Raw genomic sequence first — 56,548 nt, 5'->3', positions numbered from 1 at the left:
CACGGCCTGATGCCCCCACCGCACCGCCCGGCACGCACGCCCGCCCGATAGGGCACAGGGCGCCGGGCGGGTCCGGCGGGTCCGGCGGGTCCGGTGGGTCCGGCCACGGATGTCCCATTGGATACACAGCCCCCGACCCTTCGGTCCACAACCGGCCACGCGACCGAATCACGTGCATAAGCTCCCAACTACCCCACACGCCTTACCAAGAGCACAGGGAGTACGTGATGGCAGTGCACGATGTCGGGATCCGGCACCTGCGCGCCTTTCTCGCAGTAGCCGACACACTCAGCTTCAGCCAGGCGGCCTTGCAGCTGGGCACCAACCAGTCCTCTCTCACGCGCTCCATCAGGCGCCTGGAGGAGATGCTCAACACCCGCCTCTTCAACCGCACCACCCGCCATGTCTCGCTCAGCGAATCCGGCGAGCGCCTGCGCGACGACCTGGTCGTCCTGCTGCCCCGCCTGGAGACCGCACTCGTCCCGGACACCACGGAGACGACGCTGCGCCTCGGCTTCTCCTGGCTGCTCCCGGACGGCTGGGTGCAGGCGGCCATAGCCCGCTTCGAAGAGGAGACCGGCGTGGGCGTCGATCTCGTCCACAGGGACGAGCGGCTGGCCGGCGTCGACCGGGAGACGGTCGACGTCGCCCTGGTCCGCGGCCGCCCCACCGCCAACGGCATGCATGTGGTGGAGGTCGACTCGGAGCCCTGCGTGGCCGCGGTCCTGCGCACCTCGCCGCTGGCCGCGCACCCCCGCCTGCGCTGGGCGGATCTGGCCGACCACCCGCTCGTCCTCAACGCCTGCACGGGCTCGGTCGGCGTCGAGGACTGGCCCGAGGGCCACCGCCCGCGCAAGACGGTGACCTGCCACAACTTCGACGAATGCCTGGAACTCGTGGCCATGGGCAAGGGCATCGGCCTCATCCCCGAACTGGTTCTACGCCGCCAACTGCACCCGGCGGTCCGCTTCATCCCGATCGCGGGCGCCCCCGACGTCCCGCTGAACCTGGTCCACCCCATCCACGGCACACACCCGCTGGCCCGCCGCTTCACCACCCTGGCCACCGCGACAAAGGCGGCGGGCTACGGCACCCCCGCACTGAGACGCTCGGTGGCATGACGGCCTCTGTTACCGCTACCGCTACCGCTACCGCTACCGCTACCGCTACCGCCCGCGCAGCGCGGCATCAGCGCTATCAAGAATGCTGCCGAAGACACGGCCGATGACGGGCTTGGCGCACACCCGGGTGAGGGCCGCCGCGCCGAACGGAAGCGGCACCTCGAACCTGGTCGTCCACACGACTTCCGTTCCTCCGTCGACCTCGGTGAACGTCATCCGCCCGAGCTCATGCCGGGCGGCGGGAAAGCTCCGCTCGACGGTGTAGTCGAACTCGTACGGCGGGTTGTAGGCCGTGATCCGCTCCCGGAACCACCCGATCGTCCACGTATGCAACCGAACGGCCCCCACCCCATACGGCGCCCCCGCCCCCGGCCGAGCCAGCCGCGCCCGCAGGACGAACGGCGACCGCGTGTAGTTGCTGCTGGTGGCGCACCAATCAAACACATCCTCAACAGGCGCCCCGACAACCCGCCGCACGATCAAGGTCTCCACAGCTCTCGCCCCTTCTCCAGCCCACCGACACCGGCACGTCCCAACAACGCGCACCACCAGGTAGACCAGCGAGAACCCAATTCCGTGACACCCCGACACCACACCCCCGCCGGACCACACAAAAAGACCCCGCACTCAGCAAAAGCGCTGAAGGCGGGGTCTCAAGGCACCTCATACAGGGTGCCCCCGGCAGGATTCGAACCTGCGCACACGGCTCCGGAGGCCGTTGCTCTATCCCCTGAGCTACGGGGGCGTGCCCCTGAGGTTCAGGGGCTTGTCGGGCGCTGTGAGCGCGGCGACGGGTAGAACCCTACCAGCTTCGTGGCGGTATCCATGAACAGGTATTGAGAGGTAGGGGAGCGGTAGCCGGAGAGGTCCGGCGAGGTACTGAACAGGTGGTTCCCGGGCGGGTCCCGCGGCGGGCTGCGCGCTCCCTCGCACCCACATGCGCACCCACACGCGCACCCTCCCGTGCCCCCTCCCGAAAGCCGCGTCAGCGTGCCCGGCGCTCGCCGCTTCCTGCCCCGCACGGGGCGGAAGTGGGGAAAACCCGGACGCGGCGGTGGGCGCGGACCTACTCTCGAGTTGTGCCAGGGGCGTCCGGCCGGGTGCTTGTTGTGGACGACAACAAGGTGATCCGGCAACTGATCAGGGTCAACCTCGAGCTGGAGGGCTTCGAGGTCGTGACCGCGGCCGACGGTGCCGAGTGTCTGGATGTGGTCCATCAGGTACGGCCTGATGTGATCACCCTCGATGTCGTGATGCCCCGCCTCGACGGGCTCCGTACGGCCGCGCGGCTGCGCTCGGATCCGCGCACCCGGAACACCCCGGTCGTCATCGTGAGCGCCTGCACGCAGTACGAGGTGGAGAGCGGTCTCGACGTAGGCGTGGACGCCTTTCTCGCCAAGCCCTTCGAGCCGGCCGAACTGGTCCGGGTCGTGGGCCAGTTGAGGGCGGACGGAAGAGCGGTCCAGTTCGGCGGCGAGCACGGGGCCGGGCAGTCGGGGCAGGCCGGCCAGGCCGGACACACCGAAGGGGCCGGGCACGCCCGGGGGTGAGAGGCCGCAGGCCCGACCCTCCGTCCCCGTCCGTATGGCAAGAAGGAACCAAAACCGGTTCGCCTGCCCACCCCCCTCCTCCCATACGCTTGTCCCGTGACCCCCGCTGATCTCTCTCGTACCGTGCTGCGCGCCGTGCGCCGCGCTGTCGACGAGGGAGCGCTGAGCGTGGCGGTGCCTGCACAGGTCGTGGTCGAGCGGCCGCGGCCCGGTGGCTGCGGGGACTACGCCACCAATGTCGCCCTGCGGCTCGCGGGACCCGCGGGACGGCCCGCCCAGGAGGTAGCCCGGCTTCTGAGCGACCGGCTCGTCCGTGAGAGCGGTATCGCCGACGTCACCGTCACAGGGCCCGGGTTCCTGAACATCAGCCTGCAGCGCGAGCAGCAGGCCTCGCTCACCGCCGATGTCGTACGTGAGGTCCTCGCCCGGCAGGACGCCTACGGTCACGGCACCGCCCTGGCCGGGCAGCGCATCCGGCTGCGGATCCCGCACGAGGTCAGGGCGCAGGCGGTCGCCGAGGCCGTCGCCCGTATCGCCGCCACCCAGGGTGCGACCGTCGAGATCGGCCACGACGAGCCCTTCGACCTCCGCCCCGTACCCGCCGTGCCCGCCGGAGCAGCCGTACCCGCCGGAGCCGCCGCAGCGGTCGGCCGGGCCGCAGCCGTCGCTCAGGCCGGCCCCGGCACCCGAGCCCTCGACGTCCTCGACACCGACGCCGCCCAGTGGGGCCTCCTCCACCCCGCCCCCCACGACCACCCCCGCCTCACCGCCGCCCTCCTCGTCCAGAGCGAGAGCAACCCCCTCTTCCGGGTCCGGTACGCCTACGCCCGTAGCCGCGCCCTCACCCGTAACGCCGCCGCCCTCGGCTTCTCCGGCGCCCCCGGAGCCGTAGACGGAGACGGCGCCGTAGACGGAGACGGACCGGGAGCAGCCCCACAAGGCGCCGCACATGGCGCCGCGCAAGGCGTCGTGGACCTCGTCTCCGCCCTCACGGCCCACCCCCGCATCCTCGAAGCCGCCGCCCGGCACCGTGCACCGGACCGGCTCGCGCGGCATCTGGTCACGGTCGCCGACGCGTTGCTGACCCTTCAGTACACGGTCCTTCCTCTCGGTGACGAGAAACCCGGGGCCGCCCACCGCGCCCGGCTCGCGCTCGCCGAAGCCGCCGGGACGGTGCTCGCCGGCGGCCTGTCCCTGCTCGGCATCAGCGCGCCGGAGTACCTGTGACCGCGTATCGCAGCGCACCCGGACGTCGCGCGCCGACCGGCACCCCGACCACCCGTGAACGCCAGCACGTAAGAGAGACGCCCACGCCATGAGCCGTTCCGCACACCCCGCCGGGCCCCGTCACGCCGATGTCCTGCCCGAGGGCCACTACACCGCGCCGCCCACCGATCTGAACGCCCTGGAGGCGAAGGTCTGGTCGCGCACCGTCACCCGTGACGCCGAGGGCGCCGTGACCGTCGGCGGGATCGAAGTCGCCCGGCTCGCCGAGGAGTTCGGCACCCCGGCGTACTTCCTCGACGAGGCCGACTTCCGGGCCCGCTGCCAGGCCTGGCGGGAGGCCTTCGGCGCCGACGCCGATGTCTTCTACGCCGGGAAGGCCTTCCTGTCCCGCGCGATCGTGAAGTGGCTGAAGGAGGAAGGGCTCAACCTCGATGTGTGCTCCGGGGGCGAGCTGGCCACCGCGCTCGGCGCCGGTATGCCCGCCGAGCGGATCGCCTACCACGGCAACAACAAGTCGCCCGAGGAGATCGAGCGGGCCGTCGAGGCGGGCGTCGGGCGGATCGTCCTCGACTCGTTCCAGGAGATCGCGCGGGTCGCCCATATCGCCGAGAGCCTCGGCAAGCGGCAGCGGGTGCAGATCCGCGTGACCGTGGGCGTCGAGGCGCATACGCATGAGTTCATCGCGACCGCGCACGAGGACCAGAAGTTCGGTATCGCCCTGGCCGGCGGCCAGGCGGCCGAGGCCGTACGCCGCGCCCTCAAGCTCGACGGGCTCGAGCTGATCGGCATCCACTCCCACATCGGTTCGCAGATCTTCGACATGGCGGGCTTCGAGGTGTCCGCCCGCCGTGTGGTGCAGCTCCTTGCCGAGGTCCGTGACGAGCACGGCGTCGAGCTCCCGGAGATCGACCTCGGCGGCGGCCTCGGCATCGCGTACACGTCCGACGACGACCCGCGCGAACCGCACGAGATCGCCAAGGCGCTGACCGAGATCGTCACGCGCGAGTGCGAGTCCGCAGGGCTCTCCGCGCCCCGGATCTCCGTCGAGCCCGGCCGCGCCATCGTCGGGCCGACGGCCTTCACGCTGTACCGCGTCGGGACGATCAAGCCGCTGGAGGGGCTGCGGACGTATGTGTCCGTGGACGGCGGCATGTCGGACAACATCCGTACGGCGCTGTACGACGCCGAGTACAGCGTCGCCCTCGTCTCCCGCCGCTCGGACGCGGCGCCGATGCTGGTACGGGTCGTGGGCAAGCACTGCGAGAGCGGCGACATCGTGGTCAAGGACGCCTTCCTGCCGGCGGACCTGGCTCCTGGCGACCTGATCGCGGTGCCGGCGACGGGGGCGTACTGCCGCTCCATGGCGAGCAATTACAACCACGCGCTGCGGCCGCCGGTCGTCGCGGTCAAGGATGGCGAGGCCCGGGTCATCGTCCGCCGCGAGACGGAGGAAGATCTCCTGCGTCTGGACGTCGGCTGAAAGATGTCCGCCGGAGCGGTACAACCCGTTCCGTGAAATATCCGTCTCAGGATCCGGACCGGGGATAGAAACTCCGTTCCGGTGAGTGAGACTGGTCCCACCGTAGATGTATGAGAAGTGAGGTCGGATGATGCGTACGCGTCCGCTGAAAGTGGCGCTCCTTGGCTGCGGGGTCGTCGGCTCCGAGGTTGTGCGCATCATGACGACGCACGCCGCCGACCTCGCCGCCCGCATCGGTGCCCCGGTGGAGCTCGCCGGGGTGGCCGTGCGCCGCCCGGACCGTGTGCGCGAGGGCATCGACAAGGACCTGATCACCACGGACGCGACCGCCCTGGTCAAGCGCGGTGACCTGGACGTGGTCGTCGAGGTCATCGGCGGCATCGAGCCCGCTCGTACGCTCATCACGACCGCCTTCGAGCACGGCGCGTCGGTGGTCTCCGCCAACAAGGCGCTGCTCGCCCAGGACGGCGCCGCGCTGCACGCCGCCGCCGAGGAGCACGGCCGGGACCTGTATTACGAGGCGGCCGTCGCCGGTGCCATTCCGCTGATCCGGCCCCTTCGGGAGTCCCTCGCGGGCGACAAGGTCAATCGCGTGCTCGGCATCGTGAACGGCACCACCAACTTCATCCTCGACAAGATGGAATCCACGGGCGCCGGGTACCAGGAGGCGCTCGACGAGGCCACCGCGCTCGGCTACGCGGAGGCGGACCCGACCGCCGACGTCGAGGGCTTCGACGCCGCCGCCAAGGCCGCGATCCTCGCCGGAATCGCCTTCCACACGCGCGTGCGGCTCGACGATGTGTACCGCGAGGGCATGACCGAGGTCACCGCCGCCGACTTCGCCTCTGCGAAGGAGATGGGCTGCACCATCAAGCTGCTCGCCATCTGCGAGCGCGCCGCCGACGGCGAGTCCGTCACCGCGCGCGTGCACCCCGCGATGATCCCGCTCAGCCACCCGCTCGCCTCGGTCCGCGAGGCGTACAACGCGGTGTTCGTGGAGTCGGAGGCCGCGGGGCAGCTGATGTTCTACGGCCCCGGCGCCGGCGGCGCGCCCACCGCATCGGCCGTGCTCGGCGACCTCGTCGCCGTATGCCGCAACAAGCTCGCCGGTGCCACCGGGCCCGGCGAATCCGCGTACACCCGACTGCCGGTGAGCCCGATGGGCGAGGTCGTCACGCGGTACCACATCAGCCTCGACGTGGCCGACAAGCCGGGCGTACTCGCCCAGGTGGCAACGGTCTTCGCCGAGCACGGTGTCTCGATCGACACCGTCCGCCAGCAGGGCAAGGACGGCGAGGCTTCCCTCGTCGTCGTCACTCACCGCGCAGCTGACGCCGCCCTCACCGGCACAGTCGAGGCTCTGCGCAAGCTCGACACCGTGCGGGGTGTCGCCAGCATCATGCGTGTTGAAGGGGAGTAGAGGAACGATGGGTATGCAGCCCGCCACCCGGACCGGCGCCCACCAGTGGCGCGGGATCATCGAGGAGTACCGCGAGCGTCTGCCCGTGAGCGAGACGACGCCCGTGGTCACGCTCGGCGAGGGCGGCACTCCGCTCGTCCGCGCAGAGGTGCTTTCGGAGCTCACCGGCTGTGAGGTCCATCTGAAGGTGGAGGGCGCCAACCCCACCGGGTCCTTCAAGGACCGTGGCATGACGATGGCGATCACCAGGGCCAAGGAGGAGGGCGCCAAGGCGGTCATCTGCGCCTCCACCGGCAATACGTCGGCCTCCGCCGCGGCCTACGCGGGCAAGGCTGGCATGGTCAGCGCCGTCCTCATCCCGCAGGGCAAGATCGCCATGGGCAAGCTGGGCCAGGCCCTGGTGCACGGCGCGAAGATCCTGCAGGTCGACGGCAACTTCGACGACTGTCTGGTGCTCGCGCGCGGTCTGAGCGAGAACTACCCGGTGGCGCTGGTCAATTCGGTGAACCCGGTGCGTATCGAGGGCCAGAAGACCGCCGCGTTCGAGATCGTGGACCGCCTCGGCGACGCCCCCGACATCCATGTGCTCCCGGTCGGCAACGCGGGCAACATCACCGCGTACTGGAAGGGGTACGGCGAGTACGCCGCCGACGGCCTGGCCACGCACGCCCCGCGCATGTGGGGCTTCCAGGCCTCCGGTTCGGCGCCGATCGTGCGCGGCGAAGTGGTCAAGGACCCGTCGACCATCGCCACCGCGATTCGCATCGGCAACCCCGCCTCCTGGGGCTTCGCCGAGGCGGCGCGGGATGAGTCGGGCGGCTTCATCGACGAGGTGACGGACCGTCAAATCCTGCGTGCCTACAAGCTGTTGGCCGCCCGCGAGGGTGTCTTCGTGGAGCCCGCGTCGGCCGCGTCGGTCGCCGGTCTGCTCAAGGCCACCGAAGAGGGCAAGGTCGACAAGGGCCAGCGCATCGTCTGTACGGTCACGGGCAACGGCCTCAAGGACCCGGACTGGGCCGTCGCGGGTGCTCCGCAGCCGGTCACGGTGCCGGTCGACGCCGCGGCCGCGGCCGAGCGGCTTGGCCTCGCGTAACCCGGGGCCACCCGGGAACAGGGTCCGGGGCCACCCGGGAACGCAGCCCGGGAGCAGGGTTCCGGCACGGCAGGCGCCGGGCGGAGTCCGGCATATGCGTCCATTCCTGTTCAGGGGTGCACAGGGGGCTCGCGACACGCATCGTGCGCCTCCTGTGCGCCCTATGTCGCCACAGAACCTTCCTTCGATAGGCTGTACCGAACCCGCCCCGCCGCATATGCCGCGGTGCCGCCGGTAGCGGCCTTCGGGTGTTTACGTACTCTGTCGTTCCTCTTGCGAAAACTTCGAAAAACTCGCAGCTCAACAAGGAGAGTCATCGAGCGATGGCCGGTCCCGCCTTCCGCGCCGCCGCCGTCCGGGTGCGCGTCCCCGCCACCAGCGCCAACCTCGGTCCGGGCTTCGACGCCCTCGGCCTGGCGCTGGGGTTGTACGACGACGTCGTAGTCAGAGTGGCGGACTCCGGTCTGCACATCGACATCGCGGGCGAGGGCTCCGAGACGCTGCCGCGCGACGAGAGTCATCTGCTCGTACGCTCCCTGCGCACCGCCTTCGACCTGCTCGGGGGCCAGCCCCGCGGACTCGAAGTGGTGTGCGCCAACCGCATTCCGCACGGCCGCGGCCTCGGTTCCTCGTCCGCCGCGATCTGCGCCGGCATCGTCGCCGCGCGCGCCGTGACCATAGGCGGCGACGCCAAGTTGGACGACACCGCGCTGCTCGAACTCGCCACCGAGATCGAGGGGCACCCCGACAATGTCGCCGCCTGTCTGCTCGGCGGCTTCACGCTCTCCTGGATGGACGGGGGAGCGGCGCGGGCGATCAGGATGGAGCCCGCCGATTCCATCGTTCCAGTGGTCTTCGTGCCCGGTAAGCCGGTGCTGACGGAGACGGCCCGCGGACTGCTTCCGCGCTCTGTCCCGCATGTGGACGCCGCGGCCAACGCGGGGCGTGCCGCCCTGCTCGTGGAGGCCCTGACCCGCCGCCCGGAGCTGCTGCTTCCGGCCACCGAGGACCGACTGCACCAGGAGTACCGCGCCCCGGCCATGCCGGAGAGCGCCGCCCTGGTCGAACGACTGCGTGCGGACGGTGTGCCCGCGGTCATCTCCGGCGCGGGCCCCACGGTGCTCGCGCTGGCCGAGGACAGTGCGGCCGACAAGGTCGCACGCCTTGCGGGCGAGGGCTGGGCGGCCAACCGTCTGGCGCTCGACGCGACGGGAGCGAGCGTGCTGCCGCTTGCGCCCTGAACACGAATGCCGGAGTAAGAGAGGGGGAATGTTTGTTGGATCCGGTAGTGTTAACCTCAAGTCTGCACCCGACGTCTCAATGGCGCGGTGCTTCGTGTCCCCGTCAGGGACAGACCTTCTTCCGGGAGCCCCCCAAACTGCTTGATGCCACGCATTGAGCGGCGCTGAGCACGCTCCGGAACCGGCGTGACCGAGCCCAGTGACACAGCACGACTGGTGGCACGGCATCGGGAAACGTCGTCATCAATGAACTCTTCCGCCATATCGGCGGGACCACCGCCCCGGCAGGTCCGCACCACCAAAGCCCCGCCGGACAGCACAACCGGTCGCCGAGCCAGACAGGCCGACGTCCGCTCCAGGGAAGGACCCTTCGTGAGCGACACCACCGATCTGATGGGCGCACGTGTCGACGAGACCGCTGCCGCGCCCGCCACGGACGCCTCTGCTGCGCCCGCGTCCGGTGCTTCGGCCGGCACGCGGCGGCGCCGCGGCACCGGCCTTGAGGGCATGGTGCTGGCAGAGCTTCAGCAGGTCGCATCCGGCCTCGGGATCAGGGGCACCGCGCGGATGCGCAAGAGCCAGCTGATCGAGGTCATCAAGGAGGCCCAGGCTGCCGGGGGCGCTCCCGCGAAGGCTGCGGGGGACGCGGAGGCGAAGCCCAAGCGCCGCGCCACCTCCAAGGCCCGTACCGGTGATGCCGACAGCCCGGAGAAGGCTGCGAGCGCCGACAAGCCCGCCAAGGCTTCGAGCGCCGACAAGGCTTCCGCCCAGCAGCAGATCGACATCCCGGGCCAGCCCGCGAGCGACGACACCCCGGCCGCCGAGCGCCGTGGCCGTCGCCGGGCCACCGCCGAGGCCGGCAGCCCGGACGCCCCCGCGGACGCCAAGAGCGAGCCCAAGGCGGAGGCCAAGAACGACGGCGGCGACGCCAAGGCGGAGAACGCCGCGGACAACGCCGAGGGGCGGGGCCGTGACCGCGGTGACCGCAACAACCGCCGCGACCGTGGCCGCCGCAACAAGGGCGACGACCAGGGCGGTCAGGGCGGTGGCCAGGGTGGTAACCAGGGCCGCAAGGAGCAGGGCGGTGGTGGCCGCCAGGACCGTCAAGACCGCCAGGACGACGACGACTTCGAGGGTGGCCGCCGTGGCCGCCGGGGCCGTTACCGGGACCGTCGCGGCCGTCGTGGCCGTGACGATGTGAACGAGCCGCAGCTGTCCGATGACGATGTCCTGATCCCTGTCGCGGGCATCCTCGACATCCTTGACAACTACGCCTTCATCCGTACGTCGGGCTACCTCCCGGGCCCCAATGACGTGTACGTCTCGCTCGCCCAGGTCCGTAAGAACGGTCTGCGCAAGGGCGATCACGTCACCGGTGCCGTGCGCCAGCCCAAGGACGGCGAGCGCCGCGAGAAGTTCAACGCGCTGGTGCGTCTCGACTCCGTCAACGGCATGGCGCCCGAAAGTGGCCGCGGCCGCTCGGAGTTCAACAAGCTGACGCCGCTGTACCCGCAGGAGCGGCTGCGTCTTGAGACCGACCCGGGCATCCTGTCGAGCCGGATCATCGACCTCGTGTCGCCGATCGGCAAGGGCCAGCGCGGTCTGATCGTGGCCCCGCCGAAGACCGGCAAGACCATGATCCTGCAGGCGGTCGCCAACGCGATCACGCACAACAACCCCGAGTGCCACCTCATGGTCGTCCTCGTCGACGAGCGGCCCGAGGAAGTCACCGACATGCAGCGGTCGGTGAAGGGCGAGGTCATCTCCTCGACCTTCGACCGTCCCGCCGAGGACCACACCACGGTCGCCGAGCTGGCCATCGAGCGCGCCAAGCGCCTGGTGGAGCTGGGTCACGACGTGGTCGTCCTGCTCGACTCCATCACCCGCCTCGGCCGTGCGTACAACCTCGCGGCCCCGGCCTCCGGGCGCATCCTGTCCGGTGGTGTCGACTCGACCGCGCTCTACCCGCCGAAGCGCTTCTTCGGTGCCGCGCGCAACATCGAGGACGGCGGTTCGCTGACCATCCTGGCCACCGCGCTCGTCGAGACCGGCTCGCGCATGGACGAGGTGATCTTCGAGGAGTTCAAGGGCACCGGCAACATGGAGCTCAAGCTCGACCGGAAGCTCGCCGACAAGCGCATCTTCCCGGCTGTCGACGTCGACCCGTCCGGCACCCGTAAGGAGGAGATCCTCCTCAACGGCGAAGAGCTGAGCATCGTCTGGAAGCTTCGCCGGGTGCTGCACGCGCTCGACTCGCAGCAGGCGATCGAGCTGCTTCTCGACAAGATGAAGCAGACCAAGTCGAACGCCGAGTTCCTGATGCAGATCGCCAAGACGACGCCCACCCCGGGCAACGGCAACGACTGATCTCAGCAGGCGCACTCCGCGGAGTCCCGCCCCCGTCGCGCATCGCGGCGAGGGCGGGACTTTCTGCCTTTCCGGCGGTCACGGAACGGCCACGGGCGAGACCTTCACCACAGCTCTGGCGGCCGGTGCTCAGGGGCGGTGAGGGTGTCGCGCAGGAAGAATCCCCAGGTGAGCGCGGGTGCTCGCGCCCGGAGCGGGGGAGAGTGGGACCCTTGGGACAGACGGGCTGCGGGCTGCCTTGTCTTACGGAGCTCTTAATGTCCTGTGCAACCCTTTTTCCGGATTCGACGTCTGACTGGTCGCGATGCCGGTGAGTGGACGGCCGGTGGCGTTGAACCACGTCTGACCCTGAGAGCAGGGGGTACCCGGCCGACCGAGGACTGAGGAGCACATGCCCGAGAGCGACGAGCGCGCGAACAGCAAGCCGCAGCGGCGGCCCGGTGGCCCCACGGGCCGCAGGCGCAAGCCGCGCAGCACGCGCAAAAAGGCCCTCGTCATCACCGCGTGGGCCGCGGCGTCCGTCGTCGTCCTCGGCGGAGCGGGCCTCGGCTACGTCTACTTCAAGCTCAACGGCAACATCCACGGCGTGGACATCAACGCGGCGCTCGGCACCGACCGCCCCGACGACGTCGACAACGGCTCCATGGACATCCTCGTCCTCGGCTCCGACTCCCGGGCCGGCGACAACTCCAAGTACGGCGGCGGCGACGAGGAGTCGGCCCGCTCCGACACCGCGATGATCGTGCATGTCTACGAGGGCCACAAGAAGGCCAGCGTGGTCTCCATACCCAGGGACACCCTGGTCACCAGGCCCGAGTGCACGGCGGAGAACGGCAAGAAGGACCCCGGCGGTCCGCGCAAGATGTTCAACGAGTCGTACTCGGTGGGCGGTCCCGCCTGCGCCGTGAAGACCGTCGAGAAGATGTCCGGCATCCGCATGGACCACTATCTCGAGGTCGACTTCACCGGCTTCAAGAAGCTCATCGACGAGCTCGGCGGCGTGGAGATCACCACCAACAAGGCGATCAAGGACAAGGACAGCCACCTCGATCTGCAGGCCGGTACCCACACCCTCAAGGGAGAGCAGGCCCTCGGGCTCGTGCGCACCCGGCACGCCGTCGGAGACGGCGGCGACCTGGGCCGAATACAGCTGCAGCAGGCCTTCATCAAGGCGCTGATCAACCAGGTCAAGGACGTCGGCGTCTTCACCAACCCGAAGAAGCTCTACTCCCTCGCGGACACCGCGACCAGCGCGGTCACCACCGACTCGGAGCTCGACTCCGTCAACAGCCTGATCGGCTTCGCCAACGGCCTCAAGGGCATCGAGGCCGGCGACATGAACATGATCACGCTCCCGGTGAAGCCGGACACGCTCGACCCCAACCGCGTCGAGCCCATCGACAAGGACGCCAAGCTCGTCTGGGACGCCCTGCACGCCGACAAGCCCATCCCCGCCGAGGCCACCAAGGACTCCGCGGGCGACAAGGGCGACGCGGGCAGCTTCGTCAAGAGCAACTGAGCAACTGAGCGGCTGAGCGGCCGAGCGCTCCGCGGGAAGTCCGGTACGGCGCCCGCGGGTGCGTCGTGGCCGGTCTCGCGCAGTTCCCCGCGCCCCTCGGGGCCGCAACAGCCACCAGCGGGCCGCAGGGCCGGCGGCGCCCCGCGGGAGCGGCCGCCGACGGGCCCGGGAATACTTCCGGGCCCACCCCGGTTTTGGGGGATGCGGCCCGTCCTGGCAGACTGGTACGTCGGCCCCGGTTCACGCACCCGCATCCCGCGCGTGCGACCCGGCGCCCTCCCGAAATCTAGGAGACACCTTGAAGCGCGACATCCACCCCGAGTACGTCGAGACCCAGGTCAGCTGCACCTGCGGTGCCTCGTTCACCACCCGTAGCACCATCGAGAGCGGCTCCGTCCGCGCCGAGGTCTGCTCCGAGTGCCACCCGTTCTACACGGGCAAGCAGAAGATCCTCGACACCGGTGGCCGTGTGGCCCGCTTCGAGGCCCGCTTCGGCAAGGCCGCCGGCTCCGCCAAGAAGTAGCGAGCCACTGCGCCGGTCCTCGGTCGCTCCCGCCCAGGGGCGACCAGGGACCGGCGTTTTTGGTCGCATCCCTTCCCTTTTACGTACCCCAGGAGCCCGGAGATGTTCGAGGCGGTCGAGGAACTGATCGGCGAGCACGCCGATCTTGAGAAGCAGCTCGCCGATCCGTCGGTCCACTCGGACCAGGCCAACGCGCGCAAGCTCAACAAGCGCTACGCCGAGCTGACCCCGATCGTCGCCACGTACCGCTCCTGGAAGCGCTCCGGGGACGACATCGGGACGGCCCGTGAACTGGCCGCCGACGACCCGGACTTCGCCGCCGAGGTCAAGGAGCTCGAGGAGCAGCGCGAGGAGCTCACCGAGAAGCTGCGGCTGCTGCTCGTTCCGCGCGACCCCAGCGACGACAAGGACGTCCTCCTAGAGATCAAGGCGGGTGCGGGCGGCGACGAGTCCGCCCTGTTCGCCGGCGACCTGCTGCGGATGTATCTGCGCTACGCCGAGCGCGTGGGCTGGAAGACCGAGATCATCGACTCCACCGAGTCCGAGCTCGGCGGCTACAAGGACGTCCAGGTCGCCGTGAAGACCAAGGGCGGCCAGGGGGCCACCGAGCCGGGACAGGGCGTCTGGGCGCGGATGAAGTACGAGGGCGGGGTGCACCGGGTGCAGCGGGTGCCCGCCACCGAGTCCCAGGGCCGGATCCACACCTCCGCCGCCGGTGTCCTCGTGACGCCCGAGGCCGAGGAGATCGACGTCGAGATCAACCCGAACGACCTTCGGATCGATGTCTACCGCTCCTCCGGGCCCGGCGGCCAGTCCGTCAACACCACGGACTCCGCGGTGCGCATCACCCATGTCCCGACCGGTGTCGTGGCCTCCTGCCAGAACGAGAAGAGCCAGCTGCAGAACAAGGAGCAGGCGATGCGTATTCTGCGCTCCAGGCTGCTCGCCGCGGCGCAGGAGGAGGCCGAGTCCAAGGCCGCCGACGCCCGTCGCAGCCAGGTCCGCACGGTCGACCGCTCCGAGAAGATCCGCACGTACAACTTCCCGGAGAACCGCATCTCCGACCACCGTGTGGGCTTCAAGGCGTACAACTTGGACCAGGTGCTCGACGGCGACCTGGACGCGGTCATCCAGGCCTGTGTGGACGCGGACTCCGCGGCCAAGCTCGCCGCCGCCCAGTAGCCGCCCACTGATCAGCACGTACTGCAGCCCCGGAGGACCAGCGTGAACCTGCTGCTCGCGGAAGTGGCCCAGGCCACCCAGCGGCTGGCCGACGCCGGCGTGCCCTCTCCGCGTTTCGACGCCGAGGAGCTCGCCGCCTTCGTGCACGGCGTCAAACGCGGAGAGCTGCACAACGTCAAGGACGCCGACTTCGACGCCCGCTACTGGGAGGCCGTCTCCCGGCGCGAGGCCCGTGAGCCGCTGCAGCACATCACCGGACGCGCCTTCTTCCGCTACCTGGAACTGCAGGTCGGCCCCGGAGTGTTCGTACCGCGTCCGGAGACCGAGTCCGTGGTCGGCTGGGCCATAGACGCGGTCCGCGCCATGGATGTGGTCGAGCCGCTCATCGTCGATCTGTGCACCGGTTCGGGCGCCATCGCCCTGGCCATGGCGCAGGAGGTGCCGCGCTCGCGGGTGCACGCCGTGGAGCTCTCCGAAGAGGCCCTGGTGTGGACGCGTAAGAACGTCGAGGGGTCCCGCGTCGTTCTCACCCAGGGGAACGCGCTGACCGCGCTGCCCGACCTCGACGGCCAGGTCGACCTGGTCATCTCCAATCCGCCGTACATCCCGCTGACCGAGTGGGAGTATGTCGCCCCCGAGGCCCGCGACTACGACCCCGAGCTCGCGCTGTTCTCCGGCGAGGACGGGCTCGACACCATCCGCGGCCTGGAGCGCACCGCTCACCGGCTCCTTCGCCCCGGCGGCGTCGTCGTCATCGAGCATGCCGACACCCAGGGCGGGCAGGTGCCGTGGATCTTCACCGAGGAGCGGGGCTGGGCGGACGCGGCCGACCACCCCGACCTGAACAACCGGCCTCGTTTCGCAACCGCCCGCAAGGCGCTGCCGTGACCGGACCGCACACCACCGAGAAGTTGCACGCGTACGAGGAGGCTCGCTAAATGGCACGGCGATACGACACGAACGACGCGACCGACCGCGCCACAGGTCTGCGTGAGGCCGCGTCCGCCGTCCGTCGCGGCGAGCTGGTCGTGCTGCCCACCGACACCGTCTACGGAGTCGGTGCCGACGCCTTCAGCTCGGAGGCCGTCCACGACCTCCTCGAAGCCAAGGGCCGCGGCCGCAATATGCCCACGCCCGTGCTCATCGGCTCCCCGAACACGCTGCACGGTCTGGTCACCGACTTCTCCGAGATGGCCTGGGAGCTCGTCGACGCCTTCTGGCCCGGCGCGCTGACCCTGGTCGCCAAGCACCAGCCGTCCCTGCAGTGGGACCTGGGGGACACCCGGGGCACCGTCGCGATCCGGATGCCGCTGCACCCGGTCGCCATCGAACTGCTCACCGAGACCGGACCCATGGCGGTCTCATCGGCCAACCTCACCGGTCACCCCGCTCCGGAGGACTGTGACGCCGCGCAGGAGATGCTCGGCGACTCCGTCTCCGTGTACCTGGACGGCGGTCCCACCCCGGGGATCGTGCCGTCCTCGATCGTGGACGTCACCGGCAAGGTGCCGGTGCTCCTGCGGGCCGGGGCCCTGGACGCCGACGAGCTCCGCAAGGTGGTACCCGACCTCGAGGTGGCCAATTGACGGCCCCCGAGGGGCGTGGCATAGCGAATCTTCCCGAACCGTTTCCCGGGGCGGTCCCCGGACCGTCGGACAGTTTCCGCATCCTCCACGTCAGCACCGGCAACGTCTGCCGCTCACCGATCACCGAGCGGCTGACGCGGCATGCCCTGGCGCACCGTCTGGGCGATCCCTTCACCGGGGGCCTGATCGTGGAGAGCGCGGGCACCTGGGGTCATGAGGGCGCCGCGATGGAGACCAACGCGGCCGCCGTCCTCGCCGACTTCGGCGCCGACTCCAGCGGCTTCATGGGCCGTGAGCTCCTGGACGAGCACGTCATCCGTGCCGACCTGGTCCTGACCGCCACGCGCGATCACCGCGCCCAGGTCATCTCCATGGGGCACAGCGCGGGCCTGCGCACCTTCACCCTGAAGGAGTTCACGCGCCTGGTACGTGCCATAGATCCGGCGACCCTGCCCGACCCCCTCGACGACGGTGTGGTGGAGCGGGCCCGGGCTCTGGTGCGGGCCGCCGCGGCACTGCGCGGCTGGCTGCTCGCGCCGAGCGCGGAGGCGGACGAGGTGCACGACCCCTATGGCGCCCCGCTGCCGTTCTTCCGCTCGATCGGCGATGAGATCAGCCAGGCACTCGACCCCGTGGTCACGGCTCTGACGGGAGTCCCGGCCCCGGCCTGAGCCGTACCGGTCCGCGTCCTCGGCGCACACCGAGCGGCGGGTGGCGACCCGGCCTACATTGGATCTGGCGCCCTCACCTCGTCCTCAGCCGGAGCCGAAGATGCCGGTCACCCCCGCAGCAGATGTACGGCCCGTCGAAGCTGTGCCTGACGGCGTATCTCCCGGCGTTCTCGGTCCTGCCGTCGACGCGCTCCGCCGCCAGGACCCCGAGCTCGCCGAGATCCTCGTGGCCGAGGTGCAACGGCAGGCGGACGGCCTGCAGCTGATCGCCGCCGAGAACTTCACCTCGCCCGCGGTCCTCACCGCCCTCGGCTCCCCGCTCGCCAACAAGTACGCCGAGGGCTATCCGGGCGCCCGCCACCACGGTGGCTGCGAACTCGTGGACATGGCCGAGCGGATCGCCGTGGACCGCGCCACGGCTCTGTTCGGCGCCGAGCACGCCAACGTCCAGGCGCACTCCGGGTCTTCGGCCGTGCTCGCCGCGTACGCCGCGCTCCTGCGGCCGGGCGACACCGTGCTCGCGATGGGCCTTCCGCACGGCGGCCACCTCACCCATGGCTCGCCCGCCAACTTCTCCGGCCGCTGGTTCGAGTTCATCGGCTACGGCGTCGACGCGGAGAGCGGACTCATCGACTACGAGCAGATCCGCACCCTGGCCCGTACGCACCGGCCCAAGGCGATCGTCTGCGGTTCGATCTCCTATCCGCGCCATCCCGACTACGCCGCCTTCCGTGAGATCGCCGACGACGTGGGCGCGTATCTGATCGCCGACGCGGCCCATCCCATCGGCCTGGTCGCCGGGGGAGCGGCACCGAGTCCGGTACCGCACGCGGACGTGGTGTGCGCGACCACACACAAGGTCCTGCGCGGCCCGCGCGGCGGTCTGCTGCTCTGCGGGGCGGACCTCGCCGAGCGCATCGACCGGGCCGTCTTCCCGTTCACGCAGGGCGGCGCCCAGATGCACACCATCGCCGCCAAGGCCGTCGCGTTCGGCGAGGCGGCGACCCCCGGCTTCACCGCGTACGCCCATCGGGTGGTCGCCAACGCCCGGGTCCTGGCCGCCGCCCTCGCCGACGAGGGCCTGGCCGTCACCACCGGCGGCACCGACACCCATCTGGTCATCGCCGACCCCACCCCGCTCGGCCTCGACGCCCGCAGCGCCCGCGGCCGGCTGGCCGCCGCGGGGCTCGTCCTCGACACCTGCGCCCTGCCCCACGGCGACGTCCGCGGACTGCGCCTCGGCACGGCCGCGGTGACCACGCAGGGCATGGGAGAGGCGGAGATGGCGCGGATCGCGGCCCTGTTCAAGGCGGCGCTGCGCGAGGACGGCGGGGGCGGCGGGGAGCACGCGGTGCGCGCCGACGTGAGGGATCTCGTCCGCAGATTCCCGCCCTATCCGCCGTCCGCGACCCTGCGATGACGCGTCAACGGCCCGGCCCGGGGTAGCCGGGCCGGGCCGTCGGTCAGCCGCTGCGCTCAGGGACGTCCGTCAGCACTTCTTGACGGAGCGCGGGGAGTCCGGCCCGAAGTGGCCGGTCCTGTGGTGCCACTTGGCCGTCTTGCCCGGCTTGATCTTCTTGCACACCAGGTCGCGGCCGAGCTTGATGTCCACCTTGCGCTTCTTCGCGCTGCTGGAACAGTTCTTGTAGTAGATGTTCCAGCGCTTGTTGCCCAGCGGGCCCGGGCCGTTGCTCAGCCGCTTGATGGTCGCCCCGCACCGCAGGCGGTTGGCCTCCATGTTCCCCGAGGCCTCGGCCGAGGTCGTCGAGATCTGCTGTCCCCTGGTCTCGGCCGGGCTGCTAGCCGACGCCGTTCCGGCGGCGCCGAGGGTGCCCAGCATGACCGCCACAGTGGCGGCGGTACCTATTGCCTTGCGCATTCTGCTCCTTCAGACGGACCCAAAGGAGTGCCGGCGCTTGGTCAGTGGCGCCGGCCCCCGATTGCCCGGACTTTCTATCGCGCAGGAGCAAATCGCGGCAGTGTACGAACGGGTGACGCCCTGATGTACAGGCCTTGATACCAGCCGATATCAGGGCCTGTTTCGAGCCGCCCGCCCGCTTCTTGCATCGGTTGCTGTTGCAATAACCACAGGTCCCAGGGCTTGCCGGGGAGGGTGCCGGGAGCCGAGGGGGTGCGCGGCAGGGCGGTTTTGCGCCCCGAGGCGGCCGATGAGCCGGTGTCAGGGCCTTGCTACAGGCACTCTTGAACCATGGTGACCGTGTCACAACGCGCTTACCCTCGGCTGAGGGACAGACGGCGAGTGCGCTCACTTCAGCCCGGCACGGCTAGGGTGTGGGGCTGAGATGGCCAGCGATACCTGTGGGGAAGCCCGTGCGTGAATATCTGCTGACGCTCTGCGTCACGGCAGCGGTCACCTATCTGCTGACCGGGCCGGTGCGGAAGTTCGCCATCGTCGCCGGGGCGATGCCGGAGATCCGTGCGCGTGACGTGCACCGGGAGCCGACGCCGCGGCTCGGCGGGATCGCCATGTTCTTCGGCCTGTGCGCGGGTCTGCTCGTGGCCGACCACCTGCAGAACCTCAACGAGGTCTTCGAGAACTCCAACGAACCACGGGCGCTGCTCTCCGGGGCCGCCCTGATCTGGCTGATCGGTGTCCTGGACGACAAGTTCGAGATCGACGCCCTGGTGAAGCTGGGCGGCCAGATGATCGCCGCGGGCGTCATGGTCATGCAGGGCCTGACGATCCTGTGGGTGCCCATCCCCGGCTTCGGCTCGGTCTCCCTCACGCAGTGGCAGGGCACGCTCCTGACCGTCGCCCTCGTCCTGATCACCATCAACGCGGTGAACTTCGTGGACGGCCTGGACGGCCTGGCCGCGGGCATGGTGTGCATCGCGGCGGCGGCGTTCTTCTTGTACGCCTACCGCATCTGGTACAGCTACGGCATCGAGGCCGCCGCCCCGGCGACGCTGTTCGCGGCGATCCTGATGGGCATGTGCCTGGGCTTCCTGCCACACAACATGCATCCGGCCCGGATCTTCATGGGCGACTCGGGGTCGATGCTGATCGGCCTGGTGCTCGCCGCCGGCGCCATCTCCATCACCGGCCAGGTCGACCCGGACGCGATGAACCTCTTCGCCGGCTCGGAGCGCTCCGCGGTGCACCAGACGGTGCCGGTCTACATCCCGCTGCTGCTGCCCCTGACGATCATCGCGGTGCCCGCCGCCGACCTGGTGCTCGCGGTCGTACGCCGCACCTGGCGCGGTCAGTCGCCGTTCGCCGCCGACCGCGGCCATCTGCACCACCGGCTCCTGGAGATCGGGCACTCGCACAGCCGCGCGGTCCTGATCATGTACTTCTGGTCCGGCCTCATCGCCTTCGGCGCCCTGGCCTACTCGGTGCACTCGGCGTCCATGTGGATCGTCCTGGTGGTCGTCGCGCTCAGCTTCGTCGGCCTGGTGCTGCTGCTCCTGCCCCGCTTCACCCCGCGCACCCCGCGCTGGATGGAAGCCTTCGTACCGCCGCGCTACCGGCACCGCAGGACCGACGCGTCCCCCACGGCCGGCGAGAGCGTCTCCGCGGCGGGCGAGAGCGTCCCCGCGGAACCGGTCGTGGCCGCGGCCGCCCGGGGCAACGGCGCCACAGCCGTGGGCGGCAGGGCGCGCTTCGCCGAGCGCGGCACGACGGACCACACGCGGGTCTAGCGATTTCGCTTCTGTAAAGCGGAGTCCGGATTATTCGGGCCAGGGCGAACCTGCCCGTTCGTTCCATGCCCTTGGGGCCGGTTCGGCACATCGCGTTTGCGTGCTGAAAAACTCTCCGTTGGCTGCGGGGGAGCAGCGAGTGACCGCCACTGCGCGATCCCCGTTCCGCACGAAAACGGAGGAAGCGCGCGTAAGTTGATGGGTACGACCCTCGCCGGTGCGGCGCTGCTGGGGACCCTCGGTTTCTCGGGAAGCGCGATGGCCGCGACCCCGCGGACCGGCCAAGGCGACGCCGTCGTGGCCGTCACGCAGGGCGCCGGTGACGTCGAGGCGAAGGCGCGCACGTGCGTCAAGGCACTCAAGTGGTACAACAAGCGCTTCAACCGCATGGTGAAGGTCAAGAACTACTGCGGCCACAAGGTCTGTTTCAAGGTGGACCTGCCGGCCTCGCGCGAGCCCAAGTTCGACATCGCCAAGAACAAGACCGGGGACTTCCGCTACGGCGGCATCGCCTGGACCAAGGGCAGGAAGATCTACCGGGTCGGCTGCTGACCTCGTATTGACGCGTATTGACCCAGATTGATCCGTACTGACCCCGTATCGACCGCGGCTCCGGCCCCCACTCTGATCGGTGGGCGCCCGGAGCCGTCGGCATTCCCGGGTCGGCTTCCGTTATCCATGACTCGTACGATGTGCCGTGTTCGCCTCCTCGAATCCCGGACGAAAACCAGAGGATCTTCCGGTCTTCTCGGGCGTCAACGGGCGAGTGGGTGGATGCCCCTGCGGGCCCACTTGGAGACCTGGATCTCCACGGGCCGCCGTTCAAATGCCTCCAATAGCAGACAAGTTGCCCCGTCGCATGCACAGACGCGCGCGTTAACTCTCATGTGTGACAGCCAGCACACCCGACAGGTAAAGACCTCATCAAATAGTTTGTGATACGGTTCACGAGATCCCGGGGTAGGGCCGAAAGACCGTAGTGCGACGGTCTGTTGGCATCAGAAGCGCCCTGTGCCCGGGCTTACGCTCGTCCATGACGACAACTCGTCCCCGTAGCAACAAGCGGAGCTGCCGCCATGCCGTCTCTCGACGCCCGGACTCTCCTTCCCATCGCTGTGCCCACAGCCGCGGTTGGTGCGATCACCACCGTTGTCTCTGCTGTGGTCGCCGGCGGTGAGGGAGCTCTCGGTGCTGTCATCGGCACCGCCGTGGTGGTGGTCTTCATGGGAGCGGGAATCCTCGGCCTGCAGTACACGGCCAAGCACTGGCCGCATCTGTTCCAGGCCATGGGTCTGATGCTTTATACGACGCAGCTGCTCGTGCTGTTCGCTTTTGTCGCGATCTTCAAGGACACCGAGCTCTTCAATCCCAGGACCTTCGCCGCCGCCATCATCGCCGCGACCATCACCTGGGTTGTCGCTATGGCTGTGGCCTTCAAGAAGGCCAAGATCTTCTATATCGATCCGGACTCTTCCGGCCCTCGCGAGAGTGAGAAGACAGGGTCGTCGTCATGAGGGGTAGGGCCGGGATAAAGAGCCGTTCGGGACCCTGCTATCGTCCGGTGCCAACTGCGGCACTGCGGGCGCGGGCATCCGAGCTGACGCCTGTTCCATCGCGAGGCTCACTGCCTGAATGTCGCCCCTCAATCCGTAAGACCAGTCCAGTGCCGACCCGCGGCTTCCTGCCGCGCCGACACAACGAGGTTGCCGTACCTATGCGCCACGCTGAAGGAGCCCGCGGTGAGTGCTGACCAGACGCTTGCCTTCGACCCGAACTGTCACATCTTCAGCGGATGCGGCTTCCCGGCTCCGGGCCTCCACACGTTTCTTTACAAGCCGATCTTCACCGTCGGCGGCTTCGAGTTCACCAAGCCGATGCTGCTGGCGCTGCTGAGCACGGTCGTGGTCGTGGGCTTCTTCTGGGCTGCCTTCGCCAAGCCGAAGCTGATCCCGGGCAAGGCCCAGATGGTCGGTGAAGCGGGCTACGACTTCGTACGCCGCGGCATCGTCTACGAGATCATCGGCAAGAAGGACGGCGAGAAGTACGTCCCGCTGATGGTGTCGCTGTTCTTCTTCGTCTGGATGATGAACCTCTGGTCGATCATTCCGGTCGCTCAGTTCCCGGTCACTTCGCTGATCGCGTTCCCCGCCGGTCTGGCCCTGATCGTGTACGTCCTGTGGGTCAGCCTGACCTTCAAGAAGCACGGATTCGTCGGCGGCTGGAAGAACATCACCGGCTATGACAAGTCGCTCGGCTGGGTGCTGCCGCTGGTCGTGGTGATCGAGTTCTTCTCGAACCTGATCATCCGCCCCTTCACCCACGCGGTCCGGCTCTTTGCGAACATGTTCGCGGGCCACCTGCTGATCGTGATGTTCACGCTGGCTTCCTGGTACCTGATGAACGGCATCGGCATCGCCTACGGCACCGTCTCGTTCGTCATGGTCCTCGCGATGACGGTCTTCGAGCTGTTCATCCAGGCCGTCCAGGCGTACGTCTTCGTGCTCCTGGCCTCCAGCTACGTCCAGGGCGCGCTCGCCGAGCACCACTGAGCCAGCCCACCCCCAGAACCAACAGCCGTCCGGTGGCCAACCCCCACCGGTCCGTGAAAGAGAAGGAAGTAACGGCATGTCCGCTGCTCTCGAAATGGTCAACCTCGCCGCTGACGCCAAGACCAACGTCGTCGGTAACGTCGCGTCGATCGGTTACGGCCTCGCCGCCATCGGCCCCGGCGTCGGCGTCGGCATCATCTTCGGTAACGGCACCCAGGCCCTCGCCCGTCAGCCCGAGGCGGCCGGCCTGATCCGCACCAACCAGATCATGGGTTTCGCCTTCTGTGAGGCGCTCGCCCTCATCGGCATCGTCATGGGCTTCGTCTACCAGTAAGCCGGACCGACAGCCCATACCCCTTTTACGGAAGGCACTGATGTGAACCCTCTGACACTTGCGGCGGAGGAGGCCCAGAACCCTCTGATCCCGCATCTCGACGAGCTCATCATCGGCCTGATCGCCTTCGTCATCGTCTTCGGCTTCCTCGCCAAGAAGCTTCTCCCGAACATCAACAAGGTTCTGGAGCAGCGCCGCGAAGCGATCGAAGGCGGCATCGAGAAGGCGGAGGCCGCTCAGACCGAGGCCCAGAGCGTGCTCGAGCAGTACAAGGCTCAGCTCGCCGAGGCCCGGCACGAGGCCGCGCGGCTGCGCCAGGAGGCGCAGGAGCAGGGTGCTCAGCTCATCGCCGAGATGCGCGCCGAGGGCCAGCGGCAGCGTGAGGAGATCATCGCTGCCGGGCACTCGCAGATCGAGGCGGACCGCAAGGCCGCGTCGCACGCGCTGCGTCAGGACGTCGGCCAGCTGGCCACGACCCTGGCCGGCAAGCTGGTCGGCGAGTCCCTCGAGGACCACGCCCGGCAGAGCCGCACCATCGACCGCTTCCTCGACGAGCTCGATGAGAAGGCCGAGGCCGCGCGATGAACGGAGCGAGCCGCGAGGCACTGGCCGCCGCACGTGAGCGTCTCGACGCGCTGACCGACAACACGTCGGTCGACGCGGCCGCGCTCGCGGACGAGCTGGCCTCCGTCACCGCGCTGCTCCACCGCGAGGTGTCGCTGCGTCGGGTCCTGACCGACCCGGCGCAGGCCGCTGAAGCCAAGGCCGAGCTGGTGGGCCGGGTGCTCGGCGGGCAGATCTCCGCCGACGCCGCCGACCTGGTGGCCGGCGTGGTGCGCTCCCGCTGGTCGCAGTCGCGTGACCTGGTGGACGCGCTTGAGGTGCTGGCGGCCACCGCCGACCTCACCGCGGCGCAGCAGGCCGGCAAGCTCGACAACGTCGAGGACGAGCTGTTCCGCTTCGGGCGGATCGTCTCCTCGAACACCGAGCTGCGGGCCGCGCTCACCAACCGCACCGCGTCCGCCTCGGCCAAGGGCGAGCTGCTGCGCAGCCTGCTCGGCAGCCGTGCGGAGGCCACGACGGAGCGTCTGATCGAGCGCCTTGTGACCCAGCCCCGTGGACGTAGCCTGGAGACGGGACTCGAGTCCCTGTCCAAGCTCGCCGCGGACCGCCGGGACCGCATGGTCGCGGTCGTCACCTCGGCCGTGCCGCTGTCCGACGGACAGAAGCAGCGGCTTGCCGGTGCGCTGGCCAAGCTGTACGGCCGGCAGATGCACCTGAACCTCGACGTGGACCCCGAGGTCCTCGGCGGAATCAGGGTGCAGGTGGGCGACGAGGTCATCAACGGCTCCATCGCGGACCGTCTCGAAGACGCGAGCCGCCGGGTGGCCGGCTGACGGCAGCCTGCAGATCAGGTCGTCGCAACCAACTCAACAAGCATGAACAACGGCCCGAGTTGGGCCGTGCAGAGGATTCACCTCTCTTAGGGGGGAGTCCCCATCCCCCCAAGTGAAACTTCGGGCCCAACAAGGAGAGCAGGGAACCCAGATGGCGGAGCTCACGATCCGGCCGGAGGAGATCCGGGACGCGCTGGAGAACTTTGTCCAGGCGTACCAGCCGGACGCGGCCTCGCGCGAGGAGGTCGGTACGGTCACCCTGGCCGGCGATGGCATCGCGAAGGTCGAGGGCCTGCCCTCGGCCATGGCCAACGAGCTGCTGAAGTTCGAGGACGGCACCCTCGGTCTCGCGCTGAACCTGGAAGAGCGCGAGATCGGTTCGATCGTTCTCGGTGAGTTCAGCGGTGTCGAGGAAGGCCAGTCGGTCACCCGTACCGGCGAGGTCCTGTCGGTCGCCGTGGGCGAGGGTTACCTCGGCCGTGTCGTCGACCCGCTCGGCAACCCGATCGACGGCCTCGGCGAGATCGAGACGTCCGGTCGCCGCGCCCTCGAGCTGCAGGCCCCGACGGTCATGGACCGCAAGTCGGTGCACGAGCCGATGGAGACCGGCTACAAGGCCGTCGACGCGATGACCCCGATCGGCCGCGGTCAGCGTCAGCTGATCATTGGTGACCGCCAGACCGGCAAGACCGCCCTGGCCGTCGACACGATCATCAACCAGCGCGACAACTGGCGCTCGGGCGACGTGAACAAGCAGGTCCGCTGCATCTACGTCGCCATCGGTCAGAAGGGCTCGACCATCGCCTCCGTGCGTGGTGCCCTCGAAGAGGCCGGCGCCCTCGAGTACACGACGATCGTCGCCGCCCCGGCGTCGGACCCGGCGGGCTTCAAGTACCTGGCCCCCTACACCGGTTCGGCCATCGGCCAGCAGTGGATGTACGAGGGCAAGCACGTCCTCATCATCTTCGACGACCTCTCGAAGCAGGCCGACGCCTACCGCGCCGTGTCCCTGCTGCTCCGCCGCCCGCCGGGCCGCGAGGCCTACCCGGGTGACGTCTTCTACCTGCACTCCCGTCTGCTCGAGCGCTGCGCGAAGCTCTCGGACGACATGGGCAAGGGCTCGATGACCGGTCTGCCGATCGTCGAGACCAAGGCGAACGACGTGTCGGCGTTCATTCCGACCAACGTCATCTCCATCACCGACGGCCAGTGCTTCCTGGAGTCGGACCTGTTCAACGCCGGTCAGCGCCCCGCGCTGAACGTCGGTATCTCCGTCTCCCGAGTCGGTGGTTCCGCCCAGCACAAGGCGATGAAGCAGGTCTCCGGCCGTCTCCGTGTGGACCTCGCCCAGTTCCGTGAGCTGGAGGCGTTCGCCGCCTTCGGTTCCGACCTGGACGCCGCGTCCAAGGCCCAGCTGGAGCGCGGTCAGCGCATGGTCGAGCTGCTCAAGCAGGCTCAGTACCAGCCGATGCCGACCGAGGACCAGGTCGTCTCCGTGTGGGCCGGCACCACCGGCAAGATGGACGACGTACCGGTCGCCGACATCCGCCGCTTCGAGCGCGAGCTGCTCGACTACCTGCACCGCAAGGAGCAGGGCCTGATGACCTCCATCAAGGAGGGCGGCAAGATGTCCGACGACACCCTCACGGCCATCGCGGACGCCATCACGGAGTTCAAGAAGCAGTTCGAGACCTCCGACGGCAAGCTGATCGGCGAGGACGCTCCGGCGGCCCCCGAGGCGGCTTCCGTCTCCAAGTGACGACGGAAGGGACCTGACTCATGGGAGCCCAGCTCCGGGTCTACAAGCGTCGCATCCGGTCCGTCACCGCGACGAAGAAGATCACGAAGGCGATGGAGATGATCGCCGCCTCGCGTGTCGTCAAGGCACAGCGCAAGGTGGCGGCCTCCACGCCGTACGCGACCGAGCTCACCCGCGCGGTCACCGCGGTGGCCACCGGTGCGAACGACAAGCACCCGCTGACCACCGAGGTGGAGAACCCGACCCGGGCCGCGGTCCTGCTCCTCACGAGCGACCGTGGTCTGGCCGGTGCCTTCAACTCCAACGCCATCAAGGCCGCGGAGCAGCTCACCGCGAAGCTCGAGGCGGACGGCCGGCAGGTCGACAGCTACATCGTCGGCCGCCGCGGCATCGCCCACTACAACTTCCGCGAGCGCAAGATCGCGGGGGAGTGGACGGGCTTCACGGACGAGCCCTCGTACGCGGACGCCAAGACGATCGCCGGACCGCTGATCGAGGCGATCGAGAAGGACACGGCCGAGGGCGGCGTGGATGAACTCCACATCGTCTACACCGAGTTCGTCTCGATGATGACGCAGAACGCGGTCGAGTCCCGGCTGCTGCCGCTCAGCCTCGACGAGGTCGCGGAGGAGGCGGGCACCAAGGACGAGATCCGCCCCCTGTACGACTTCGAGCCGTCGGGCCAGGACGTCCTTGACGCCCTGCTTCCGCGGTACGTCGAGAGCCGTATCTACAACGCGCTGCTCCAGTCGGCCGCCTCCAAGCACGCGGCCACGCGCCGCGCGATGAAGTCGGCGACCGACAACGCGGGAGACCTGATCAACAACCTCTCCCGACTTGCCAACGCGGCCCGCCAGGCCGAAATCACCCAGGAAATCAGCGAGATCGTCGGTGGCTCCGCAGCCCTGGCCGACGCGACCGCGGGGAGTGACAAGTAATGACCACCACTGTTGAGACGGCGACGGCGACGGGCCGTGTCGCCCGTGTCATCGGCCCGGTCGTCGACGTGGAGTTCCCCGTCGACGCGATGCCGGACATCTACAACGCGCTGCACGTCGAGGTGGCCGACCCGGCCCTCGACGGCGCCCAGAAGACGCTGACGCTCGAGGTCGCCCAGCACCTCGGTGACGGCATCGTCCGTGCGATCTCCATGCAGCCCACCGACGGTCTGGTCCGCCAGGCCCCGGTGACCGACACGGGCACCGGCATCAGCGTGCCCGTGGGTGACTTCACCAAGGGCAAGGTGTTCAACACCCTCGGCGAGGTCCTCAACGTCGACGAGACGTACGAGGGCGAGCGCTGGTCCATCCACCGCAAGGCGCCGAACTTCGACGAGCTCGAGTCGAAGACCGAGATGTTCGAGACCGGCGTCAAGGTCATCGACCTTCTCACCCCGTACGTCAAGGGTGGAAAGATCGGTCTGTTCGGTGGTGCCGGTGTCGGCAAGACGGTGCTCATCCAGGAGATGATCTACCGCGTCGCCAACAACCACGACGGTGTCTCGGTGTTCGCCGGTGTCGGTGAGCGCACCCGTGAGGGCAACGACCTCATCGAGGAGATGTCCGAGTCGGGCGTCATCGACAAGACCGCCCTGGTCTTCGGTCAGATGGACGAGCCGCCGGGCACCCGTCTGCGCGTGGCCCTCGCCGGTCTGACCATGGCGGAGTACTTCCGCGATGTGCAGAAGCAGGACGTGCTGTTCTTCATCGACAACATCTTCCGCTTCACGCAGGCCGGTTCCGAGGTCTCGACCCTTCTGGGCCGGATGCCCTCGGCCGTGGGTTACCAGCCGAACCTGGCCGACGAGATGGGCCTCCTCCAGGAGCGCATCACCTCGACCCGTGGTCACTCGATCACCTCGATGCAGGCGATCTACGTCCCCGCGGACGACCTGACCGACCCGGCGCCGGCCACCACCTTCGCCCACCTCGACGCGACGACGGTGCTCTCCCGTCCGATCTCCGAGAAGGGCATCTACCCGGCCGTGGACCCGCTGGACTCCACGTCCCGGATTCTGGACCCGCGCTACATCTCGTCGGACCACTACGAGACCGCGATGCGCGTCAAGGGGATCCTGCAGAAGTACAAGGACCTCCAGGACATCATCGCGATCCTCGGTATCGACGAGCTCAGCGAGGAGGACAAGCTGGTCGTCCAGCGTGCCCGCCGCGTGGAGCGCTTCCTGTCCCAGAACACGCACGTCGCCAAGCAGTTCACCGGCGTCGACGGTTCGGACGTCTCCCTCGAGGAGTCGATCGAGGCCTTCAACGCGATCTGCGACGGCAAGTTCGACCACTTCCCGGAGCAGGCCTTCTTCATGTGCGGTGGTCTCGACGACCTCAAGAAGAACGCCAAGGAGCTCGGCGTCTCCTGAGTCCTGTGACTCCTGGCAGGGGGCGGGTGGTGCCTCGCCTCGAGCGGCACCCCCGCCCCCTGCACAACGCCCACGAGAAGCCCACTAGAATTTGACCCAACACCCGGCAGAACCCGCCGGGTGGTGACCCGAGGAGCCACCCTTGGCTGCTGAGCTGCACGTCGAGCTGGTCGCCGCCGACCGCCAGGTCTGGTCCGGCGAGGCCACCCTGGTCGTGGCGCGCACCACGTCCGGCGACATCGGCGTCATGCCCGGTCACCAGCCGCTGCTCGGTGTGCTGGAGTCGGGCCCTGTGACCATTCGTACCGCCCCTTCCGAGGACGGGGTCGGCACGATCGTCGCCGCGGTGCACGGCGGCTTCATCTCGTTCGCGGACAACAAGCTTTCGCTGCTGGCCGAGACCGTCGAGATGGCCGACGAGATCGATGTCCAGCGCGCGGAGCGGGCACTGGAGCGTGCCAAGTCGGAGGCCGACGCGGCCGCCGAACGGCGCGCGGATGTCCGCCTTCGTGCGGTGGCGGCGCGCTGAACCCAGCGCGCGACGGAGACATGTGCCTCAGCCGCGGCACGGTCCGGAATTTTCCGGACCGGGTCGCGGCTGAGGCAATGCAGGTGCAATGTCAGTTGCGTAACTGGACGATGCGAGGAGGTCGATGCCGATGATCCTCGCTCTGCTTGTGTGCGGGCTGGTAGTCGTGCTCGTGTTGCTGGGACTCTTCGTCTTCGGACTGCGCCGACGACTGATCCAGCGCTCGGGCGGAACGTTTGACTGCTCCCTGCGCTGGAACGCGCCCGAGGCCGGCGATACCTCCGGCAAGGGCTGGAGCTATGGCGTGGCCCGCTACAACGGTGACCGGATCGAATGGTTCCGGGTCTTCTCGTATGCGCTCAGGCCGCGCCGTGTCCTGGAGCGGTCCGCCATCGAGGTCGTCGACCGCCGTGCTCCCGATGGTGAAGAGGAGCTGGCGCTGCTCTCCGACGCGATCGTTCTCGGGTGTACGCACCGGGGGACGCGGATCGAGCTGGCGATGAGCGAGGACGCCCTGACCGGATTCCTGGCCTGGCTCGAGGCGGCGCCTCCCGGCCAGCGGGTGAACGTGGCATAGCGCCCGGAGCGTGGCCGGGTGCCCTGACCGTGAGCGCCTGGAGCGTGGCCGGGTGCCCTGACTGTGAGCGCCCGGAACATGCCGGGAAGCCGGACAACAGGGGGCGTTCCCGTTGCCCGGCTTCCGCGCGGAGGCTGTTATCCAAGCCCGCCGTTGATGGCGCTCACCAGCTCACCGTTGCTGGAGTCGCCGCTGAACTCCCAGAAGAACGCCCCGCCCAGGGCCTGGTTCTTGGCCCAGGACATCTTGGATGTGACCGTCGCGGGGGTGTCGTAGGACCACCAGTCGCTGCCGCAGTGGGCATAGGCGGTGCCTGCGATCGTGCCGTTGGCCGGGCACTTGCTCTTGAGGACCTTGTAGTCCTCGATGCCCGCCTCGTACGTACCCGCCGCGGGGCCCGTCGCCGTGCCGCCCGGCTCCTTCTGCGTCACGCCGGTCCAGCCGCGGCCGTAGAAGCCGATGCCGAGCAGGAGCTTCGCGGAGGGGACGCCCTTGGCCTTCAGCTTGGCGATCGCCTCGGCGGAGTTGAAGCCCGCCTGCGGGATGCCGGGGTAGGAGGTCAGCGGGGAGTGCGGGGCCGTCGGCCCGTTCTTCGCCCAGGCGCCGAAGAAGTCGTACGTCATGACGTTGTACCAGTCGGAGTACTGTGCGGCGCCGCCGTAGTCCGCCGAGTCGATCTTGCCGCCGGATGAGGCGTCGGCCGTGATCGCCGCTGTGACCAGGTTGTTCGCGCCGAACTTGGTGCGGAAGGCCTGCATCATCGTCTTGAAGACGGCAGGACCGCTGGTGTCACAGGACAGGCCGCAGGCGTTGGGGTACTCCCAGTCCAGGTCGATGCCGTCGAAGACATCGGCCCAGCGCGGGTCCTCGACCAGCTTGTAGCAGGAGTCGGCGAACGCGGCCGGGTTCTTCATGGCCTCGGTGAAGCCGCCGGACCAGGTCCAGCCGCCGAAGGACCAGAGGACCTTGATGTGCGGGTACTTGGCCTTGAGCTTGCGCAGCTGGTTGAAGTTGCCGCGCAGCGGCTGGTCCCAGGTGTCGGCGACGCCGTCCACGGACTGGTCGGCGGTGTAGGCCTTGTCGTAGTCGGCGTAGGCGTCACCGATGGTGCACTTGCCCCCCTGGACGTTGCCGAAGGCGTAGTTGATGTGGGTGATCTTCGCGGCCGAGCCGGAGGTCACCAGGTTCTTCACGTGGTAATTGCGGCCGTAGACACCCCAGTTGGTGAAGTAGCCGAGCTTGACCTTGTCGCCAGGGCCGGGGCCCGGGTCGCCGCCGCCGGTGGTGCGCACCGCGCGGGCGCCACTGACCGGTCCTGTCTGGTCGGCGGTGTCACGGGCCTGGATCGTGTACGAGTAGTCGGTGCCGGCGGTCAGGCCGGTGTCGGAGTACGAAGTCCCCGTCACCGTCGCGACCTTGGCGCCGTCGCGCAGCACGTCGTAGTTCTTGATGCCCTTGTCGTCGGTGGCCGCGGTCCAGCTCAGCTTGGCCGAGGTGTTGGTGATGTCCGAGGCAGTGGGGGTGCCGGGGGCCGATGGGGGCTTGTCGCCCGGCACGCTGGTGCCGTCACAACTGCCGCCGTTGAGCTTGCAGTTGGCGGGGGCGCCGGAGCCGGTGCCGTTGAAGCCGAAGGAGACCGAGGCGCCGGGGGCGAGCGTCCCGTTCCAGGACTTGTTCTTGGCGGTCCAGTGGGTGCCGGAGCTGGTGACATCGGCGTCCCAGGCGGAAGTGACCTTGGTGTCGGCGGGGAAGTCCCACTCGACGGCCCAGGCGTTCAGCGTGGTGGTACCGGTGTTCTTCAGCGTCCACTTGCCTTCGAAGCCGTTCCCCCAGTCCTGGGTCTTCGTGTACGTGGCGGTGGCGGACTCGGCCGCCTCTGCGGGGGACGCCAGGGCGACCAGGGTGGCCAGGGGCAGGAGCAGGGTGGTGAGCCCCGCCGTGACTTTGTGTCGCGATCTGAGCCTGAAGCGCATGGAGCGCCTCCTCGGTGAGTGCCGGACGTAAGGGGGGTGGGGGGACCCTGCGACGCCCGTGAGCACTTCATGGCGTGTGTGTGCTCACCGCAGTGCGTGCGGTGAGAGTAGAAAGGTCTGGACCTTACGTCAATAGGTCTGGACCAGTGATTACCGGTCGGTGTCCGGCGACGGCCGGTCGATGTCCGACGAGGACCGGTGAGCGCGCCCGGCCGTGGCCGTCCCGGCCGCCGGGCGCGCCGTCACACACTCAACTCCTGCGCCAGTACGGCTGCTTGCACCCGGCTGCGCAGCTCCAGCTTGCCGAGCAGCCGGCTCACATGGGTCTTCACGGTGGCCTCGGCCATGTCGAGGCGTACCGCGATCTCCGCGTTGGAAAGGCCCTGGCCGAGACAGGACAGGACCTCGCGCTCACGCCGGGTCAGTACGTCGAGGACGGCCGGGTCGGGGGCGTCCGCCGCGCGCACCGGCTTCGCCGCGAACTCCGCGATCAGACGGCGGGTCACCGCGGGGGAGATCAGGCCCTCGCCGCGTGCCACCGTACGGACGCCCTCGATGAGGTCCTTGGCGTCGGTGTTCTTCAGGAGGAAGCCGGCGGCGCCCGCGCGCAGCGCCCCGAAGACATACTCGTCGAGGTCGAAGGTGGTCAGGACGAGCACGTCCGCGAGCTGCTCGGCGACGACCTGGCGGGTGGCCGCGACCCCGTCGAGCCGTGGCATCTGCACATCCATCAGGACGAGATCGGGGCGCAGTTCACGGGCGAGCGCGAGCGCCTCCTCGCCGTCCGCGGCCTCGCCGACCACCTCGATGTCCGGGGCGCTGCCCAGGATCAGGACGAGTCCCGCGCGTACGGCCGACTGGTCCTCGGCGACCAGGACCCGGATCATTGGCTTCCTCCTTGTTCGGCGCCGCGCCCTTGCTCGGTGCCACGTACTTGTTCAGTGCCACGTACTTGTTCAGTGCCACGCACTTGTTCGGCACCACGCACTTGTTCGGCACCACGCACTGGTTCCGTGGCTCGCCCTTGTTCGGTGCCGCGCACGGCTTCGTCGACGGGCAGCACGGCCCGTACGCTCCAGACCTTGCCGTCGGCGCTGTCGCGCGGGCCCGCCTCGAACTCGCCGCCGAGCAGGGACGCCCGCTCGCGCATTCCCACCAGGCCGGCCCCCGAGCCCGGCGCACGCGGCCCCGAAGGATCACCGAAGGGGCTGGTGACCGTCACGGTCAGGGCGGTGCCGACGAGGCCGACGGCGACCCGTACCTCGCCGGGGCAGGCGTGCTTGAGGGCATTGGTCAGGGACTCCTGCACGATCCGGTACGCGGCCAGCTCGACCGGGGCCGGGAGCCGGTCCGCGGGGCGTGGGCGGCGGTCGTCGAGGGTGACCGTGAGGCCGTTGGTGCGGGCCTGCTCGGCCAGGGTGCCCAGGCCGTCGAGGGTGGGCGCGGCGGCCGGTTCGTGATCGTCGCTGCCGTCCCTGAGCAGCCCGATGAGGCGGCGCATCTCGGCCAGTCCGTCGACGCTGTTCTCGCGGATCACGCCGAGGGCCCGGTGTGTGGTGTCCGGGTCGTCGAGCGACAGTGCGGCCGTGGAGTGGATGGCGATCGCCGAGAGGTGGTTGGCGACCATGTCGTGCAGCTCGCGGGCCATCCTGGCGCGCTCGGCCGTGACGGCCTGGGAACGGTCCATCTCGGCGAGCAGGGCGGTCTGCTCGGCACGCAGCCGGGCGGCCTCGGCGGCGTCGCGGTGGTTGCGCACGATCGCTCCGGTCGCCGCGGGCGCGAAGCTGATCAGGCCCACCATGACGCCGAGCAGCACGGCCTCGGGCTGCTGGAACCAGGCCAGGAACCCGATCGTGGCGGCCACCGTGACCAGGCCCGTCGTCCAGGGGATACGGCGGGCGGCGGCCGGTGAGCCGTACAGGACGGCGGCGTAGGCGAGATCCGCGTACAGCAGCACCGTCACCAGACTGCCCGGTGTGAACTGGTCGGCGACCAGCATGAGCGTGCCCGCGGCGAGTGCGAACTGCGGCCGGGTCTGGCGCAGCAGCTCAAGGGCGGCGAGGACCACGAGCGGCACGAGCAGCCAGGCGTCCGGGAGCGAGTCGACCGGGGCCTTGCGCAGGCCGAGGCCCATCGCCCACAGGACCAGGCCGCCGAGCAGACCGGTCACGGCGATCAGCACGTCGAGGCGGTGCGGCCGTGGAAGGTTCACCCTTCCATCCAACACGGCGGGCGGCGCCGCGGCCTCCGTATGCGGACCGAAGTGGCACTGCATCCTTCGATGTACGCGCGGTTCGTCATCGGCGACGACGATCGGGCGGTGATCCGGCGGGACGCTTGAAGGGTCGTGAGAGGAGAGTCCCGTGATCGTCACGCTCATCGTCATCTGCGAGGTCGGCTTCTGGGTGCTGCTGGCAGCCGGTCTGTCCCTGCGCTACCTGGCCAGGATGCCGCGCACGGGCGCCGCGGTGCTGTTGTGCGAGCCGCTCCTGGAGGTGCTGCTCCTGGTGGTCTCGGTGATCGACCTCAGGAACGGGGCCCAGCCGGACTGGAAGCACGGGCTCGCGGCGCTGTACATCGGCTATACCGTCGCCCACGGTCATGCCACCGTGAAGTGGCTGGACTCGGTGTTCGCCCACCGTTTCGCGGGCGGGCCCGCGCCGGTGAAGCTGTACGGGGCGCGGCGGGCGAAGTACGAGTGGAAGGTGTGGCTGCGGTCCCTCGCGGGGGCGGTGGTCGCGCTGGGGCTGCTGCAGATCGCGATCTGGTACGTGGGGGACGCGTCCCGGGTCTCGTCCCTGCGGGCCTGGCAGGGGACGACGCTGCGGGCGCTCGGTATTCACGGGCTGATCGCGCTCACGTACACGGTGTGGCCGAAGAAGGCCCCGCAGGGCGCGGCGGGGTCGGGGGCGGAGGCGGCTGAGCAGCGGCCGGTGACCCGGGTCTAGGCGCTCCGCGGGAAGTCCGGTGCGTCATCTGCGGGTGCGTCGTGGCTGGTCGCGCAGTTCCCCGCGCCCCTCTGGGGCACGACCAGAGCGCACCGGACTTCCTCAAGGCTGCTCAGCCCTCAAGACCCGTCCCTTCAGGCGTGACGCCCTACCGCTCGCCGCCCGGTACCCACAGGACGTCGCCCTCTGCCTTGTTGGCCGACCGCGCCAGGATGAAGAGCAGGTCCGACAGACGGTTCAAGTACGTCGCCGTCAAGGCGTTCATCGTCTCGCCGTGGACCTCGAGGGCCGCCCACGTCGAGCGTTCGGCCCGCCGGACGACCGTGCACGCCTGGTGCAGCAGCGCCGCACCGGGCGTGCCGCCGGGCAGGATGAAGGAACGCAGCTTCTCCAGCTGCTCGTTGAAGTGGTCGCAGTCCGCCTCCAGCTTGTCGACGTAGGACTGCTCGACGCGCAGCGGCGGGTACTCGGGGTTCTCGACGACCGGCGTGGACAGATCGGCGCCGACGTCGAAGAGGTCGTTCTGGACCCGGGTGAGGACCTTCACGACCTCCTGCGGGAGCTGCCCGAGCGCGATGGCCGTACCGAGGGCGGCATTGGCCTCGTTGGCGTCCGCGTACGCCGCGATCCGCAGATCGGTCTTCGGGGCACGGCTCATATCGCCCAGTGCGGTGGTGCCCTTGTCTCCGGTACGGGTGTAAATGCGCGACAGAATGACCATGCCCCGAGGTTACTCCGGGGAGTTCAGGCCCCGGCCCGGCGGAACAGCCGTGTGCCGATCGTCACGGCCACCACGGACAGACCGAGTCCCATGAGAGTGCCGTAGAGCATCTGCGTACTGGCGTAGTCGCCGACGTAGGCCGCCCGGACCGCGTCCACGAGATAGCGGAACGGGACGAAGTGCGAGAGCACGTCGAGCCAGCCGGGGCCGAGGGTCATCGGCAGCATCAGGCCGGAGAGCAGCATCGCGGGCAGGGTCACGGCGTTGATGACGGGGCCGAACTCCTGTGGCGTGTTCACCCTCAGGGCCAGGGCGTACGAGAGTGACGCGAGGGAGAGGGAGAGCAGGCCGACGAAGGCGAAGCCGATCAGGATGCCGGCCAGCGGGGCGCGCAGCCCCATGGCGACGGCGGCGAGCACGAGCAGCACCGCCTGGAAGGCGAAGAGGAGCGCGTCCCGCAGGACCCGGCCGAGCAGCAGCGCGAGCCGGCTGACCGGGGTGACCCGCATCCGCTCCAGTACGCCGTAGGTCTTCTCGACGATGATCCCGTAACCCGCGAACGAGGCGCCGAACAGGCCGAGTTGGAGCAGCAGTCCGGGCACGAGGACCTGCCAGGAGCTGCCGTCGGCGCCCAGCGGGAGATCCGTGAGCAGCGGGCCGAAGAAGAGCAGATAGAGGAGCGGCATCAGCATGCCGAAGAGCATCTGGAACTTGGAGCCCAGGGTCTGCCGGGCATAGCGCCCGAAGATGATCGCGGTGTCGTGCACCAGCATGGGTGTTCCTTCGTGGGGAGGGTGGGAGAGGGCGGGGGCGTCAGACCGCGACCGGGGTCTCGTCCTTGGGGGCCGGGCCCCGGCCGGTGATCGCGAGGAAGGCGTCCTGGAGTGTGGCGTCGGGCGAGCCCGCGTACCGCTGCTTGAGCGCGCCCGGGGTGCCCTCCGCCACCACCACGCCCTTGTCGACGACGACGAGGCGGTCGGCGAGCGCGTCGGCCTCGTCGAGGTAGTGCGTGGTCAGGAAGACGGTCGTGCCGTACGTGTCGCGCAGGCTCCGGACCAGGTCCCACAGGTCGGCGCGGCTCGCCGGGTCGAGCCCGGTCGTGGGCTCGTCGAGGAAGAGCACCTCGGGCCGGTGGGTGAGGCCCATCGCGATGTCGAGGCGCCGCCGCTGGCCGCCGGAGAGGGCCGCGCACTTGCGGTCGAGGAGTTCGGTGAGGCCCAGGTCATGGGCCAACTCCTCGGCCCGGACGGCTGCCTGAGCCTTCGTCAGACGGTAGAGACGGCCCTGAGTGATGAGCTCTTCGCGGGCCGTGATGTTCGGGTCGACGCCGCCGGTCTGCGCGACGTACCCGCTCTTCCCGCGGACGCCGCGCGGATCGCGGGCCAGATCGCAGCCGGCGACGGTGGCGGCGCCGCCGGTGGGCGCGAGCAGCGTCGTGAGCATGCGCAGGGTGGTGGTCTTGCCCGCGCCGTTGGGGCCGAGGAAGCCGACGATCTCGCCGGGCTCGACGGTCAGATCGATACCGCGTACGGCTTCGACCTCGCCCTGTTTGGTCGTGAAGGTCCGCGCCAGGCCGGCGGTGCTGATGATTGCCATGCCCTCAAGAAAAACAGAGCAGCTTAAATTTTGCAATGACTCCAAATTTCAAGCGGGCGCAGCGACGCCTACGATGGGTTCATGGCAGAAGGGCTCAGGGAGCGGAAGAAGCGCCGGACCAGGCAGCACATCTCGGATGTGGCCACGGGTCTGTTCCTGGCGCGCGGCTTCGACGCGGTGACGATCGCGGAGGTCGCGGAGGCGGCCGATGTGTCCGTGAACACGGTCTACAACTACTTCCCCGCCAAGGAAGACCTCTTCCTCGACCGCTCCGCAAGGCTTGTCGACCGGCTCTCGCGCTGGGTGCGCGGCCGCGACAACGGGGAGTCCGCCGCCGCGGCCGTCCTGCGCGAGCTGCGCTCCGAGGTGGAGGAGATGTCACCCAAGGTCGGCCTCGTCCCGGGCATCGACAAGTTCATGGTGGTCATCGAGGACGCCCCCTCACTCAAGTCCCGGCTGTGGAGCGTGCGCCACGAAGCCCTCGTACACCTGGAGGAGGCCCTGCGCGAGGAGGTCGGCGCCGCCGCCGACGACCCGATGCCGACCCTGATGGCCGGCCAGATCAACTGGGTGCACGAGACCGTCATGGATGTCGTACGGCGCGACATGATCGCCGGGCGTGACGCCGGTGAGGTCTCACGCGAGGTGCTCGCGCTGCTCGACGAGATCGAGGACCTTCTGAGCGAAAAGGTCCTCAACTACGCGCCGCGGACGGCCTGATGCGGCTTCGGGGCACCCTCTTGGGGCCCTCTCGGTGGGCTCTCGGTGTGATGTCCGTCAGATGAGACGTGACGCGCATCTCGATGGCCCCTATTGGGGCCTCACGCCCGCTAGTCTCCGCCGGAGAGTTGAATGTAAACCGTGGGTAAGACCGCAGCTGTTAAAGGGGAACGCACAGTGGCACGGAAGCTCGCCGTCGTCGGAGCCGGACTCATGGGTTCCGGAATCGCCCAGGTCTCCGCGCAGGCGGGCTGGGACGTGGTCCTGCGTGATGTCACCGACGAGGCCCTGACCCGTGGCACCGACGGCATCAAGGCCTCGTACGAGAAGTTCGTGAGCAAGGGCAAGCTGGCCGCGGAGGACGCCGAGGCCGCTCTCGCCCGGATCACCACCACGACCGACCTGGACGCCGCCGCCGACGCCGATATCGTCGTCGAGGCCGTCTTCGAGAAGCTCGAGATCAAGCACGAGATCTTCCGGGCCCTCGACAAGCTGGTGCGCGACGACGCCGTGCTCGCCTCCAACACCTCCGCCATCCCGATCACCAAGATCGCGGCCGTGACGGAGCGTCCCGAGCGGGTCGTCGGTGCGCACTTCTTCTCGCCGGTGCCCATGATGCAGCTGTGCGAACTGGTCCGCGGCTACAAGACCAGCGACGAAACCCTCGCCACAGCAAGGGAGTTCGCCGAATCGGTGGGCAAGACCTGCATTGTCGTCAACCGCGACGTCGCCGGTTTCGTCACCACCCGCCTGATCTCCGCCCTCGTGGTGGAGGCCGCCAAGCTCTACGAGTCGGGCGTCGCCACCGCCGAGGACATCGACATCGCCTGCAAGCTGGGGTTCGGCCACGCGATGGGACCCCTCGCGACCGCCGACCTGACCGGGGTCGACATCCTGCTGCACGCGACCAGCAACATCTACACCGAATCCCAGGACGAGAAGTTCGCTCCGCCGGAGCTGATGCGCCGGATGGTGGACGCCGGCGATATCGGCCGCAAGAGCGGGCAGGGGTTCTACCAGCACTGAACTGCCTTGCCCCGGCCGGGAATCCGGGCGCACCCGCACGTACTCCCGGCCGGGTCCCCCTCACGGGTGAATTGGGTATCGGTTCGCTTACGGACGGCAACTTCTGTGTCCGTAAGCCAGTCAGTTCAGTGAGACCACAGTTGAGACGTACGTGACGACGGTGGCGACGAAGCCACAGCACTCTCGGGGAGCGCATATGCACATCAGGGGCGACCACGCCGAGCTGACCGTCGGGGGCAGCCTCGACGTCCGAAGCGCGGCGGACGCCCGGACTGCCCTGCATTCGGCCCTCGACGAGGGTGTGGGCGATCTCGTAGTCGATCTGTCGGACCTCGCCGCGCTCGACGCCACCGGACTCGGCGTCATCATGGGCGCACACCGCCAGGCGGGCCGGTGCGGCCGCCGCCTGGTGCTGCGCAACGTACCGCCTCAGATGCAGCGGCTCCTCGTCGCCACCAGACTGCACCGCATTCTGGCGATCGAAGGCGGAATCGGCGCGCATCCCTTGTAAAGGACCACCCGTGTGTAAAGGGCCACCGGTGGTCAAAGGGAATGGTGCGCGCAATCCTCGCGAGACTGTGACGTCCCGGACGGCGCACCACCCCGGGTGTTCCGTGATACTGAGCGAAGGTCTAAGGTTCGGTCGCTCACCGATCCGTGGGTGCCGGACCAGAAGCGACAGTGCCGTATGCGAAAGGCCGGGGAAGCCAAGGCATACGACGCTTTTGGGGGGCTTTTGACCATGGACCCGACCAACCGGGGACAGGAAGAGTACGGCCACGAAGGGGAGCGCGGAGCCGGAGCGAATGGCGCAAACTCGCCCAGGCCGCCCCGCGATCCCCTCACTCCGGACTTCGGAAGTCCCGTGCCCGTGCGTACGGTTCAGCTGATTTCGGGTGACTTCCTGCTGACCGTCAACCCTGTCGACGGCAGCGAGATCGAGCCATGCCCGCCCGGGGAGCAGCCGGCCAGGCCGCGGAAGTACACACCCGCCGAACGCGAGGAGCTGCGCCGCGCCGCCAAGGCGCCGGTGCCGCCCGGGCCCGCGCTGCCCGTCCCGCCGCTCCTCGAGCGCCAGGAAGAGCGTGAGCGGCTCGTACGCCTCCTCGCGCGCGGCCGCTCCGTCCGCCTGACCGGACCCGCGGGCTCGGGGCGTACGGCGCTGCTCGACGTCGTCGCGGAGGACTGCGCGGATCTCGCCCCCGACGGCGTCGTCCGGCTCTCCGGATACGGCAGGGCGCCCGCCGACCTCCTCCACGACCTGTACGCCGCCGTGTACGGGTCACCGGGTCACCGGCCCGACGAGGCGCGGCTCCTGGAGCTCGTGCACGACATCGGCGCCGTGGTCGTCCTGGACGACCTGGAGTTCGGCGGCGGCGCCCTCGAAGAGTTCCTCGACGCCACACCCGAGTGCGCCTTCCTGCTCTCCGCGACGCCCGACGTGGCCGCGCCGCTGCCCGACTCGCACCTCGAAGAGGTCTTCCTCGGGGGCCTCGGCCGCGGCGGCGGGCTCGAACTCCTGGAGCAGGTCGCGGGACGCGCCCTCAGCGACGACGAGGCCGCCCTCGCGGGCGATCTGTGGTTCGAGTCCGAGGGCCTGCCGCTGCGCTTCGTGCAGGCCGGTGCGCTGCTGCGCCAGCGTGATCAACTCCGCGCGGAACGGGGGGTGTTCGACGGGGACGGCTCCTTCGAGGACGCTCCTCGCGATGCGGCATTCGGGGACGCCGCCCGTGACGTGTCCTTCGGGGACGCCGTCCGTGACGTGTCCTTCGGGGACGCCGTCCGTGACGTGTCCTTCGGGGACGCCGCCCGTGACGTGTCCTTCGGGGACGCCGTCCGTGACGTGTCCTTCGGGGACGCCGTCCGTGACGTGTCCTTCGGGGACGCCGTCCGTGACGTGTCCTTCGGGGACGCCGTCCGTGATGTGTCCTACGAGGGCACGCCCCAAGATGAGCCCCAAGATGCACCGCCCCGGGACGTGCCGCGCGACGAGTGGCGTGACGAGCCCCGTGACGCGTCCTTCGCGGCCGGCGACGGTCACGACGTACCGCTGCCGTCCCTGGCCGAGGCGGCCGCGCCCGCCGCGCTGCTCGCGTCCCGGCTGAGCGAATCGGCCCGCGCCACCCTGGAGTTCGCGGTCGCGCTCGGCGGTGAGGTACCGCACCAGGCGCATCTGCCCGCGCTCGTCGGCGACACCCACGCGGACGCCGCGCTCGGTGAACTCGCCGGTGTCGCCCTCGTCGCCGCCGTCGGCTCGCGCTACCGCCTGGCCGCCGGCGTACAGGCCCAGCTGGAGGCCGCCGGATACGGCGAGCAGGCGGCGGCCCGTGCGCACACCGCCGCCCAGCACTACGCCTGGTGGGCCGGGCACCCCTCGGTCACCGCCGAGCGTGCTGCCGCTGAGTCCGACGCGGTGCTCGCCGCCCTGACCGCGCTCGTTCCCGGCAGCGGGGACGACGGCGAGACCGGGCCCCTCAGTGCCGCTGTGCTGCTCGCCCGTACCGCCGCCCCCGCGCTGGCCGCGGGACTCGCCTGGGGGGCCTGGGGGCGGGCCCTGCGCACCGGGCAGGAGGCGGCACGGCTCGCCGGTGAAGTGGCCGAAGAGGCCTACTTCCACCACGAGTTGGGGATTCTCGCGCTGCTCGGCGGTCACCTGGACCGGGCCCGCGCCGAACTCGAGGCCTCCATCGGGCTGCGCGGCGCTCTCGCCGACAAGCGCGGCACGGTCGCGGGGCGCCGGGCCCTCGCTCTGGTCGCGGACCGCTCCGGCGGTGCCGTGCACGGCGGGCGCACCCCGGCGGGCGAGGAGGTGCCGGACGCACGCTACGAGGAGTCGGCGTCACCGCCCGGCGGCGTACCGGCCGCGCTCGCACCGCCCGTCGTGCCCGCGGCGCTCGCCACCCCCGGCTTCCCGCCCGATGAGGCGCACACCCTGGTCACTCGCGCCACCCGCGGCTCCGACGACACCCCGGAGGCGGGCACCCGACGGGTTGCCGTCAGCGGCACCAAGCGCAATCTCGTGGCCGCCGGCGCGGGCGCGCTGCTCGCCGCGGTGCTCGGCACGGTGGTGACGCTCGGCGCGATCTCCGACAAGGAACCGCCGTCCAGCACCGTCAAGCCCAACCAGACGGCCAGTGAACAGGACGACGGCGACGGGCTTCCCGCCGACCAGCCGCAGGAGCAGGACGACTCCACGCGCCGTCCTGTCGTCCCGGGCACCCCCGGCAGCTCCGGTGCGCCCACCCCAAGCGACAGCGGCTCACCGTCCGGCAGCCCGAGCGGCAGCGAGGACCCGGACCCGAGCGGATCGCCGTCGGACGACCCGACGACGAAGCCGCCGACGACCAAGCCGCCCACGACGAAGCCGCCGACGACCAAGCCCCCGACGACGAAGCCGCCGACGTCCTCGCCGCCCCCGTCGTCGTCCTCGCCCTCCCCGTCCAGCTCTCCTCCCACGCAGCCGTCCCAGCCCGACACGACCAACTCGGCGAGCGCGCCCGTGAGTAGTGGCGGCGGCAGCGGTTCGGAGGCGTCGCCGGGTGCGTCCGGCGACGTGATCTGAGGCTTCGGGCGCCGGCTGTCCGGTAGTGAAGGGGCCGGTCCGGCGCCCGAGGGTGAGCGCGAAGCGCGATGGACGGGGGAGGGCTGGGCGCCGCCCGGGAGAGCGAGCGTGACGATGCCTGCCCCGGCCCCCTGGAACCGGGCCTGGCCCCCTTCGAACAGAGCCGACCCCGGGCCCCTCAGAGCGGGGCCGGAACGGGGCCTGCCTCCGGGCCTCTCAGAACAGCCGCAGCTTGTCGTCCTCGATGCCCCGCAGCGCGTCGTAGTCGAGGACCGCGCAGTCGATGCCGCGGTCCGTCGCCAGGACACGGGCCTGGGGCTTGATCTCCTGGGCCGCGAAGACGCCCTTGACGGGTGCCAGGTGCGGGTCGCGGTTCAACAGGTCCAGATACCGGGTGAGTTGCTCCACGCCGTCGATCTCGCCGCGGCGCTTGATCTCCACGGCCACGGTGGCGCCGTCGGCGTCACGGCACAGGATGTCGACCGGGCCGATGGCCGTCGGGTATTCGCGGCGGATCAGGGTGTATCCCTCGCCAAGTGTCTCGATCCGGTCGGCGAGCAGCTCCTGAAGGTGTGCTTCCACGCCGTCCTTGATGAGCCCGGGGTCCACGCCCAACTCGTGCGAGGAGTCGTGCAGAATCTCCTCCATCGTGATGATGAGCTTCTCGCCCGCCTTGTTCACGACCGTCCAGACGCCCGCGTCGTCCCCTGTGCCCTCCTTCAGGGTGCAGGGCGGAGACATCCAGTTGAGGGGCTTGTAGGCCCGGTCGTCCGCGTGGATCGAGACGCTGCCGTCCGCCTTCACGAGGATCAGGCGGGGGGCGAGGGGAAGGTGGGCGGTGAGCCGGCCCGCGTAGTCCACGGAGCAGCGGGCGATGACGAGACGCATGGTCGGCAACGCTACTGGACACCCCCCTCTCTACGCGAAACGCCCGCCAGGTCCACCTGCGATGCTCCCCTGTCGCGCTCCTCCACGCCCCTTTGTTCCGGGAAGCACACCGTTCGTCTATGGCCGGTTGTGCCTGCATTCTCCTGGTGCGGGCAGGACAGGTTGCTTACCGTGGAAGCAGGAGGTCGCCGCGCGTGCACGCTGCGTATGCGATGTCCTTGCCTGTCCGTCAGCCCCCGCTCCCCGGGGGTGCGAGAGGAGAACCCATGTCGCTCGACGTCTCACCGGCGCTGTTGGAACAGGCCGAGCGAGGCGAGGTCGATGAAGCTGCCTTCGTCGACTGCGTCCGGACCTCCCTGCCTTACGCATGGGAGATGATCAGCTCTCTGGTGGCTCAGCTGAAGGTGGACGGCGGCGAGTTCGCCGACAACCAGACGCCTCCGCCGGACGAGCAGGCGCGTGGTCAGCTGCTGCGTGCGCTGGCGAGTGACGCTATCCGTGGTGCCCTGCAGCGGCACTTCGGAGTGCGTCTCGCATTCCAGAACTGCCATCGCGTGGCGGTCTTTCCGCTCAGCTCCGAGTCCGACGAGCGGCTGGCCCGTTTCACTTCGATACGTGGTCAGTTGCTGAATCAGTCGCCGGAACTCAGGGACTGCTGAGGCTTGTTGCTGCCGCCTCGTACGCGGGAGGTGTACAAGTCCGGGGCGGCAGCCCGCCAGGCCGACAGCGCAGCGTGCACCCTGAAGCTCCTTCTCCGCCGACGTCCGCCGACTTCGTCTCGGCAAGCTCCTTCTCGGCGCAAAGCCGCCGTCTCCTTCTGAGCGCGGCAGAAATCCCCGGCTCAGCGCAACTGCGGCAGCACTTCCGTGCCCAGGCGCCGTACGTTCTCCTCTGTCTCCGACAGGTCGCCCGAACCCTCCACGAGCAGCGCGAAGCGCGTGATGCCGGTGCGCTCCGAGGTCGCCGCGAGCCGGTCCGCGCACAGCTGTGGGGTGCCCACCGGGTGGATACCGCAGAGCAGTTCGGTGTACGCGAGCGGATCGCGCATCCTGCGCTCGCGGCCGTCGACCGTCACATGCGCGTCGAGGCCCTGCTTCAGCCAGCCCGGCATCGACTTGAGCAGCGTCTCCGTGGCCTGTGTCCTGCGGTCCGCGATCTGGGCGACGCCGGCCGACACATGCGGGGCGGCCAGGACTTCCTCCGGCGGGCGTCCGGCGGCCAGTGACTCGGCCCGCCACAGGCGCACCATCTCCGCCTTCTCCTCGTCCCCGACGTGCATGCCGAGCAGCATCGGCAGTCCGTGCCGCGCGGCGAGCCGCACGCTGGCCGGTGAGGTGCAGGCAACGATCACTTCAGGCCCCGTCGGGGAGCCCAGCGCTTCGGCGGGCCGGGGCACCACCGGCACGTCACGGAAAGTGAACTGGTCGCCTTCGGCGGCGACGCTTGGTTCGCTCAGCCAGCGCAGCAGAAGCTCCAGGGCTTCCGGGAAGCCCTTCTCGTAGGCCTCGACTTCCTTGCCGAAGACCTCCAGGTCCACCCAGGGGCCGCCGCGGCCGACGCCGAGCGAGAACCGGCCGCCGCTGGTGAGATGGAGCAGGGCGGTCTGCTCGCCGATGGCCACCGGGTGCTGGGTCGGCAGCACGCTCACCGCGGTGCCGACGCGGATGCGCCGGGTGCGGCCGAGCAGCAGCGCCGCCAGCGTCACGGCGGACGGGCACACGCCGTACGGCACGAAGTGGTGTTCGGCGAGCCAGACCGCATCGAGCCCGGACTCCTCGCTGACCTCCGCGGTGCGCACCGCGCGGTGCAGCGCCTCCCCCTGTCCCTGGCCCGGGAACTGCGCGGCCAGTACAAAACTTCCTAAGCGCATCGCACTCTGCCTCCTCGGCACCGACGCGGCGTTCCCCCTGTCGGCAATAACGCTCAGCACGTGCCAAAGGCACGGCCTGGCATAAAGGTTGGCCCATTTTCATACGAGAGTGTGCCCCGGAAGAATGGCGGGGGCCGATGACTTACGGGTACCCATGCGCATGACGCGTAGGCTGGTCAGGCTTCTTAGTCCTGTTGGTTCCCGTACTGCACGTGAGGTGTGCCCGTGTCACCGCGCCGCAACCGCCCCAAGGGCGCAGACCCCACTGGCAACGGCGCGGACGAGGACCGCCCCCGCTACGGCGGCCACCAGTTCACCGAGACCTGGGACGGCGAGGAGTTCAGCGTCCGCCATGTCGCGGGCGCCGGCGCGGCCGGCAAGACGTATCGCTGCCCCGGCTGTGACCAGGAGATTCCGTCGTCGGTGCCGCATGTGGTGGCCTGGCCGGGGCATGGCGCCGGCGTCGAGAACCGGCGGCACTGGCACAAGGCCTGCTGGAATGCGCGGGACCGCCGCACCAGCAGGGTGCAGCGGTCCCGTAACGCCCCCAGATTCTGAGGCGGTTGTACGTAGCGCGCCGTACCGGAAGCCGTACGTCCGCGCGCGTGGTTAGACGGTCAGACGTCCCTGACCTCGGTCGAGAAGAAGGCACCCGCCAGCGCGACGGCCGCCACCCCCAGCATGATCCACAGCGGCTCCCAGCCCTGCGGGCCCGAGTCGGTGACGGCGTTGCTGTAGAGCGCGCCGAGCTGGTTGGGGATGGAGTACTCGAAGAGGATCTGCCGCAGGTCGTTGAGGGACTCCGCGAACATGAACATCGCGAGCACCAGCGGCAGCAGTACGACGCCGATCATGATCGTGATGGCGCCCGCGGAGTGCCGCACCAGGGCGCCCACCGCGAGCGAGACGAGGCCGATGGTCGCGACGTAGAGACCCACGCCCACCGTCGACCGGAACCAGTCGGCGCCGCTCGGGCTCCCCGCGTCCACGATGGCGCTCTGGATCACGCCGACCAGCGCGGTGGAGACCGTGGTGATCGTGAAGACGAGCAGGAAGAAGACGATCGCCTTGGCGCCCAGGATCCGGCCGCGGGACGGGCACGCGGTCGTCGTCGTACGGATCATGCCGGTGCCGTACTCGGAGGAGATGGTGAGCACGCCGAGTGTGATCACACAGAGGGTGCCGAGCAGCACTCCGAAGAAGCCGAGCCCGAGGACGGACCCGGCGCCCACCTCGGCGTCGGAGGCGGAGATGCCCACGGCCACCAGCGTGCCCATGCCGATCACCAGGACGAGCATCACGCCGAGCGTCCACATCGTGGAGCGCACGCTGCGGATCTTCGTCCACTCGGAGGCCAGGGCATGGCCCAGGTGCGTCCGCGTGATCGGGATGGGCGAGATGTACGAGGGGCCCGGCTCGCCCTGCCACTGGGGCTGACCTGCGGCGGCCTGCGGCGGCATGGGAGCGCCCGGCTGGTGCTGCGGTGGCGCCGGCGTGGCCGCGGTGGACGGCGTGGACGGCGTGGGCTGTGTGGTCATCGGGGCGCGTCCTCGTTGTCGCTCTTGGTCAGGTCGGAGGCGGGCGCCTGGGCCGGCGGGGCAGCGGGCGGCTGCGGGGGAGCGGCGTCGGCGGTGGGCGGTGCGGGCTGAGCGCGCAGCAGAGCGGTGTGCTGTTCCTGGCCGGCCTGCGGCGGCTGCTGTGCGGTCAGGATGGCGGTGTGCTGCTCCGGGCCCGGCTGCTGCGGCGCCTGGCCGGGCTGTGGCGCCTGGCCGGCTCCGGCCTGCGGCGGCTGCTGTGCGTACGGGTTCGGCTGCGCGCCGGCCGGAGCGGGGTGTCCGCCCTGCTGGGGCGGCGGCGGTGCGTACCAGCCCGGCTGGTCCTGGCCCGGCACCGGCATACCCTGCGGCGGCATGCCCGGTGCCATGCCGGGCGGCATGGGCGCCGGCTGCTGGAAGCCGGCCCGCTGGTCGGTCGTCGAGCGGTAGTCGACGGCGCCCTGGGTGAGCCGCATATACGCCTCTTCCAGGGAGGCCTGGTGCGGCGAGAGCTCCCACAGGCGTACGTCCGCGTCGTGCGCGAGGTCGCTGATCCTCGGCAGCGGAAGGCCCATGATGCGCAGCGCGCCGTCCTGCTCGGGCAGCACCTGGCCGCCCGCCTCGGTCAGCGCGGCGGTCAGCTTCTCGCGCTGCTGCGGCTCGGTGTCGGGCGTGCGCACGCGCGCGAAGTCCGCGGAGTTGGCCGAGATGAAGGACTTGACGCTCATGTCGGCGAGCAGCTGGCCGCGGCCGATCACGATCAAGTGCTCGGCGGTGAGCGCCATTTCGCTCATCAGGTGCGAGGAGACGAAGACCGTACGCCCCTCGGCGGCGAGCGACTTCATCAGATTCCGCACCCAGAGGATGCCCTCCGGGTCGAGGCCGTTGACCGGCTCGTCGAAGAGCAGCACCTGCGGGTCGCCGAGCAGCGCGGCGGCGATGCCGAGGCGCTGGCCCATGCCGAGCGAGAAGCCCTTGGACCGCTTCTTCGCCACTTCCTGCAGACCGACCACGCCGAGCACCTCGTCGACCCTGCGGGCCGGGATGCCGGAGAGCTGGGCGAGCGAGAGCAGGTGGTTGCGGGCGTGCCGGCCGCCGTGCACCGCCTTGGCGTCGAGGAGGGCCCCGACCTGTCGTGGCGCGTTGGGCAGCTTGCGGTAGGGGTGCCCGGCGATGGTGACATGGCCCGAGGTCGGGTTGTCGAGCCCGAGGATCATTCGCATCGTCGTGGATTTGCCGGAGCCGTTGGGCCCGAGAAAGCCGGTGACGGTGCCGGGGCGTACCTGGAAGGAAAGGTTGTACACGGCTGTCTTCGCGCCGTAGCGCTTGGTCAGGCCGACTGCCTCGATCATTCTCCGCACCCATCGAGTGGTCAGGTCGTCGGGGCAGTGCATACGCCCCCGTAAGGCTTAGGAGGATATCCACGAGTTGACGGTTCCGGCCAAGTCGGAGAAAAGACCCAGCTCTCGGCGGCGAAGACCCGGGCGGCCTCCTCGCGGACGGCACGGTCGGCGCGGGCCCTGCGCACCCAGGACTCCGGATCGGGACCGAGCAGCGCCCGCAGCCGGGCCGAGCCCGCGAGCAGCGCGGCGAGCAGCGCGCTCTGATCGCCGCCGCCGGGCCGCGGCCGTCCGTCGTCCCCGGTGAGCACGCCGCGCGCGCCCGTGTAGACGTACGCACCGGGCAGTGCCTGCCCCTGTGGCGGTACGAGTCCGAAGGCCGCGCCGTCGAGCCAGTGGCGGCGGTAGTTGGGCAGCTCGGTGGCGTCCACGGCGGCGAGCTGTGTCTCGTCGAGCCAGGTCACCACGAGGGTGCGGGTGTCCTCGGGGTCCGGGTAGGGGGCTGCGGCCACATATCCGGCGCGCCCGATGTGGGCGGAGCAGCCCACGCCGATGCCGCGCACGGTCACCGGGATCATCGGCACGGTGTCCGGCAGGGCGTCCTCGGCGAGCTTGTACGCGATCTGGGCGGGGGAGGCGTTGGAGCCGACGGCAAGCACCGGGGTGCGGCTTTCGAGGTCGGCCAGGAGCTGGTCGAGGCGGGGGCCGCCCTCGATCTGCCAGCTGCCGAGCGGGCCGGGGGCCGGGCCCGGCTCCAGGGGCAGCAGCCGCCGCCCGTGCAGGAGCGAGGGGCCGGGGGCGGGGCGGCCCGGGTAGGTGAGGGGGTGCTCGAAGGGAACGGTGGCGAGGCCGAGGTCGGTGAGGGTGCGGCCGGGGAGCTCGGGTGGTTCGATCACCCGGGTCTTCTTTCCCCGCCCCGCCCTGATTCAGGCGTCGCGCCTCTTCAGGAGCACGAACCCGCCGAGCACCGCCACCGCCACCCACGCCAGCATGATCGCCAGGCCGCCCCACGGCCCGTACGGGGTGTCGTCGTTGACCGGGCTGACCACTTCCATGATCTTGGAGCCGGCCTGGTCGGGCAGGAAGCGGCCGATCTTCTTCGTGGCCGAGACATTGCCGAGGATGCTGGAGATCAGGAAGAAGAACGGCATCAGGATGCCGAGGGACAGCATCGGGCTGCGCAGCATCGCGGCGACGCCCATCGAGAAGACCGCGATCAGGGTCATATAGACGCCGCCGCCGATCACGGCGCGCAGGACGCCGGGGTCTCCGAGTGCCGCTTTGTGGTCGCCCATCGCGGACTGTCCCACGAAGAACGAGATGAAGCTCGTCGCCATCGCCACCACGAGCGCGAGCACCGTGGCCACCGCGATCTTGCTGAACAGGAACTTGCCGCGCTGCGGCACCGCGGCGAGCGAGGTGCGGATCATGCCGGTGCTGTACTCGTTCGACACCACGAGCACCCCGAAGACGATCATCGCGAGCTGGCCGAGGCCCATGCCGGCGAAGCTGATCGCGGTCGGGTCGAAGGCCAGCTTGTCGCGGGCGTCCATCTTGTCGAAGTCGTTCTTGGCGAGGATGGAGATCAGCAGGCCGAGGCCGATCGTGACGACCGCGGCCAGACTCAGCGTCCAGACCGTCGACGACACCGAGCGGATCTTGGTCCACTCCGATTTCAGTACGCGTCCTGAGGACATCGGTTCAGCTCCCCGACTTCTTCTGCTGCGACCACTGCCCGCCCCAGCCTCCGTCGCCCGGCGGCGCCTGCGCCTGCCAGCCGGAGGTGTCGGGCGGGGTGGTCTCCGAGTGCGCGTGGTACTCCACGGACTCCGCGGTGAGCTGCATGAAGGCCTCCTCGAGGGACGCCTGCTGAGGGCTCAGCTCATGGAGTACGAGATGGTGCTCGGCGGCGATCTCCCCGAGCCGGTCGGACGTGGAGCCATCCACTTCGAGGGTTCCGTTTCCGGCTTCCACGACCGTGATCCCGGCCTCGTGCAGCACATCGCGGAGCCGCTCCTGCTGGGGCGAGCGAAGGCGTACGTACGAGCGCGAGTTCTGCCGGATGAAGTCGGCCATCGAGGTGTCGGCGAGCAGCCGGCCCTGGCCGATGACGACCAGATGGTCGGCGGTCAGTGCCATCTCGCTCATCAGATGCGAGGAGACGAAGACCGTACGGCCCTGCGCCGCGAGCGACTTCATCAGATTCCGGATCCAGTGGATGCCCTCGGGGTCGAGGCCGTTGACCGGCTCGTCGAACATCAGGATCTGCGGATCGCCGAGCAGCGCGCCCGCGATGCCGAGGCGCTGGCCCATACCGAGGGAGAAGCCCTTGGCCTTCTTCTTGGCGACCGCCGTCAGGCCGACCGTGTCGAGGACCTCGCCGACCCGGGACTTGGGGATGCCGTTGGACTGGGCCAGGCAGAGCAGATGGTTGAACGCGCTGCGCCCGCCGTGCATGGCCTTCGCGTCGAGCAGGGCGCCGATGTACTTCAGCGGGTGCCGGATCTGGTCGTAGTGCCGGCCGTCGATCCGCACATCGCCCGCCGAGGGGCGGTCGAGGCCGAGCATCATCCGCATCGTGGTGGACTTGCCCGCGCCATTGGGCCCGAGGAAGCCCGTGACGACGCCGGGTCTGACGGTGAAGGTGAGGTCGTTGACGGCGACTTTCTCGCCGTACCGCTTCGTCAGGCCCTCGAGCTCGATCATGCGGCCACGCTAAAACGGGACAAAGCCCCCTGCCACTTGGAGTGACAAGGGGCTCTGGCCCGCTACGGCACGTGTCTGCCGCTTACTGCTTGATGCGTATTACTGCTTGATGCGTACTGCTGATCGCTTACCGGCTCTTGCTCACCGGGTCTGCTGCGCCGGGACCCCACGGGTCACCGGCTCGTCCTCGCCCGGCGCACCGGCGGCGGCGACGGCCGCACCGGTCAGCGTGGCCAGCATCTCGCGGACGTTGGTCAGCTGGGCGTTGATCGAGTCGCGGCGGTTGGTGAGCGCCGCGAGCTCGCGCTCCGATTCGCTGCGGATCCGGTCGGCCTTGGCGTTGGCGTCCGCCACGATGTCCTCGGCCTGGCGCTGCGCCGTCTCCACCGTCTGACGTGCCCGGCGCTCGGCGTCGGTGCGCAGCTTCTCGGCCTCCAGGCGGAGCTGCTCCGCGCGGTGCTCGATCTCCGCGAGGCGCTTCTCGGCCTTGGCCTGACGCGAGGCCAGGTCGCGCTCGGACTGCTCGCGGCGCTTGGCGAGGTTGGTCTCGAAGTCGGCGGCGGCCTGCGCGGCCTTGGCGCGGGTCTCCTCGAAGAGCGCGTCGGCCTCTTCGCGCTTCGACTGCGCGTCCTTCTGGGCCTCGGTGCGGAGCGCGCCCGCCTCGCCCTTGGCCTTCTCGACGATCCGGACGCCCTCGTCCTCGGCCTTGGCCTTGCGCTCGGCGGCAAACGACTCGGCGTCGTTACGCACCTGCTGGGCGGCGGATTCGGCGAGCTCGCGGTGCTGCTCGGCGGCCCTGCGGGCCTCCTCGCGCAGGTCCTTCGCCTCCTCCTCGGCGAGGCGGAGGATCTTCTCGACGCGGGCGCCAAGACCGGCGTACGACGGCTCGGCGTCGGCGACCTGGGCCTGGGCGTTCTGCGTCTCGAGGTGGAGCTCCTCGATGCGCTTTTCCAGAGCAGTGATACGGGCAAGAGCGCTGTCACGGTCGGAGACGAGCTTGGAGATACGTTCGTCCACCTGAGCGCGGTCGTACCCACGCCGCACAAGCTCGAAGCCGTAGGGGGAAGTGTCGCTCATGGGGTTCCTGTCGAATGAGACCGGTGAGGTGTTAGGGGGAATCCTAGGGGCCAAAGCGGCGTGTCATCGAGCAGTTGCCCGTTTGATCTGGAGAATGACACCCCTTTTGGGTGGCTCGCAGCCGGACCGCTTGCCAGCACCAGGGCCGAACGTCCTTGCCGAGCACGGAAGATGGGCCGTTGGCTAGCTCTCCGACGACTTGCCACCCGATCGAGGGGCACCCACCGTGGCACCGGCCTTGACGCCGCCCCCGGCACCGCCGGACGCCTTGCCGGTGCCGCCGCCCGAAGGCGCCTCGAATGATTCCAACGCCTCCAGGACGTCCTGGACACGGGAGATCTCGGCATTGATGTCCTCGCGCCTGCGCACCAGGACATCGAGTTCACGCTGGCCCTCCTCGACCATGCGGGCCGCCTCGCGCTCGGCCTCCGACCTGACCCGCTCGGCCTCGCGCACCGTGTCCGTCTTCTTCTGCTCGGCCTCTTTGAGCAGGCCTTCCGCCTTCTTCACGGCGGCGATACGGACCTTGCCCGCCTCCGAATTGGCCTCCGAGACAAGCTCCTTGGCCTTCGCCTGGGCCTCGGCCAGCTGCTCTTCCGCGGCTTTCACCAAAGCGTCACAACGTTCGCCCGCGGCCTTCATCTGCTCGGACGACTCACGCCGCGCCCGCTCGTGCAGTTCCTCGATCTCGCCGGTGATGCGGTCGCGCAGCTCCTCGGCCCGCTCCCTTATCGAGGTGGCGTCCCGGCGGGCGCCGACGAGGAGCTCGTCCGCGTCCGTACGGGCCTTCTCGACCAGGGAGTTGCCTTCGTTCGTCGCCTCGGAGACCAGGCGCTCCGCTTCGTTGCGGGCGGCGCCGACCATCGTGTCGGCCTGCTGCTCGGCCTCCGCCGTGGCCTTCTGAGCCTCCTCGCGCGCCTCCGAGGTCAGCTTCTCGGCCTCCGACGCCGCTTCCGTGATGAGCTTGTCGACCTGCTGAGCGGCCTCCGAGCGGCGCTTGTTGGCATCCGCGCGGGCCGCGTCCAGGGTCTGCTCGGCTTCCGTCTGCGCCTCGCTGCGCAGCCGCTCCGCCGCCGTGGCGGCCTCGGCCTTGACCCGCTCGGCCTCGCTGCGGATCCGCTCGGCGTGCTGCTGCGCGGAGCCCACCGTCTCGGCGGCCTCGGCCCGCAGCCGCTCCGCCTCGCCGCTCGCGTCGGCCACCTTGCGGTCGGCCTCGGTCCTGGCCTCGGTGAGCAGCCGCTCCGCCTCGGTCTGGGTCTCGGACTGCAGGCGCTCCGCCTCCGCGGTGGCCTCGGTGACCAGACGGTCGGCCTGCCCGGCGGCGTCCGTGCGGATCCGGTTGGCGTCCTCGCGGGCCTCGGCGCGGGCACGCGAGGCGTCCTGCTCGGCCGACGTCAGCCGCTCCGAGGCTTCCGTACGCGCCCGCTGGGCGTGCTCCGAAGCCTCGGTGCGCAGGCGCTCGGCCTCCGAGATGGCCTCCGAAACGGTGCGCTCCGCAAGCGACTTGGCGGCCTCGGTCTCCTCCTGCGCCTCGCGGCGCAGCCGGGTCGCGTCCTCGGAGGCGCGCTCCCGCTCGGCGTACGCGTCCGCGCGGACCCGCTCCGCCTCCTCGGTGGCTTCCGTACGGGTGCGCTCCGCGGCGTGCTCGGCGGCCGAGCGAAGGCCCGAGATCTCCTCCTGTGCCTGCTCCTGCAGGCCCGCGACGGAGTCCCGCACCTGCTGGGCGGTCAGCTCGGCGGCGGCGACGAGGTCGCCCGCGCGCCGGTCCGCCTCCTCGACCAGACGCTGCGCCTCGGTCTGTGCCTCGTCGACCCGCTTACGGGCGGCGGCGAGCAGCTCCTCGCTCTGCTCGCGGGCGCGCTCACGCTCCTGGTCGGCCTCGGCGCGTGCGGAGGTGAGCAGCTCCTCGGCCTCACGGCGGCGCCTCGAAGCCTCTTCCTGGGCGGCGGCGAGCGTCTCGGCGGCCTCGGCGGCGACCCGCTCGGCGGCGGCCGTGGCCTCCGCGCGCACCCGGTCGGCGGTCTCCTGCGCCTCGGTCTTGAGCCGCTCCGCCTCATTGGCGGCCTCGCTGCGCAGGCGTACCGCCACGGCCTCGCCCTCGGCGCGCGACTGCGAGGCCTCGGTGGCCGCCTCGGTGCGAAGGCGTTCGGCCTCCTTCTCGGCCTGCGCCTGCAGCGTCCGGATGCGCTCCGCGGCCTCGCTGCGCAGCCGCTCGGTCTCTTCGGCGGCCTCACGGCGGATCCGCTCGGACTCCGTGCGCGCGTCCTGCACCGTCGTCTCGGCCGACGTCAGGCGCTGTTCGGCCTCGGTGTGCAGCCGGGTCAGCTCTTCGGCGGCCTCGGACTGGCGGCGCGCGATGGCCTCTTCGGCCTCCTCGCGCAGCTGCCGCGCGGCCTCCTCCGCCTCCGCCTTGGTGGCGTCGGCCTGCTCCTGCGCCTCGCCGCGGTGCCGCTCGGCCTCCGCGCGGGTGCGCTCCAGGGTCTCCTCGGCCTGCTTGCGCAGCGTCGTGGCGCGCTCGATGGCCTCGGTGCGGACCCGCTCGGACTCGGTGGTCGCGGCGGTCCGCAGCTCCTCGGCGTCCCCCCGGGCCTTGGCGAGCAGCTCCTCGGCGGAGGCGGCCGCCTCCTCGATCTTCTGCACCGCCTCGCGCCGCGCCTCGGCACGGATCTTCTCGCCCTCGGCGACTGCCTCGGCCCGCAGCTGCTCGGCCTCGCCGCGCAGCCGGCGGGCCTCCTCCTGCAGCTCGACGGTCTTGGCGCGGTACTCCTTGGTGTCGTCCTTGGCGGCGCCCTTGAGCTGCTCGGCGATGTCATGCGCCTCGCCGCGCAGCCGGTCCGCCTCGGCCTCGGCCTCGCGGCGAAGCCGCTCGGCCTCCTCGCTCGCGGCCTTGGTGGTCGCCTTGGCGTCCTCCGAGGCTTTGTTGAGCACCTCCTCGGCGGTGCGCGCGGCGGTCGCCAGCTGCGAGGCGGTCTCTTCGGCGGTGACCGTGCGCGCCTTCTCGGCGGCCTCGGCGATCAGCTTCTCGCCCTCGGCCTTGGCGTCGGTCAGGGCCTGCTCGGCCTCCGCCCTGGTGGCCTCGGCGTCCTTGGTGGCCTCGCCGACGAGACGGGCGACCTGCTCCTTGGCGGTGCGGGTGCGCTGTTCGTTGGTGGCCTCGGCGGTGGCCAGGGCCTTGGCCGCGGCCTCCTTCGCCTCGGCGACGACCTTGTCGGCCTCGGCACGCGCCTCGCGCAGCGCCGTCTCCGCCTCGGCCATGCGCTGCTCGGCGGTGCGGTTCAGCTCGGCGGCCTGGCGGCGGGTCTGGTCGGACTCGGTGGCCGTGGACGAACGCAGCTGCTCGGCGTGGTCGGTGGCCTCCTGGGCCTGCGTGGAGGCGGCGTTGAGGAGCCGCTCGGCCTCGGCGCGGGCACGGCGCAGGATCGCTTCCGCTTCGGCCCGGCCGGCCTCGGCCTCGCTGCTGAGCCGCTGGCGGGCCTCGGTGGTGAGCCGCTCGGCCTCGGCGCGGGCGGCGGCCAGGGCCTGCTCGGCCTCGGTGCGCGACTCGTCGAGGAGCCGGCGGGCCTGCTGCTCGGTGCGGTTCCTGAGCTGCTCGGCCCACGCCACGTTCTCGTTGACATGCGACTCGACGGTCTGGCGGCGCTCGTTGAGCTCCTGGTCGAGCTGCTGCCGGCGGGAGACGGCCTCACCGTGCAGCTCGGCCTGGAGGCGTGCCTGCTGCTCCGCGTGCTCCTGCAGGATGCGCTGGGTCTGGGCGCGGGCCTCGCGCAGCTCGCGCTCGGCGTCCGAGCGCAGCTGGTCGGCCTGGATCTGGGCGTTACGCAGGAGCTGTTCGGCCTGGTAGCCGATGTCGGCCGTGTCGTAGGCAGGACGGGATGCGAGGCTGCGGCGCGCCTCGTGCAGCTTGGCGCGCAACACCTCGACCTGGTAGCCGAGGTCCTCGGCGTGCTGAACGGCCTTCTCCCGCTCGGTCTTCAGCCGCTCCATCTCGGCCTCGAACCGCGAGAGATGGTCGGTCTCAGCCCGCGAGTTCTCCTGGCGTTCGTAGCCCCGCACTGCGCGGTCCCATCCGTCCCCTGGTCGCAAGTTTCTCCAAACGAGCACCGTCCATCCGCCGAACGGGGCCCCCGGGGAATGGTGACAGATCAACGGCGAACGAGGGGCCGTCGGCCCGACGCTGCTGCCCCTTGACCCTCGTAACCCGGACCCCGGTGCGGCCGCCCGATCGAGGCGACGGCCGCCCCCAACCCTACCGGCCCGGGTATGCGGAGGTCAGTGGTCCGGTGAGGGCTCCGGTGCGGAAGTGACCAGTTCGGTGAGGACTCCGTGGCAGTCCTTGGGGTGGAGGAAGGTGATGCGGGAGCCCATGGAGCCGCGGCGGGGCTCGTCGTAGAGGACGCGGACGCCCTTGTCCTTGATGGCGGCGG

At 69.9% G+C, this 56,548-nt stretch carries 52 protein-coding genes, 1 tRNA gene and 1 pseudogene (1 of these 54 cut by a window edge); 35 read left to right on the top strand and 19 right to left on the bottom strand.

Annotated features, from left to right (window positions below; translation table 11 throughout):
- Positions 1 to 51: the 3' portion of a response regulator gene (locus tag ACFQVC_RS11370; protein WP_381829678.1), read on the top strand. Its footprint begins 663 nt before the window's first position; 51 of the gene's 714 nt are visible here — the last part of the coding sequence; its start codon lies beyond the left edge, outside the window; the stop codon is at positions 49 to 51.
- A 176-nt stretch (positions 52 to 227) separates the two neighbouring features.
- Positions 228 to 1,121, top strand: a complete 894-nt coding sequence (locus ACFQVC_RS11365; protein WP_381829676.1) for a LysR family transcriptional regulator — start codon at positions 228 to 230, stop codon at positions 1,119 to 1,121.
- A 45-nt stretch (positions 1,122 to 1,166) separates the two neighbouring features.
- Here the strand turns inward: ACFQVC_RS11365 and ACFQVC_RS11360 are convergent, their stop codons facing one another.
- Both ACFQVC_RS11360 and ACFQVC_RS11355 read right to left on the bottom strand, forming a co-directional pair.
- On the bottom strand, positions 1,167 to 1,613 hold the full coding sequence (locus ACFQVC_RS11360) for an SRPBCC family protein (protein ID WP_381829674.1): 447 nt from the start codon (positions 1,611 to 1,613) through the stop codon (positions 1,167 to 1,169).
- Between the two features lie 181 nt (positions 1,614 to 1,794).
- Positions 1,795 to 1,866: transfer RNA gene (locus ACFQVC_RS11355), tRNA-Arg, on the bottom strand.
- Between the two features lie 286 nt (positions 1,867 to 2,152).
- Here ACFQVC_RS11355 and ACFQVC_RS11350 point away from each other — a divergent pair.
- From ACFQVC_RS11350 to ACFQVC_RS11285, 14 genes are all read left to right on the top strand, one after another.
- A complete protein-coding gene (locus tag ACFQVC_RS11350; RefSeq protein ID WP_381829672.1) occupies positions 2,153 to 2,671 on the top strand; it encodes a response regulator in 519 nt (172 codons plus the stop codon).
- A 96-nt stretch (positions 2,672 to 2,767) separates the two neighbouring features.
- Positions 2,768 to 3,898, top strand: coding sequence for an ArgS-related anticodon-binding protein NrtL (nrtL, locus tag ACFQVC_RS11345; RefSeq protein WP_381829670.1), 1,131 nt, complete (start codon positions 2,768 to 2,770; stop codon positions 3,896 to 3,898).
- 88 nt (positions 3,899 to 3,986) lie between these two features.
- Positions 3,987 to 5,378 carry a diaminopimelate decarboxylase gene (gene lysA, locus ACFQVC_RS11340; protein WP_381829668.1) on the top strand — a complete coding sequence of 464 codons (1,392 nt, stop codon included), beginning with the start codon at positions 3,987 to 3,989 and terminating at the stop codon, positions 5,376 to 5,378.
- Positions 5,379 to 5,505: 127 nt separating this feature from the next.
- Positions 5,506 to 6,798: a homoserine dehydrogenase gene (locus tag ACFQVC_RS11335; RefSeq protein ID WP_381829666.1), complete on the top strand. Its 1,293-nt coding sequence runs from the start codon at positions 5,506 to 5,508 to the stop codon at positions 6,796 to 6,798.
- A 13-nt stretch (positions 6,799 to 6,811) separates the two neighbouring features.
- On the top strand, positions 6,812 to 7,891 hold the full coding sequence (gene thrC / locus ACFQVC_RS11330; protein ID WP_381829664.1) for a threonine synthase: 1,080 nt from the start codon (positions 6,812 to 6,814) through the stop codon (positions 7,889 to 7,891).
- 323 nt (positions 7,892 to 8,214) lie between these two features.
- Positions 8,215 to 9,132 carry a homoserine kinase gene (gene thrB, locus ACFQVC_RS11325; RefSeq protein WP_381829662.1) on the top strand — a complete coding sequence of 306 codons (918 nt, stop codon included), beginning with the start codon at positions 8,215 to 8,217 and terminating at the stop codon, positions 9,130 to 9,132.
- A gap of 372 nt (positions 9,133 to 9,504) precedes the next feature.
- The gene (gene rho, locus ACFQVC_RS11320; RefSeq protein WP_381829660.1) at positions 9,505 to 11,499 is read left to right on the top strand and encodes a transcription termination factor Rho; all 1,995 of its coding nucleotides are present in this window, start codon (positions 9,505 to 9,507) and stop codon (positions 11,497 to 11,499) included.
- A gap of 391 nt (positions 11,500 to 11,890) precedes the next feature.
- A complete protein-coding gene (locus ACFQVC_RS11315; protein ID WP_381829657.1) occupies positions 11,891 to 13,018 on the top strand; it encodes an LCP family glycopolymer transferase in 1,128 nt (375 codons plus the stop codon).
- A 298-nt stretch (positions 13,019 to 13,316) separates the two neighbouring features.
- Entirely contained in the window at positions 13,317 to 13,541 is a 225-nt protein-coding gene (rpmE, locus tag ACFQVC_RS11310) for a 50S ribosomal protein L31 (RefSeq protein WP_381829655.1), read from the top strand.
- A gap of 102 nt (positions 13,542 to 13,643) precedes the next feature.
- Positions 13,644 to 14,723 carry a peptide chain release factor 1 gene (gene prfA, locus ACFQVC_RS11305; protein ID WP_381829653.1) on the top strand — a complete coding sequence of 360 codons (1,080 nt, stop codon included), beginning with the start codon at positions 13,644 to 13,646 and terminating at the stop codon, positions 14,721 to 14,723.
- Between the two features lie 42 nt (positions 14,724 to 14,765).
- Complete coding sequence (gene prmC / locus ACFQVC_RS11300; RefSeq protein ID WP_381829651.1) at positions 14,766 to 15,611, top strand: peptide chain release factor N(5)-glutamine methyltransferase; 846 nt, start codon at positions 14,766 to 14,768, stop codon at positions 15,609 to 15,611.
- Positions 15,612 to 15,661: 50 nt separating this feature from the next.
- Positions 15,662 to 16,309 (top strand): L-threonylcarbamoyladenylate synthase, encoded by a 648-nt coding sequence (locus ACFQVC_RS11295; RefSeq protein WP_381829649.1) that lies wholly within the window; start codon positions 15,662 to 15,664, stop codon positions 16,307 to 16,309.
- Positions 16,306 to 16,980 (top strand): arsenate reductase/protein-tyrosine-phosphatase family protein, encoded by a 675-nt coding sequence (locus ACFQVC_RS11290; protein WP_381829647.1) that lies wholly within the window; start codon positions 16,306 to 16,308, stop codon positions 16,978 to 16,980. The genes ACFQVC_RS11295 and ACFQVC_RS11290 overlap by 4 nt, the downstream gene beginning before the upstream one ends.
- Before the next feature lie 100 nt (positions 16,981 to 17,080).
- Positions 17,081 to 18,400 carry a serine hydroxymethyltransferase gene (locus ACFQVC_RS11285; protein WP_381829645.1) on the top strand — a complete coding sequence of 440 codons (1,320 nt, stop codon included), beginning with the start codon at positions 17,081 to 17,083 and terminating at the stop codon, positions 18,398 to 18,400.
- Between the two features lie 69 nt (positions 18,401 to 18,469).
- Here the strand turns inward: ACFQVC_RS11285 and ACFQVC_RS11280 are convergent, their stop codons facing one another.
- The gene (locus ACFQVC_RS11280; protein WP_381829643.1) at positions 18,470 to 18,859 is read right to left on the bottom strand and encodes a hypothetical protein; all 390 of its coding nucleotides are present in this window, start codon (positions 18,857 to 18,859) and stop codon (positions 18,470 to 18,472) included.
- Between the two features lie 452 nt (positions 18,860 to 19,311).
- Here ACFQVC_RS11280 and ACFQVC_RS11275 point away from each other — a divergent pair, with 452 nt between their 5' ends.
- The 12 genes from ACFQVC_RS11275 (at position 19,312) to ACFQVC_RS11220 (ending at position 30,162) form a co-directional block, all read left to right on the top strand.
- A complete protein-coding gene (locus ACFQVC_RS11275) occupies positions 19,312 to 20,643 on the top strand; it encodes an MraY family glycosyltransferase (RefSeq protein WP_381829641.1) in 1,332 nt (443 codons plus the stop codon).
- 198 nt (positions 20,644 to 20,841) lie between these two features.
- On the top strand, positions 20,842 to 21,195 hold the full coding sequence (locus tag ACFQVC_RS11270) for a hypothetical protein (RefSeq protein ID WP_381829639.1): 354 nt from the start codon (positions 20,842 to 20,844) through the stop codon (positions 21,193 to 21,195).
- Positions 21,196 to 21,719: 524 nt separating this feature from the next.
- A complete protein-coding gene (locus ACFQVC_RS11265) occupies positions 21,720 to 22,157 on the top strand; it encodes a hypothetical protein (RefSeq protein WP_381829637.1) in 438 nt (145 codons plus the stop codon).
- Between the two features lie 225 nt (positions 22,158 to 22,382).
- Positions 22,383 to 23,192, top strand: a complete 810-nt coding sequence (atpB, locus tag ACFQVC_RS11260; RefSeq protein WP_381829635.1) for a F0F1 ATP synthase subunit A — start codon at positions 22,383 to 22,385, stop codon at positions 23,190 to 23,192.
- 76 nt (positions 23,193 to 23,268) lie between these two features.
- A complete protein-coding gene (gene atpE / locus ACFQVC_RS11255) occupies positions 23,269 to 23,526 on the top strand; it encodes an ATP synthase F0 subunit C (RefSeq protein WP_381829633.1) in 258 nt (85 codons plus the stop codon).
- Positions 23,527 to 23,568: 42 nt separating this feature from the next.
- Positions 23,569 to 24,111, top strand: a complete 543-nt coding sequence (locus tag ACFQVC_RS11250; protein ID WP_381829631.1) for a F0F1 ATP synthase subunit B — start codon at positions 23,569 to 23,571, stop codon at positions 24,109 to 24,111.
- Complete coding sequence (locus ACFQVC_RS11245; RefSeq protein WP_381829629.1) at positions 24,108 to 24,923, top strand: F0F1 ATP synthase subunit delta; 816 nt, start codon at positions 24,108 to 24,110, stop codon at positions 24,921 to 24,923. The genes ACFQVC_RS11250 and ACFQVC_RS11245 overlap by 4 nt, the downstream gene beginning before the upstream one ends.
- 151 nt (positions 24,924 to 25,074) lie before the next feature.
- A complete protein-coding gene (gene atpA / locus ACFQVC_RS11240; RefSeq protein ID WP_381829627.1) occupies positions 25,075 to 26,682 on the top strand; it encodes a F0F1 ATP synthase subunit alpha in 1,608 nt (535 codons plus the stop codon).
- A gap of 20 nt (positions 26,683 to 26,702) precedes the next feature.
- Positions 26,703 to 27,620 (top strand): F0F1 ATP synthase subunit gamma, encoded by a 918-nt coding sequence (locus ACFQVC_RS11235; protein WP_381829625.1) that lies wholly within the window; start codon positions 26,703 to 26,705, stop codon positions 27,618 to 27,620.
- Positions 27,620 to 29,056, top strand: coding sequence for a F0F1 ATP synthase subunit beta (gene atpD, locus ACFQVC_RS11230; protein ID WP_381829623.1), 1,437 nt, complete (start codon positions 27,620 to 27,622; stop codon positions 29,054 to 29,056). Before ACFQVC_RS11235 ends, atpD begins: the two co-directional genes overlap by 1 nt.
- 142 nt (positions 29,057 to 29,198) lie before the next feature.
- Positions 29,199 to 29,585 carry a F0F1 ATP synthase subunit epsilon gene (locus tag ACFQVC_RS11225; RefSeq protein ID WP_381829622.1) on the top strand — a complete coding sequence of 129 codons (387 nt, stop codon included), beginning with the start codon at positions 29,199 to 29,201 and terminating at the stop codon, positions 29,583 to 29,585.
- Between the two features lie 130 nt (positions 29,586 to 29,715).
- On the top strand, positions 29,716 to 30,162 hold the full coding sequence (locus tag ACFQVC_RS11220) for a DUF2550 domain-containing protein (RefSeq protein ID WP_381829620.1): 447 nt from the start codon (positions 29,716 to 29,718) through the stop codon (positions 30,160 to 30,162).
- A gap of 137 nt (positions 30,163 to 30,299) precedes the next feature.
- Here the strand turns inward: ACFQVC_RS11220 and ACFQVC_RS11215 are convergent, their stop codons facing one another.
- The 3 genes from ACFQVC_RS11215 to ACFQVC_RS11205 all read right to left on the bottom strand — a co-directional run bounded on the left by ACFQVC_RS11215 (position 30,300) and on the right by ACFQVC_RS11205 (position 34,347).
- Complete coding sequence (locus ACFQVC_RS11215; RefSeq protein WP_381829618.1) at positions 30,300 to 32,135, bottom strand: glycosyl hydrolase family 18 protein; 1,836 nt, start codon at positions 32,133 to 32,135, stop codon at positions 30,300 to 30,302.
- A 242-nt stretch (positions 32,136 to 32,377) separates the two neighbouring features.
- Positions 32,378 to 33,022 carry a response regulator gene (locus ACFQVC_RS11210; protein WP_381829616.1) on the bottom strand — a complete coding sequence of 215 codons (645 nt, stop codon included), beginning with the start codon at positions 33,020 to 33,022 and terminating at the stop codon, positions 32,378 to 32,380.
- Positions 33,019 to 34,347 carry a sensor histidine kinase gene (locus ACFQVC_RS11205; protein ID WP_381829614.1) on the bottom strand — a complete coding sequence of 443 codons (1,329 nt, stop codon included), beginning with the start codon at positions 34,345 to 34,347 and terminating at the stop codon, positions 33,019 to 33,021. Before ACFQVC_RS11205 ends, ACFQVC_RS11210 begins: the two co-directional genes overlap by 4 nt.
- Before the next feature lie 151 nt (positions 34,348 to 34,498).
- Between ACFQVC_RS11205 and ACFQVC_RS11200 the strand changes: the two genes are divergently transcribed.
- Positions 34,499 to 35,083, top strand: a complete 585-nt coding sequence (locus ACFQVC_RS11200; protein ID WP_381829612.1) for a hypothetical protein — start codon at positions 34,499 to 34,501, stop codon at positions 35,081 to 35,083.
- Between the two features lie 148 nt (positions 35,084 to 35,231).
- Here the strand turns inward: ACFQVC_RS11200 and ACFQVC_RS11195 are convergent, their stop codons facing one another.
- From ACFQVC_RS11195 to ACFQVC_RS11185, 3 genes are read right to left on the bottom strand one after another with little or no spacing between them, the layout of a single operon-like run.
- Complete coding sequence (locus tag ACFQVC_RS11195; RefSeq protein WP_381829610.1) at positions 35,232 to 35,804, bottom strand: cob(I)yrinic acid a,c-diamide adenosyltransferase; 573 nt, start codon at positions 35,802 to 35,804, stop codon at positions 35,232 to 35,234.
- A 23-nt stretch (positions 35,805 to 35,827) separates the two neighbouring features.
- Positions 35,828 to 36,577, bottom strand: coding sequence for an ABC transporter permease (locus tag ACFQVC_RS11190; RefSeq protein WP_381829608.1), 750 nt, complete (start codon positions 36,575 to 36,577; stop codon positions 35,828 to 35,830).
- 40 nt (positions 36,578 to 36,617) lie between these two features.
- Positions 36,618 to 37,400: an ABC transporter ATP-binding protein gene (locus ACFQVC_RS11185; protein ID WP_381829606.1), complete on the bottom strand. Its 783-nt coding sequence runs from the start codon at positions 37,398 to 37,400 to the stop codon at positions 36,618 to 36,620.
- Between the two features lie 81 nt (positions 37,401 to 37,481).
- Between ACFQVC_RS11185 and ACFQVC_RS11180 the strand changes: the two genes are divergently transcribed.
- The 4 genes from ACFQVC_RS11180 to ACFQVC_RS11165 all read left to right on the top strand — a co-directional run bounded on the left by ACFQVC_RS11180 (position 37,482) and on the right by ACFQVC_RS11165 (position 42,708).
- Positions 37,482 to 38,120 (top strand): TetR/AcrR family transcriptional regulator, encoded by a 639-nt coding sequence (locus tag ACFQVC_RS11180; RefSeq protein ID WP_381829604.1) that lies wholly within the window; start codon positions 37,482 to 37,484, stop codon positions 38,118 to 38,120.
- 177 nt (positions 38,121 to 38,297) lie between these two features.
- A complete protein-coding gene (locus tag ACFQVC_RS11175) occupies positions 38,298 to 39,146 on the top strand; it encodes a 3-hydroxyacyl-CoA dehydrogenase family protein (RefSeq protein ID WP_381829602.1) in 849 nt (282 codons plus the stop codon).
- 196 nt (positions 39,147 to 39,342) lie between these two features.
- Entirely contained in the window at positions 39,343 to 39,657 is a 315-nt protein-coding gene (locus tag ACFQVC_RS11170) for an STAS domain-containing protein (RefSeq protein WP_381829600.1), read from the top strand.
- A gap of 231 nt (positions 39,658 to 39,888) precedes the next feature.
- Entirely contained in the window at positions 39,889 to 42,708 is a 2,820-nt protein-coding gene (locus ACFQVC_RS11165) for an ATP-binding protein (protein ID WP_381829599.1), read from the top strand.
- 216 nt (positions 42,709 to 42,924) lie between these two features.
- Here ACFQVC_RS11165 and nucS read toward each other — a convergent pair whose 3' ends face one another.
- Positions 42,925 to 43,596 (bottom strand): endonuclease NucS, encoded by a 672-nt coding sequence (gene nucS / locus ACFQVC_RS11160; protein WP_381829597.1) that lies wholly within the window; start codon positions 43,594 to 43,596, stop codon positions 42,925 to 42,927.
- A gap of 266 nt (positions 43,597 to 43,862) precedes the next feature.
- Between nucS and ACFQVC_RS11155 the strand changes: the two genes are divergently transcribed.
- Entirely contained in the window at positions 43,863 to 44,255 is a 393-nt protein-coding gene (locus tag ACFQVC_RS11155; protein WP_381829595.1) for an SCO5389 family protein, read from the top strand.
- A gap of 182 nt (positions 44,256 to 44,437) precedes the next feature.
- On the opposite strand, the gene ACFQVC_RS11150 is transcribed toward ACFQVC_RS11155, so the two are convergent.
- Entirely contained in the window at positions 44,438 to 45,466 is a 1,029-nt protein-coding gene (locus ACFQVC_RS11150) for an LLM class flavin-dependent oxidoreductase (RefSeq protein WP_381829593.1), read from the bottom strand.
- Between the two features lie 225 nt (positions 45,467 to 45,691).
- Between ACFQVC_RS11150 and ACFQVC_RS11145 the strand changes: the two genes are divergently transcribed.
- On the top strand, positions 45,692 to 46,024 hold the full coding sequence (locus tag ACFQVC_RS11145; RefSeq protein ID WP_381829591.1) for an ATP/GTP-binding protein: 333 nt from the start codon (positions 45,692 to 45,694) through the stop codon (positions 46,022 to 46,024).
- Between the two features lie 59 nt (positions 46,025 to 46,083).
- Here the strand turns inward: ACFQVC_RS11145 and ACFQVC_RS11140 are convergent, their stop codons facing one another.
- From ACFQVC_RS11140 to ACFQVC_RS11105, 8 genes and pseudogenes are all read right to left on the bottom strand, one after another.
- Positions 46,084 to 46,926: an ABC transporter permease gene (locus ACFQVC_RS11140; protein WP_381830519.1), complete on the bottom strand. Its 843-nt coding sequence runs from the start codon at positions 46,924 to 46,926 to the stop codon at positions 46,084 to 46,086.
- 74 nt (positions 46,927 to 47,000) lie between these two features.
- Positions 47,001 to 48,353 (bottom strand): ABC transporter ATP-binding protein, encoded by a 1,353-nt coding sequence (locus ACFQVC_RS11135; RefSeq protein ID WP_381829589.1) that lies wholly within the window; start codon positions 48,351 to 48,353, stop codon positions 47,001 to 47,003.
- Between the two features lie 20 nt (positions 48,354 to 48,373).
- Entirely contained in the window at positions 48,374 to 49,237 is an 864-nt protein-coding gene (locus ACFQVC_RS11130) for a hypothetical protein (protein WP_381829587.1), read from the bottom strand.
- A gap of 30 nt (positions 49,238 to 49,267) precedes the next feature.
- Positions 49,268 to 50,038 (bottom strand): ABC transporter permease, encoded by a 771-nt coding sequence (locus ACFQVC_RS11125; protein ID WP_381829585.1) that lies wholly within the window; start codon positions 50,036 to 50,038, stop codon positions 49,268 to 49,270.
- 4 nt (positions 50,039 to 50,042) lie between these two features.
- Positions 50,043 to 51,047, bottom strand: coding sequence for an ABC transporter ATP-binding protein (locus tag ACFQVC_RS11120; RefSeq protein WP_381829583.1), 1,005 nt, complete (start codon positions 51,045 to 51,047; stop codon positions 50,043 to 50,045).
- Between the two features lie 141 nt (positions 51,048 to 51,188).
- Positions 51,189 to 52,124, bottom strand: a complete 936-nt coding sequence (locus ACFQVC_RS11115; protein ID WP_381829581.1) for a coiled-coil domain-containing protein — start codon at positions 52,122 to 52,124, stop codon at positions 51,189 to 51,191.
- 183 nt (positions 52,125 to 52,307) lie between these two features.
- Positions 52,308 to 56,177: a polarized growth protein Scy gene (gene scy / locus ACFQVC_RS11110; protein WP_381829579.1), complete on the bottom strand. Its 3,870-nt coding sequence runs from the start codon at positions 56,175 to 56,177 to the stop codon at positions 52,308 to 52,310.
- 216 nt (positions 56,178 to 56,393) lie between these two features.
- Positions 56,394 to 56,548: pseudogene (locus ACFQVC_RS11105) on the bottom strand (methylmalonyl-CoA epimerase); the annotation flags it as partial.

Origin of the sequence: Streptomyces monticola (assembly GCF_042665355.1) — a bacterium.
GTDB classification, from domain to species: domain Bacteria; phylum Actinomycetota; class Actinomycetes; order Streptomycetales; family Streptomycetaceae; genus Streptomyces; species Streptomyces monticola.
This window is presented reverse-complemented; position numbering and strand designations above follow the sequence as displayed.

Coding starts and splice junctions, on each gene's coding strand:
- ACFQVC_RS11265 (WP_381829637.1), top strand. CDS start 21,720: ATGCCGTCTCTCGACGCCCGGACTCTCCTTCCCATCGCTGTGCCCACA.
- ACFQVC_RS11135 (WP_381829589.1), bottom strand. CDS start 48,353: ATGATCGAGGCAGTCGGCCTGACCAAGCGCTACGGCGCGAAGACAGCC.
- ACFQVC_RS11185 (WP_381829606.1), bottom strand. CDS start 37,400: ATGGCAATCATCAGCACCGCCGGCCTGGCGCGGACCTTCACGACCAAA.
- ACFQVC_RS11280 (WP_381829643.1), bottom strand. CDS start 18,859: ATGCGCAAGGCAATAGGTACCGCCGCCACTGTGGCGGTCATGCTGGGC.
- atpE (WP_381829633.1), top strand. CDS start 23,269: ATGTCCGCTGCTCTCGAAATGGTCAACCTCGCCGCTGACGCCAAGACC.
- nucS (WP_381829597.1), bottom strand. CDS start 43,596: ATGCGTCTCGTCATCGCCCGCTGCTCCGTGGACTACGCGGGCCGGCTC.
- ACFQVC_RS11120 (WP_381829583.1), bottom strand. CDS start 51,047: ATGATCGAGCTCGAGGGCCTGACGAAGCGGTACGGCGAGAAAGTCGCC.
- ACFQVC_RS11365 (WP_381829676.1), top strand. CDS start 228: ATGGCAGTGCACGATGTCGGGATCCGGCACCTGCGCGCCTTTCTCGCA.
- prfA (WP_381829653.1), top strand. CDS start 13,644: ATGTTCGAGGCGGTCGAGGAACTGATCGGCGAGCACGCCGATCTTGAG.
- ACFQVC_RS11220 (WP_381829620.1), top strand. CDS start 29,716: ATGATCCTCGCTCTGCTTGTGTGCGGGCTGGTAGTCGTGCTCGTGTTG.
- ACFQVC_RS11210 (WP_381829616.1), bottom strand. CDS start 33,022: ATGATCCGGGTCCTGGTCGCCGAGGACCAGTCGGCCGTACGCGCGGGA.
- ACFQVC_RS11155 (WP_381829595.1), top strand. CDS start 43,863: ATGTCGCTCGACGTCTCACCGGCGCTGTTGGAACAGGCCGAGCGAGGC.
- ACFQVC_RS11245 (WP_381829629.1), top strand. CDS start 24,108: ATGAACGGAGCGAGCCGCGAGGCACTGGCCGCCGCACGTGAGCGTCTC.
- ACFQVC_RS11195 (WP_381829610.1), bottom strand. CDS start 35,804: ATGGTCATTCTGTCGCGCATTTACACCCGTACCGGAGACAAGGGCACC.
- ACFQVC_RS11180 (WP_381829604.1), top strand. CDS start 37,482: ATGGCAGAAGGGCTCAGGGAGCGGAAGAAGCGCCGGACCAGGCAGCAC.
- ACFQVC_RS11235 (WP_381829625.1), top strand. CDS start 26,703: ATGGGAGCCCAGCTCCGGGTCTACAAGCGTCGCATCCGGTCCGTCACC.
- atpA (WP_381829627.1), top strand. CDS start 25,075: ATGGCGGAGCTCACGATCCGGCCGGAGGAGATCCGGGACGCGCTGGAG.
- ACFQVC_RS11215 (WP_381829618.1), bottom strand. CDS start 32,135: ATGCGCTTCAGGCTCAGATCGCGACACAAAGTCACGGCGGGGCTCACC.
- ACFQVC_RS11165 (WP_381829599.1), top strand. CDS start 39,889: ATGGACCCGACCAACCGGGGACAGGAAGAGTACGGCCACGAAGGGGAG.
- ACFQVC_RS11150 (WP_381829593.1), bottom strand. CDS start 45,466: ATGCGCTTAGGAAGTTTTGTACTGGCCGCGCAGTTCCCGGGCCAGGGA.
- ACFQVC_RS11190 (WP_381829608.1), bottom strand. CDS start 36,577: ATGCTGGTGCACGACACCGCGATCATCTTCGGGCGCTATGCCCGGCAG.
- ACFQVC_RS11270 (WP_381829639.1), top strand. CDS start 20,842: ATGGGTACGACCCTCGCCGGTGCGGCGCTGCTGGGGACCCTCGGTTTC.
- thrB (WP_381829662.1), top strand. CDS start 8,215: ATGGCCGGTCCCGCCTTCCGCGCCGCCGCCGTCCGGGTGCGCGTCCCC.
- ACFQVC_RS11315 (WP_381829657.1), top strand. CDS start 11,891: ATGCCCGAGAGCGACGAGCGCGCGAACAGCAAGCCGCAGCGGCGGCCC.
- ACFQVC_RS11140 (WP_381830519.1), bottom strand. CDS start 46,926: ATGCCGCCGCAGGCCGCCGCAGGTCAGCCCCAGTGGCAGGGCGAGCCG.
- ACFQVC_RS11125 (WP_381829585.1), bottom strand. CDS start 50,038: ATGTCCTCAGGACGCGTACTGAAATCGGAGTGGACCAAGATCCGCTCG.
- ACFQVC_RS11285 (WP_381829645.1), top strand. CDS start 17,081: ATGCCGGTCACCCCCGCAGCAGATGTACGGCCCGTCGAAGCTGTGCCT.
- ACFQVC_RS11115 (WP_381829581.1), bottom strand. CDS start 52,124: ATGAGCGACACTTCCCCCTACGGCTTCGAGCTTGTGCGGCGTGGGTAC.
- ACFQVC_RS11295 (WP_381829649.1), top strand. CDS start 15,662: ATGGCACGGCGATACGACACGAACGACGCGACCGACCGCGCCACAGGT.
- ACFQVC_RS11170 (WP_381829600.1), top strand. CDS start 39,343: ATGCACATCAGGGGCGACCACGCCGAGCTGACCGTCGGGGGCAGCCTC.
- atpD (WP_381829623.1), top strand. CDS start 27,620: ATGACCACCACTGTTGAGACGGCGACGGCGACGGGCCGTGTCGCCCGT.
- ACFQVC_RS11335 (WP_381829666.1), top strand. CDS start 5,506: ATGATGCGTACGCGTCCGCTGAAAGTGGCGCTCCTTGGCTGCGGGGTC.
- thrC (WP_381829664.1), top strand. CDS start 6,812: ATGCAGCCCGCCACCCGGACCGGCGCCCACCAGTGGCGCGGGATCATC.
- lysA (WP_381829668.1), top strand. CDS start 3,987: ATGAGCCGTTCCGCACACCCCGCCGGGCCCCGTCACGCCGATGTCCTG.